At 70.9% G+C, this 56530-nt stretch carries 55 protein-coding genes (2 of these 55 running past the window's edge); 43 read left to right on the top strand and 12 right to left on the bottom strand.

The window, feature by feature from the left end; translation table 11 throughout:
* The 4 genes in view from ABEA46_RS19520 to ABEA46_RS19505 are tightly spaced (at most 30 nt apart) and all read left to right on the top strand, a layout consistent with a single transcriptional unit that may run on beyond the window.
* On the top strand, positions 1-89 hold the 3' end of the coding sequence (locus ABEA46_RS19520) for a hypothetical protein (RefSeq protein ID WP_345547011.1). Its footprint begins 1072 nt before the window's first position; the window shows 89 of its 1161 coding nt (coding positions 1073-1161); its start codon lies beyond the left edge, outside the window; it ends in the stop codon at positions 87-89.
* 30 nt (positions 90-119) lie between these two features.
* Positions 120-1469: a histidinol dehydrogenase gene (gene hisD / locus ABEA46_RS19515; protein ID WP_345547010.1), complete on the top strand. Its 1350-nt coding sequence runs from the start codon at positions 120-122 to the stop codon at positions 1467-1469.
* A 12-nt stretch (positions 1470-1481) separates the two neighbouring features.
* Complete coding sequence (gene nrdR / locus ABEA46_RS19510) at positions 1482-1976, top strand: transcriptional regulator NrdR (protein WP_345547008.1); 495 nt, start codon at positions 1482-1484, stop codon at positions 1974-1976.
* 26 nt (positions 1977-2002) lie between these two features.
* Positions 2003-3028: a quinone-dependent dihydroorotate dehydrogenase gene (locus tag ABEA46_RS19505; protein WP_345547007.1), complete on the top strand. Its 1026-nt coding sequence runs from the start codon at positions 2003-2005 to the stop codon at positions 3026-3028.
* 24 nt (positions 3029-3052) lie between these two features.
* On the opposite strand, the gene ABEA46_RS19500 is transcribed toward ABEA46_RS19505, so the two are convergent.
* The gene (locus tag ABEA46_RS19500) at positions 3053-3634 is read right to left on the bottom strand and encodes a DUF3043 domain-containing protein (protein WP_345547006.1); all 582 of its coding nucleotides are present in this window, start codon (positions 3632-3634) and stop codon (positions 3053-3055) included.
* A gap of 69 nt (positions 3635-3703) precedes the next feature.
* Between ABEA46_RS19500 and ABEA46_RS19495 the strand changes: the two genes are divergently transcribed.
* From ABEA46_RS19495 to ABEA46_RS19470, 6 genes are all read left to right on the top strand, one after another.
* Positions 3704-5104: a dipeptidase gene (locus tag ABEA46_RS19495; protein WP_345547005.1), complete on the top strand. Its 1401-nt coding sequence runs from the start codon at positions 3704-3706 to the stop codon at positions 5102-5104.
* Positions 5105-5206: 102 nt separating this feature from the next.
* Positions 5207-5572, top strand: a complete 366-nt coding sequence (gene erpA, locus ABEA46_RS19490) for an iron-sulfur cluster insertion protein ErpA (protein ID WP_141893508.1) — start codon at positions 5207-5209, stop codon at positions 5570-5572.
* A gap of 168 nt (positions 5573-5740) precedes the next feature.
* Positions 5741-6640, top strand: coding sequence for an aa3-type cytochrome oxidase subunit II (gene ctaC / locus ABEA46_RS19485; protein WP_345547001.1), 900 nt, complete (start codon positions 5741-5743; stop codon positions 6638-6640).
* A complete protein-coding gene (ctaD, locus tag ABEA46_RS19480) occupies positions 6640-8367 on the top strand; it encodes an aa3-type cytochrome oxidase subunit I (RefSeq protein WP_345546999.1) in 1728 nt (575 codons plus the stop codon). The genes ctaC and ctaD overlap by 1 nt, the downstream gene beginning before the upstream one ends.
* Entirely contained in the window at positions 8368-8808 is a 441-nt protein-coding gene (locus ABEA46_RS19475) for a cytochrome c oxidase subunit 4 (protein WP_345546997.1), read from the top strand. It abuts the gene before it with no gap.
* Between the two features lie 55 nt (positions 8809-8863).
* Positions 8864-9670: a PP2C family protein-serine/threonine phosphatase gene (locus ABEA46_RS19470; RefSeq protein ID WP_345546995.1), complete on the top strand. Its 807-nt coding sequence runs from the start codon at positions 8864-8866 to the stop codon at positions 9668-9670.
* Between the two features lie 18 nt (positions 9671-9688).
* On the opposite strand, the gene ABEA46_RS19465 is transcribed toward ABEA46_RS19470, so the two are convergent.
* The 5 genes from ABEA46_RS19465 to ctaE form a co-directional block, all read right to left on the bottom strand.
* Positions 9689-10108 (bottom strand): rhodanese-like domain-containing protein, encoded by a 420-nt coding sequence (locus tag ABEA46_RS19465; RefSeq protein ID WP_345546993.1) that lies wholly within the window; start codon positions 10106-10108, stop codon positions 9689-9691.
* Positions 10109-10287: 179 nt separating this feature from the next.
* Positions 10288-12141, bottom strand: a complete 1854-nt coding sequence (gene qcrB / locus ABEA46_RS19460) for a cytochrome bc1 complex cytochrome b subunit (protein ID WP_425563227.1) — start codon at positions 12139-12141, stop codon at positions 10288-10290.
* Positions 12138-13217 (bottom strand): cytochrome bc1 complex Rieske iron-sulfur subunit, encoded by a 1080-nt coding sequence (gene qcrA / locus ABEA46_RS19455; RefSeq protein WP_345546991.1) that lies wholly within the window; start codon positions 13215-13217, stop codon positions 12138-12140. The genes qcrB and qcrA overlap by 4 nt, the downstream gene beginning before the upstream one ends.
* A 40-nt stretch (positions 13218-13257) precedes the next feature.
* Positions 13258-14061, bottom strand: coding sequence for a cytochrome bc1 complex diheme cytochrome c subunit (gene qcrC / locus ABEA46_RS19450; protein WP_345547249.1), 804 nt, complete (start codon positions 14059-14061; stop codon positions 13258-13260).
* Between the two features lie 20 nt (positions 14062-14081).
* On the bottom strand, positions 14082-14723 hold the full coding sequence (gene ctaE / locus ABEA46_RS19445; protein ID WP_018170593.1) for an aa3-type cytochrome oxidase subunit III: 642 nt from the start codon (positions 14721-14723) through the stop codon (positions 14082-14084).
* 186 nt (positions 14724-14909) lie between these two features.
* Here ctaE and trpD point away from each other — a divergent pair, with 186 nt between their 5' ends.
* From trpD to ABEA46_RS19430, 3 genes are all read left to right on the top strand, one after another.
* Complete coding sequence (gene trpD, locus ABEA46_RS19440; RefSeq protein ID WP_345546986.1) at positions 14910-15971, top strand: anthranilate phosphoribosyltransferase; 1062 nt, start codon at positions 14910-14912, stop codon at positions 15969-15971.
* 86 nt (positions 15972-16057) lie between these two features.
* Positions 16058-16561, top strand: coding sequence for an aromatic ring-opening dioxygenase LigA (locus ABEA46_RS19435; protein WP_345546984.1), 504 nt, complete (start codon positions 16058-16060; stop codon positions 16559-16561).
* A 12-nt stretch (positions 16562-16573) separates the two neighbouring features.
* Positions 16574-17575, top strand: coding sequence for a PHP domain-containing protein (locus ABEA46_RS19430; RefSeq protein ID WP_345546982.1), 1002 nt, complete (start codon positions 16574-16576; stop codon positions 17573-17575).
* Positions 17576-17597: 22 nt separating this feature from the next.
* On the opposite strand, the gene ABEA46_RS19425 is transcribed toward ABEA46_RS19430, so the two are convergent.
* The 4 genes from ABEA46_RS19425 to ABEA46_RS19410 all read right to left on the bottom strand — a co-directional run bounded on the left by ABEA46_RS19425 (position 17598) and on the right by ABEA46_RS19410 (position 20925).
* Positions 17598-17891 (bottom strand): SHOCT domain-containing protein, encoded by a 294-nt coding sequence (locus ABEA46_RS19425; protein WP_345546980.1) that lies wholly within the window; start codon positions 17889-17891, stop codon positions 17598-17600.
* A 150-nt stretch (positions 17892-18041) separates the two neighbouring features.
* The gene (locus ABEA46_RS19420; protein WP_345546978.1) at positions 18042-18695 is read right to left on the bottom strand and encodes a response regulator; all 654 of its coding nucleotides are present in this window, start codon (positions 18693-18695) and stop codon (positions 18042-18044) included.
* Positions 18692-19915 (bottom strand): sensor histidine kinase, encoded by a 1224-nt coding sequence (locus ABEA46_RS19415; RefSeq protein WP_345546975.1) that lies wholly within the window; start codon positions 19913-19915, stop codon positions 18692-18694. Before ABEA46_RS19415 ends, ABEA46_RS19420 begins: the two co-directional genes overlap by 4 nt.
* Before the next feature lie 86 nt (positions 19916-20001).
* Positions 20002-20925, bottom strand: a complete 924-nt coding sequence (locus ABEA46_RS19410) for a 5'-3' exonuclease (RefSeq protein WP_345546973.1) — start codon at positions 20923-20925, stop codon at positions 20002-20004.
* Between the two features lie 170 nt (positions 20926-21095).
* On the opposite strand from ABEA46_RS19410, the gene ABEA46_RS19405 reads away from it, so the two are divergent.
* The 16 genes from ABEA46_RS19405 to ABEA46_RS19330 all read left to right on the top strand — a co-directional run bounded on the left by ABEA46_RS19405 (position 21096) and on the right by ABEA46_RS19330 (position 36647).
* Entirely contained in the window at positions 21096-22019 is a 924-nt protein-coding gene (locus ABEA46_RS19405; protein WP_345546971.1) for a hypothetical protein, read from the top strand.
* A complete protein-coding gene (locus ABEA46_RS19400; RefSeq protein ID WP_345546969.1) occupies positions 22016-23224 on the top strand; it encodes a cytidylyltransferase domain-containing protein in 1209 nt (402 codons plus the stop codon). Before ABEA46_RS19405 ends, ABEA46_RS19400 begins: the two co-directional genes overlap by 4 nt.
* Positions 23221-24093 (top strand): N-acetylneuraminate synthase family protein, encoded by an 873-nt coding sequence (locus ABEA46_RS19395; protein WP_345546967.1) that lies wholly within the window; start codon positions 23221-23223, stop codon positions 24091-24093. Before ABEA46_RS19400 ends, ABEA46_RS19395 begins: the two co-directional genes overlap by 4 nt.
* Positions 24090-25466 (top strand): DUF6716 putative glycosyltransferase, encoded by a 1377-nt coding sequence (locus tag ABEA46_RS19390; protein ID WP_345546965.1) that lies wholly within the window; start codon positions 24090-24092, stop codon positions 25464-25466. Before ABEA46_RS19395 ends, ABEA46_RS19390 begins: the two co-directional genes overlap by 4 nt.
* A 268-nt stretch (positions 25467-25734) precedes the next feature.
* A complete protein-coding gene (locus ABEA46_RS19385) occupies positions 25735-26100 on the top strand; it encodes a TraR/DksA family transcriptional regulator (protein ID WP_345546963.1) in 366 nt (121 codons plus the stop codon).
* Positions 26004-26540 (top strand): YchJ family protein, encoded by a 537-nt coding sequence (locus tag ABEA46_RS19380; protein WP_345546961.1) that lies wholly within the window; start codon positions 26004-26006, stop codon positions 26538-26540. The genes ABEA46_RS19385 and ABEA46_RS19380 overlap by 97 nt, the downstream gene beginning before the upstream one ends.
* 39 nt (positions 26541-26579) lie before the next feature.
* Positions 26580-27356, top strand: coding sequence for an isocitrate lyase/PEP mutase family protein (locus tag ABEA46_RS19375; protein WP_345546959.1), 777 nt, complete (start codon positions 26580-26582; stop codon positions 27354-27356).
* A 62-nt stretch (positions 27357-27418) separates the two neighbouring features.
* Positions 27419-28519 carry an NAD(P)-binding domain-containing protein gene (locus ABEA46_RS19370; RefSeq protein ID WP_345546957.1) on the top strand — a complete coding sequence of 367 codons (1101 nt, stop codon included), beginning with the start codon at positions 27419-27421 and terminating at the stop codon, positions 28517-28519.
* 49 nt (positions 28520-28568) lie between these two features.
* Positions 28569-29210: an NAD(P)H-binding protein gene (locus tag ABEA46_RS19365; RefSeq protein ID WP_345546956.1), complete on the top strand. Its 642-nt coding sequence runs from the start codon at positions 28569-28571 to the stop codon at positions 29208-29210.
* 27 nt (positions 29211-29237) lie between these two features.
* Positions 29238-30287, top strand: a complete 1050-nt coding sequence (locus ABEA46_RS19360; RefSeq protein WP_345546955.1) for a zinc-dependent alcohol dehydrogenase family protein — start codon at positions 29238-29240, stop codon at positions 30285-30287.
* An 80-nt stretch (positions 30288-30367) separates the two neighbouring features.
* The gene (locus ABEA46_RS19355) at positions 30368-30535 is read left to right on the top strand and encodes a hypothetical protein (RefSeq protein ID WP_191170428.1); all 168 of its coding nucleotides are present in this window, start codon (positions 30368-30370) and stop codon (positions 30533-30535) included.
* A gap of 2 nt (positions 30536-30537) precedes the next feature.
* A complete protein-coding gene (locus tag ABEA46_RS19350; protein ID WP_345546954.1) occupies positions 30538-31338 on the top strand; it encodes a PH domain-containing protein in 801 nt (266 codons plus the stop codon).
* Positions 31339-31584: 246 nt separating this feature from the next.
* Complete coding sequence (gene rpsA, locus ABEA46_RS19345; RefSeq protein WP_345546953.1) at positions 31585-33033, top strand: 30S ribosomal protein S1; 1449 nt, start codon at positions 31585-31587, stop codon at positions 33031-33033.
* A gap of 188 nt (positions 33034-33221) precedes the next feature.
* Positions 33222-33755 carry a GIY-YIG nuclease family protein gene (locus tag ABEA46_RS19340; RefSeq protein ID WP_345547248.1) on the top strand — a complete coding sequence of 178 codons (534 nt, stop codon included), beginning with the start codon at positions 33222-33224 and terminating at the stop codon, positions 33753-33755.
* Between the two features lie 58 nt (positions 33756-33813).
* On the top strand, positions 33814-35484 hold the full coding sequence (locus ABEA46_RS19335; protein WP_345546951.1) for a sensor histidine kinase: 1671 nt from the start codon (positions 33814-33816) through the stop codon (positions 35482-35484).
* On the top strand, positions 35481-36647 hold the full coding sequence (locus ABEA46_RS19330) for a hypothetical protein (protein ID WP_345546949.1): 1167 nt from the start codon (positions 35481-35483) through the stop codon (positions 36645-36647). Before ABEA46_RS19335 ends, ABEA46_RS19330 begins: the two co-directional genes overlap by 4 nt.
* 46 nt (positions 36648-36693) lie before the next feature.
* Here the strand turns inward: ABEA46_RS19330 and ABEA46_RS19325 are convergent, their stop codons facing one another.
* Positions 36694-37491 carry a response regulator transcription factor gene (locus ABEA46_RS19325; protein ID WP_345546947.1) on the bottom strand — a complete coding sequence of 266 codons (798 nt, stop codon included), beginning with the start codon at positions 37489-37491 and terminating at the stop codon, positions 36694-36696.
* 283 nt (positions 37492-37774) lie between these two features.
* Between ABEA46_RS19325 and coaE the strand changes: the two genes are divergently transcribed.
* The 4 genes from coaE to ABEA46_RS19305 all read left to right on the top strand — a co-directional run bounded on the left by coaE (position 37775) and on the right by ABEA46_RS19305 (position 43516).
* On the top strand, positions 37775-38395 hold the full coding sequence (gene coaE / locus ABEA46_RS19320) for a dephospho-CoA kinase (RefSeq protein WP_345546945.1): 621 nt from the start codon (positions 37775-37777) through the stop codon (positions 38393-38395).
* A gap of 70 nt (positions 38396-38465) precedes the next feature.
* The gene (locus ABEA46_RS19315) at positions 38466-39128 is read left to right on the top strand and encodes a hypothetical protein (RefSeq protein ID WP_345546943.1); all 663 of its coding nucleotides are present in this window, start codon (positions 38466-38468) and stop codon (positions 39126-39128) included.
* A 74-nt stretch (positions 39129-39202) separates the two neighbouring features.
* A complete protein-coding gene (gene uvrB, locus ABEA46_RS19310; protein WP_345546940.1) occupies positions 39203-41284 on the top strand; it encodes an excinuclease ABC subunit UvrB in 2082 nt (693 codons plus the stop codon).
* A gap of 162 nt (positions 41285-41446) precedes the next feature.
* Positions 41447-43516, top strand: coding sequence for a PKD domain-containing protein (locus ABEA46_RS19305; RefSeq protein ID WP_345546939.1), 2070 nt, complete (start codon positions 41447-41449; stop codon positions 43514-43516).
* A 65-nt stretch (positions 43517-43581) separates the two neighbouring features.
* Here ABEA46_RS19305 and ABEA46_RS19300 read toward each other — a convergent pair whose 3' ends face one another.
* Positions 43582-43836 (bottom strand): hypothetical protein, encoded by a 255-nt coding sequence (locus tag ABEA46_RS19300; RefSeq protein ID WP_345546937.1) that lies wholly within the window; start codon positions 43834-43836, stop codon positions 43582-43584.
* 43 nt (positions 43837-43879) lie between these two features.
* On the opposite strand from ABEA46_RS19300, the gene ABEA46_RS19295 reads away from it, so the two are divergent.
* From ABEA46_RS19295 to rapZ, 10 genes are all read left to right on the top strand, one after another.
* Complete coding sequence (locus ABEA46_RS19295; RefSeq protein ID WP_345546935.1) at positions 43880-44320, top strand: MarR family winged helix-turn-helix transcriptional regulator; 441 nt, start codon at positions 43880-43882, stop codon at positions 44318-44320.
* 169 nt (positions 44321-44489) lie between these two features.
* The gene (locus ABEA46_RS19290) at positions 44490-46946 is read left to right on the top strand and encodes a 5'-nucleotidase C-terminal domain-containing protein (protein ID WP_345546933.1); all 2457 of its coding nucleotides are present in this window, start codon (positions 44490-44492) and stop codon (positions 46944-46946) included.
* Positions 46947-47033: 87 nt separating this feature from the next.
* Positions 47034-47768 (top strand): DUF4129 domain-containing protein, encoded by a 735-nt coding sequence (locus ABEA46_RS19285; protein ID WP_345546931.1) that lies wholly within the window; start codon positions 47034-47036, stop codon positions 47766-47768.
* Complete coding sequence (locus ABEA46_RS19280; RefSeq protein WP_345546930.1) at positions 47765-48238, top strand: hypothetical protein; 474 nt, start codon at positions 47765-47767, stop codon at positions 48236-48238. Before ABEA46_RS19285 ends, ABEA46_RS19280 begins: the two co-directional genes overlap by 4 nt.
* Positions 48238-49227, top strand: coding sequence for an AAA family ATPase (locus ABEA46_RS19275; protein WP_345546928.1), 990 nt, complete (start codon positions 48238-48240; stop codon positions 49225-49227). Before ABEA46_RS19280 ends, ABEA46_RS19275 begins: the two co-directional genes overlap by 1 nt.
* A complete protein-coding gene (locus tag ABEA46_RS19270; RefSeq protein ID WP_345546926.1) occupies positions 49224-50537 on the top strand; it encodes a DUF58 domain-containing protein in 1314 nt (437 codons plus the stop codon). Before ABEA46_RS19275 ends, ABEA46_RS19270 begins: the two co-directional genes overlap by 4 nt.
* On the top strand, positions 50534-51127 hold the full coding sequence (locus ABEA46_RS19265; protein WP_345546925.1) for a hypothetical protein: 594 nt from the start codon (positions 50534-50536) through the stop codon (positions 51125-51127). The genes ABEA46_RS19270 and ABEA46_RS19265 overlap by 4 nt, the downstream gene beginning before the upstream one ends.
* A 30-nt stretch (positions 51128-51157) precedes the next feature.
* Positions 51158-54097, top strand: coding sequence for an excinuclease ABC subunit UvrA (gene uvrA, locus ABEA46_RS19260; protein ID WP_425563236.1), 2940 nt, complete (start codon positions 51158-51160; stop codon positions 54095-54097).
* A 5-nt stretch (positions 54098-54102) separates the two neighbouring features.
* Positions 54103-56022, top strand: a complete 1920-nt coding sequence (uvrC, locus tag ABEA46_RS19255) for an excinuclease ABC subunit UvrC (protein WP_345546923.1) — start codon at positions 54103-54105, stop codon at positions 56020-56022.
* 25 nt (positions 56023-56047) lie between these two features.
* Positions 56048-56530, top strand: the 5' portion of a protein-coding gene (rapZ, locus tag ABEA46_RS19250; RefSeq protein WP_345546921.1) for an RNase adapter RapZ. The gene runs 402 nt beyond the window's last position; 483 of the gene's 885 nt are visible here — the first part of the coding sequence; the start codon lies at positions 56048-56050; its stop codon lies off the right edge, out of view.

Here is a 56530-nt window from a genome sequence, read left to right as displayed (position 1 = left end):
TCGAAGATCGTGGCGAGGTCTTCGTGGTGCGCCACGAGGACGGCCGCATCGGCTACCTGCACGACGTCTCGGGCGTCACGCGCGGCTGAGGGGCGCCGCCCGCGCGGTACCGTAGACGGATGCTCCGGACGATCGACCTGCGCGGGCGAGCCTTGACGCCTGCCGAACTGCTCGCGACAGTTCCCCGTGCCACTGCGGCGCGGGAGGAGGCGTTCGCGACCGCCGCGCACATCGTCGACGACGTCGCGACCCGCGGCGAGACGGCACTGCGCGAGCAGGCCCAACGCTTCGACGGAGCGATCGGCCACGACATCCGCGTCCCCGCATCGCACCTCGACGAGGCGCTGGAGGCGCTCGATCCCGCCGTGCGCGCCGCGCTCGAGCAGGCGATCGTGCGCGTGCGCGAGGCGTCCGCCGCACAGGTGCCCGCCCCGGTGGTCACCGAGCTCGGTCCGGGTGCCCGGGTGCTGCAGCGCTGGCAGCCGGTGCGCCGCGTCGGCCTGTACGTGCCCGGCGGCAAAGCGGTCTACCCGTCGAGCGTCGTCATGAACGTGGTGCCCGCACAGGTCGCGGGGGTCGCCGAGATCGCCCTCGCTTCGCCGCCGCAACGCGAGTTCGGCGGACGCGTGCACCCGGTGATCCTGGGCGCGGCCAAGCTCCTCGGCGTCACCGAGGTCTATGCGATGGGAGGCGCCGGGGCGATCGGCGCACTCGCCCACGGCGTGCCCTCGCTCGATCTCGCACCGGTCGATGTCGTGACCGGCCCCGGCAACAACTTCGTCGCGGCCGCCAAGCGCGCCGTTGCGGGGCTCGTCGGCACGGACGCCGAGGCCGGCGCCACCGAGATCCTCATCGTCGCCGACGACAGTGCCGACGCACGGCTGGTCGCCGCCGACCTCATCAGCCAGGCCGAGCACGACGAGCAGGCCTCGGCGGTGCTCGTCACCGACTCGGCACGCCTGGCCGACGACGTGATCGTCGCGATCGCTCCGCGCGCCGCCGCGACCCGTCACTCCGAGCGCGTCGCCGCCGCCCTCGCCGGCCCGCAGTCCGCCGTCGTGCTCGTCGACGACCTCGCCACGGCGACGGCGTTCAGCAACGCCTACGCCCCCGAGCACCTCGAGCTGCACCTCGCCGACCCCCGCGTCGACGAGTTCGTCCACGCCGGCGCCGTGTTCGTCGGCCCCGATTCCCCCGTGAGCCTCGGCGACTACCTCGCCGGCAGCAACCACGTCCTGCCGACCGGCGGCCAGGCGCGATACTCGTCCGGTCTGTCGGCGGCGACCTTCCTGCGGCCGCAGCAGATCATCGAGTACGACCGCGCCGCCCTCGCCGAGGTGCGGGACGCGATCGTGACCCTCGCAGAGGCCGAGGCCCTGCCCGCGCACGGTGAGGCCGTCACGGCGCGTTTCGAGGCGGCATCCACTCCTCCGGCGGGTGCCGCATCCGCACCCGAGGTCCCGGCGTAGGCTGAATCCGTCATGCACTGCCCGTTCTGCCGCCACGCCGACTCGCGCGTAATCGACTCGCGCACGAGCGACGACGGCCTCAGCATCCGCCGACGTCGACAGTGCCCCGAGTGCGGCGGCCGGTTCACGACCATCGAGACGGCGAGCCTCAACGTGATCAAACGGTCGGGCGTCATCGAGCCGTTCAGCCGCGAGAAGGTCATGTCGGGCGTGCGCAAGGCGTGCCAGGGGCGCCCCGTCACCGACGCCGACCTCGCGGTGCTCGCCCAGACCGTCGAAGAGAGCATCCGGCAGACCGGCGCGTCGCAGCTCGATGCGAACGAGATCGGCCTGGCGATCCTGGGGCCGCTGCGCGAGCTCGACGAGGTGGCGTACCTGCGCTTCGCGAGCGTGTACCAGGCGTTCGACTCGCTCGAGGACTTCGAGTCCGCGATCGAGCAGCTGCGTGTGGACCACCGGCGTGCGGCGGCCGACCGCGTCGACGAGGCGACGGCCGCCGAAGACTGAGGCGCGTCCCCAGTAACCTAGAAGGGATGTATCCCCTTCTCTTCCGCACCGTGCTGTCGCGTATGGACCCCGAGTCCGCCCACCACGCTGCGATGCGCGTCATCCGCATCCTCGGCGTCCCGCCCTTCTCCTGGGCCGCGCGCGCCGTGACCCGGCCGGCTCCCGAGCTGGCGACGACAGCACTCGGGCTGCGCTTCGACTCGTCGTTCGGCGTCGCGGCGGGCTTCGACAAGGACGTGAAGGGTGCCGCGGGACTCTATGCGCTCGGCTTCGGCCACGTCGAGGTCGGCACCGTGACCGCGATCCCGCAGGACGGCAACCCGCGTCCGCGCCTGTTCCGCCTGATCCCCGACCGGGCCGTCGTCAACCGCATGGGCTTCAACAACCACGGAGCCGAGGCGGCGGCGGCGCGGCTGCGCACGCTCCGCAAGCGCGCGCGCCGTGCGGTCCTCGGCGTCAACATCGGCAAGAGCCGGGTGGTCGACGTCGCCGACGCGACGGCCGACTACGTCCGCAGCGCGACGCTGCTGGCGCCGCTGGCCGACTACCTCGTGGTCAACGTGTCGTCGCCGAACACGCCGGGGCTGCGCGGCCTGCAGGCCGTCGAGACGCTGCGTCCCCTCCTGGAGGCCGTGCACGAGGCCGCCGGGGCGACGCCCCTGCTCGTCAAGATCGCCCCCGACCTGCCCGACGACGAGATCACCGCGATCGCCCAGCTCGCCGTCGACGCGGGGCTCGCCGGCATCATCGCCACGAACACCACGATCTCGCGCGAGGGTCTCGCGACCGACGCGGCGACTGTCGCCGCCGCGGGCGACGGCGGGCTGTCCGGCGCTCCGCTGAAGGCGCGCGCGCTCGAGGTGCTGCGGCTGCTGCGCGCGAGCGTCCCCGCAGAGTTCTGCGTGATCTCGGTCGGCGGCGTCGAGACCGCCGCGGATGTGCAGGAGCGAGTGGATGCCGGTGCCGACCTGGTGCAGGGCTACACGGCGTTCCTCTACCGCGGTCCGCTGTGGGCGCGGCAGATCAATCGCGGGCTCCGCATCGCGCGCTGAGCCCGCGACGGCGGGGGAGCCGGCTCAGGCCGGCTTCTGCCCGCGCTTGACCTGGGGCTTGGGCAGACGCAGGAAGCGCATCTGCACGGTGCGCATCGCCGCGTACCAGCCGAGGCCCTTCTCGAGCTTGTCGGCGCCGAACTTCTTCTTCACCGCGCGCTTGACCAGGATCGACGTGAGCACCATGTCGCCGATGACGAAGATGATGAAGATCCACAGGCCCACGAACGCGTAGAACTGCAGCGCGGGGATGTTCACGAAGGTCGCGAGGATCACGAGCACCATGGCGGGCATGACGATCTCGCCGAGGTGCCAGCCGGCGTCGACCCAGTCGCGAACGAACTTGCGCTGCGCGCCCTGGTCGCGGGCGGGGAGGTAGCGCGGGTCGCCGTTGGCCATGCCGATGCGGGCCTTGTCGCGCTGGGCGGCGAGGTCGGCCTTGGCACGCGCCTTCGCCTCTTTGGTGTCGGGCACGAGCGGGCGCTTGCGGGCGGCCTCCTGCTCGGCTCGGGTCGGGGTCGCGCGTCCCTTCCCGGCGGGCTCGCCGTTGAGGACGGTGCCCTCGGAAGGTGCGTCGTTCGGCGCGGGTGCGGAATTCTTGGCCACGGCTGATCCTCGGGATGCGAAAGAAGGGGTGCCCCTTAGAAAGAAGGGGTGCCCCTTAAGATTACCCGCATGACCTCTGAGCTCTCCCGACAGGAGGCTGTGCGTGACGCCGCGGCCTCCGGCATCCCTTCCGCCCTCGCCGATCTCGGCGCCCTCGTGCGGATCCCGTCGATCGCCTTCCCGGGCTTCGACCCGTCGCAGGTGCAGCGCAGCGCCGAAGCGGTCGCAGGGCTCGTGCGCGAGACCGGACTGTTCGAGACCGTCGAGATCCGCACCGCCGTGATCCCCGAGACGGGGGAGCAGGGCAACCCCGCCGTGCTGGCCACGCGCGCGGCACGCAACGGGCGCCCGACGATCCTGCTGTACGCGCACCACGACGTGCAGCCGGTCGGCGACGAGGCGCTGTGGGAGTCGCCGCCCTTCGAGCCGACAGTCCGCGACGGCCGGCTGTACGGCCGAGGGGCCGCCGACGACAAGGCCGGGATCATGGCGCACATCGCGTCGCTGCGTGCGCTGAAGGAGGCGCTCGGCGCGGACTTCGACCTCGGCGTGGCGCTGTTCTTCGAGGGGGAGGAGGAGGCGGGCTCGCGCTCGTTCGCCCAGTTCCTCTCGGACAACGCCGACGCGCTGCGCGCCGACGTCATCGTGGTCGCCGACTCCGGCAACTGGGACGACAGGACGCCCGCCCTCACGGTGTCGCTGCGCGGCAACACCCGCTTCACGCTGCGCGTGCGCACGCTCGAGCACGCGTCGCACTCCGGGATGTTCGGCGGCGCGGTGCCCGACGCGATGATGGCCACCGTCAAGCTGCTCTCGACGCTGTGGGACGAGGACGGCGCCGTCGCGGTGGCCGGCATGACCGAACGGGATGCCGTCACGCCCGAGTACAGCGAGGAGACCCTGCGCGACGAGTCCGGCCTTCCCGCCGGCGTCTCGCCCGCCGGGACCGGCACGATCCTCAGCCGCATCTGGAACAAGCCCTCCATCACCGTGACGGGCATCGACGCGCCGAGCGTCGTCAACGCCTCGAACACGCTCAGCCCCGAGATCACCGTGGTCATCAGCGCGCGCGTCGCCCCGGGCCAGACGGCCCGCGACGCGTACGCCGCGATCGAGGCGCACCTGCGCGCGCACGCGCCGTTCGGCGCGCAGCTGGAGTTCACCGACCAGGACTACGGCAACCCGTTCCTCGTCGACACGTCGGGGTGGGCCGTCGAGGCGGCGCGCGCGGCGCTGCACGAGGGCTACGGCGTCGAATCGGTCGACATCGGCGTCGGGGGATCCATCCCGTTCATCGCGGACCTGGTGCGCGAATTCCCGGGGGCGCAGATCCTCGTCACGGGTGTCGAGGACCCGCACGCGCGGGCCCACAGCCCGAACGAGTCGCTGCATCTGGACACGTTCCGCAACGCCGTGCTGTCGGAGGCGCTCCTGCTGGAGAAGCTCGACGCGCGCACCGCGGACGCCTGAAAGGCGGCATTCAGACCTTCCGGCGGCGGGCGCGCGTAGAATCGAGGCATCCCGCCGCCGGCAGTGGATGAACGATCCAGGCGGCCCGTCCGGAGGAGTGCCATGACCGACACCGCACTGACGACCGAGCAGACCGCTCGCGACCACGGGGTTCTGCTGACCGACGCCGCCGCGGGCAAGGTCAAGAACCTGCTGGAGCAGGAGGGACGCGACGACCTTCGTCTGCGCGTCGCCGTCCAGCCCGGCGGCTGCAGCGGCCTGATCTACCAGCTGTACTTCGACGAGCGCTACCTCGACGGAGACAAGACGGTGGACTTCGACGGCGTCGAGGTGATCGTCGACGACATGAGCGTCCCGTACCTCGACGGCGCGACGATCGACTTCAAGGACACGATCTCGGAGCAGGGTTTCACGATCGACAACCCCAATGCCGCCGGCTCGTGCGCGTGCGGCGACAGCTTCCACTGAACGGCTGACGCACCGAAACTTTTGCGGCGGGTCCGAGCGCTTCGAATAGCGCCCGGGCCCGCCGTTTTCGGTCTCTCCGACACGATTCAACCTGGACGGATGGCCTGAATCCCCTGGACGCTTGCCCTAGACTGGCGAGAGTCCTGTTCGTGATCGGAAAGGTGCACCGTGCCTTCGAAACGCCGTATCCGCTGGGCCGTTCTCCCCATCGGGGTTGCAACGGCTGCAGTCCTCGCCGGATGCACCCCGACCGAGCTGCACGGCTTCCTCCCCGGGTTCACCGAAGACGGCAAGGCCGCGACCAATCACACCGACATGGTCGCCGGTCTGTGGGTCAACTCGTGGATCGTCCTCCTCATCGTCGGCGTCATCACGTGGGGCCTGATGGGATGGGCCGCGATCGCGTACCGCCGTCGCAAGGGCCAGACCGGCCTTCCCGTGCAGCTGCGGTACAACATGCCGATCGAGATCTTCTACACGATCGTGCCGCTGATCCTGGTGATCGGCTTCTTCGCCTTCACGGCGCGCGACCAGACGATCCTCGAGACGCAGTACGACGACCCCGACGTCGAGATCACGGCGATCGGCAAGCAGTGGGCCTGGGACTTCCAGTACGACGGCGCCACCGACGACGAGACGGTCTGGTCGATGGGCGTCCAGGCGCAGACCGACGCCCAGGGCAACATCACCAACGAGCTGCCGACCCTGTACCTGCCGGTCGACAAGTCGGTGAAGATCAAGCTCACCTCGCGCGACGTCATCCACTCCTTCTGGATCATCGACTTCCTCTACAAGAAGGACATGTACATCGGGAAGGACAACTTCTGGTCCTTCACCCCGACCCGCGAGGGCACGTACGCCGGCAAGTGCGCCGAGCTGTGCGGCGACTACCACTCGATGATGCTGTTCAACGTCAAGGTCGTCAGCGACGCCGAGTACGAGGACTACCTCGACTCGCTGCGCGACGCCGGCCAGACGGGCGACATCAACGACGCATACGACCGACTGCAGAACCTCCCGGGCACGGGCGCGACTGTGAATGAGAACGTGGAAGAGGTGGACCACTGATGGCGACGACGCTCCCTCTCCAGGAGACGTCCCAGGGGCGTCCGACGACCCTGCCGCCGCGACAGGCGGCTCTGCTCAGCGCAACGCGCGTCGAGCAGAAGGGCAACATCATCGTCAAGTGGATCACCTCCACCGACCACAAGACGATCGGCTACATGTACCTGATCGCGTCCGTGATCTTCTTCCTCCTCGGAGGAGTCATGGCGCTCATCATCCGTGCCGAGCTCTTCGAGCCCGGCATGCAGATCGTGCCCACGAAAGAGCAGTACAACCAGCTCTTCACGATGCACGGCACGATCATGCTGCTCATGTTCGCGACCCCGCTGTTCGCCGGCTTCGCGAACGCGATCCTGCCGCTGCAGATCGGTGCCCCTGACGTCGCGTTCCCGCGTCTGAACGCGTTCGCGTTCTGGCTGTTCCTGTTCGGCTCGACCATCGCGGTCGCCGGCTTCCTCACCCCGCAGGGTGCTGCGGCCTTCGGCTGGTTCGCCTATCAGCCCCTCGCGAACGCCTCGTTCTCGCCCGGCGCCGGCGGCAACCTGTGGATGCTCGGCCTCGGCATGAGCGGTTTCGGCACGATCCTCGGCGCGGTGAACTTCATCACGACGATCATCACGATGCGCGCCCCGGGCATGACCATGTGGCGCATGCCGATCTTCTCGTGGAACACGCTGATCACCAGCATCCTGATCCTGATGGCGTTCCCGGTGCTCGCCGCGGCGATCCTGGCCGCTGCTGCGGACCGCGTGCTCGGCGCCCACATCTACGACCCGGCCAACGGCGGTGTGCTGCTGTGGCAGCACCTGTTCTGGTTCTTCGGCCACCCCGAGGTCTACATCATCGCGCTGCCGTTCTTCGGCATCGTGTCCGAGATCTTCCCGGTGTTCAGCCGCAAGCCGATCTTCGGGTACAAGACCCTCGTCTACGCGACGATCGCGATCGCGGCCCTGTCGGTCGCCGTGTGGGCGCACCACATGTACGTCACCGGCGCTGTGCTGCTGCCGTTCTTCGCGCTCATGACGATGCTCATCGCGGTGCCCACCGGTGTGAAGATCTTCAACTGGATCGGCACGCTCTGGCGAGGCTCGGTGACGTTCGAGACACCCATGGTGTTCGCGCTCGGCTTCCTCGTGTCGTTCGTCTTCGGTGGTCTCACCGGTGTCATCCTCGCGTCGCCGCCGCTGGACTTCGCGCTGTCGGACTCGTACTTCGTCGTCGCGCACTTCCACTACGTGGTGTTCGGAACCGTCGTCTTCGCGATGTTCGCGGGCTTCTACTTCTGGTGGCCCAAGTGGACCGGTCGCATGCTCAACGAGCGCCTCGGCTACGTGCACTTCTGGATGCTGTTCATCGGCTTCCACATGACCTTCCTCATCCAGCACTGGCTGGGCGTGGACGGCATGGTCCGCCGCTACGCCGACTACTCGGCCGCCGACGGCTGGACGTGGCAGAACCAGGTCTCGACCATCGGCGCCTTCATCCTCGGCGCCTCGATGATCCCGTTCCTGTTCAACGTGTGGATCACGGCGCGCAAGGCGCCGAAGGTCACCGTCAACGACCCGTGGGGCTACGGCGCATCGCTCGAGTGGGCGACGTCCTGCCCGCCGCCGCGCCACAACTTCACGTCGATCCCGCGCATCCGCAGCGAGCGGCCCGCGTTCGATCTGAACCACCCGGAAGCGGCCGAGTCGCCGGTTCTGGTCGGTGCCGAGGGAGAGGTCAAGTAAGTGCGCACCAACACCGGACTCTGGTGGCTCCTGTCGGGCTTCTTCCTGCTCGTCGCCGCCGTCTACACGGGCTGGAACATCATCGCCCATGCCTCGGCGACTGTGCCGTGGTACCACGCCATCGAGTGGGTCGGCAGCGTGGCCCTGCTGTTCACCGCCTTCATGGGTGCGCTGATCGCGTTCTACATCGGCCGCGTGCACAAGGCGCAGGGCGGCGAACTGCCTGAGGACGTCCTGACCTCCGACATCGACGACGGCGACCCCGAGCTCGGCGAGTTCAGCCCGTGGTCGTGGTGGCCGCTGGTGCTGGCCTTCTCGGCCGCGCTGGGCATGATCGGCCTCGCGGTCGGCGCCTGGCTCATGCCCATCGGCATCGGCGTCTTCGTGATCGCCATCGTCGGCTGGGTGTACGAGTACTACCGCGGCTACTTCGCCCGCTGATCGGCCGACCGCCGACCTGCATGGCATTGCACCGCACGAACGCGGGGGTCCGTCTGTGACGGGGCCCCGCGTTCGTCTGCATGCGGCAGCGTGCTCGGACATCGGTCCGCACCGCACGACGAACCAGGATGCCGCCTTCACGGCGCCCTGGGGCGCCGCGGTCGCGGACGGTGTCGGGGGAGGCCCGGCCGGAGACCTGGCCTCTGCGGCGCTGGTGCATCGGATCGCCGCCGGCCGCCCCGATGGGCTGGAGGCGGAGCAGCTGCAGACGATCGTCCGCCTTGCGAACTGGGATCTGAGAGCGCACGTCGAACGGGATCCTTCCCTGAGCGGCATGGCCACGACGTTCACCGGCCTCTTCACCTCGGACCGCAGCGGACTGCTGCTGGCCCACACCGGCGACTCACGGGCCTATCGGCTGCGTGACGGACGCCTGCAGCAGCGGAGCAGGGACGACTCGCTCGTTCAGGCGCTGGTCGATCAGGGCATCGTGTCGCTCGAGGAGGCGGTGTCGCATCCGCGGCGCAACGTCATCACCGCATCGCTGAGCGGCGCCGACGAGGATGCCGCCACGGTGACGATGCAAGAAGCCGTCGTGGGCGACCGCTGGCTGCTGTGCAGCGACGGGCTCAGTGACTACGTGCCGGGCGAGGAGATCCTCCGCCGTCTGCTCGCTCACCGGGATCCGGCTGCGGCGGCCGCGGCGTGCGTCGAGATCGCCCTCGAAGCGGGCACACGCGACAACGTGACGGCCGTCGTGTGCGACGTGGTGGACGAGTCGTGGACCGGCGTCAGACGCCCGCAGGCGGCGTTCTGGGGCGCTGCCGCCGATCGGTTCACGGAGGAGCTGGACTCCGCCTGACGTCGATCCGACGTGGCGTCAGCCGGCGACGGGTGTGCGGACGACCATGACCTGCGCGTCGAAGACGCGGGGGAGCGCACCCTCGTCGTTCTCGGTCGGCTGCCCTTCGCGCACCCAGTACTCGTAGCCGCCGATCATCTCGCGCACGGCGTATCCCAGCTTGGCGAACTCGACGGCGCCCTTCGCGCCGGCGTTGCAGCCCGGGCTCCAGCAGTACACGACGACCGGGACGCCGGCAGGGATCTCGCGCGGCGCACGCTCGGCGATGTCCCGATAGGGCATGTGCACGGCCCCTGCCACCCGCCCCTGCGCCCACGCCTCGTCGCCGCGCACGTCGACGAGGACGAAGCTCTCACCGGCCTTCTGAGCGGCGTACACGTCGGACGCGTCGGTCTCGAGGGCGAGCTTGGTGGAGAAGTACGTGAGTGCGTCGGTCATGGTTCCACGCTACGGCCGGTGCCGCGCCGCACGCGTCGTGTGCGGCGACAGACACCGCCCGAATCCTGCCGAACTGGGGGAGCGGCGGGCAGTACCGGCGTGCCGGCAGAGAACGACGGATGCCTCGGCACGATCATGAAGGATCGTGCCGAGGCATCCGTCGGCGAAGGGGTGCGACCTTACTGGTCGGACTCCTTCTCGCGGTTCTTCGGCGACTTCGTGCCCGGCTCGGGCTCGGGGATGATCACATTGGAGGGGCGAACCGGCACCTCGCTGTTGTGACCGTCGTCGATCGGCTTGTGCGGGGCATCGGGGACACCGGCGCGCTCGTGAGCGCCCTGGATCTCGACGTCCTCTTCGGCCGCCATGTGGTCGAGGTCGTGGTGCTGGTGCGCCAGCGCCGCGTCCAGCTCGCCCTGCGTGACCGGGGTGAGCCGGTCCTCGAAGAACCACCGCGAGATGGAGGCGCGGAAGTTCTGGTGCCACGGGATGCGGCCCTTGGCGTTCGGACGGACCACGAGCGGCTCGTAGGTGTCGAAGTCGGCGAGCTTGAAGCGCTCGTACTCGTCGACCGGCTGGTGGACCTCGATGAACTCGCCGCCGGGGAGGCGGACGATGCGGCCCGACTCATAGCCGTGCAGCGCGATCTCGCGGTCCTTCTTCTGCAGCGCGATGCAGATGCGCTTCGTGACGAAGTAGGCGACGATCGGGCCGAGGATCAACAGGGCCTGGAGGGTGTGGATGACGCCTTCCATCGTGAGCCAGAAGTGGGTCGCGATGATGTCGGACGACGCGGCAGCCCACATGACGGCGTACATCGTGACACCGGCGGCGCCGATCGCCGTGCGCGTGGCCGCGTTGCGCGGACGCTGGGCGATGTGGTGCTCGCGCTTGTCTCCGGTCACCCACGCCTCGATGAAGGGGTAGATCAGCACCAGGATGATGAAGATGCCGATCACGCCGAGAGGCACGAGGATGTTGAACGACCAGGTGCGGTCCAGGAACACGACCTCCCACCCGGGCGGGATGAGGCGCAGCATGCCGTCCGCGAAGCCGATGTACCAGTCGGGCTGGGTTCCGGCAGACACGGGGGACGGGTCATACGGGCCGTAGTTCCAGATCGGGTTGATCGTGAACAGCGACGCGATGAGCACGATCACGCCGAACGTGATGAACAGGAAGCCGCCCATCTTCGACATGTACACCGGCATCATCGGGTAGCCGACGACGACGCTGTTGGTGCGGCCGGCGCCCGCGAACTGCGTGTGCTTGTTGATCACCATCAGCATGAGGTGGACGACCAGGAGCCCCACGAGGATCGCCGGCAGCAGCAGGATGTGCAGCGTGTAGAGGCGTCCGACGATCGCGGTGCCCGGGAACTCGCCGCCGAACAGCAGGAACGAGGTCCAGGTGCCGATGAGCGGGATGCCCTTGACCATGCCGTCGATGATGCGCAGGCCGTTGCCCGAGAGCACATCGTCGGGGAGCGAGTAGCCGGTGAAGCCCTCGGCCATGGCCAGGATGAACAGGATGAAGCCGATCACCCAGTTGAGCTCACGCGGCTTGCGGAACGCACCGGTGAAGAAGACGCGCAGCATGTGCACGCCGATGCCGGCGACGAACACGAGCGCGGCCCAGTGGTGCATCTGCCGGACGAGCAGGCCGCCGCGGATGTCGAACGAGATGTTGAGCGTCGACGACATGGCCGCCGACATCTCGATGCCGCGCATCGGGAGGAAGGCGCCGTTGTAGTGCGTCTCGACCATCGACGCCTGGAAGAAGAAGGTCAGGAAGGTGCCCGACAGAAGGACGACGACGAAGGCCCACAGGGCGATCTCGCCGAGCATGAAGGACCAGTGGTCGGGGAAGATCTTGCGACCGAGCTCCTTGACGAAGCCCGACAGACTCGTGCGCTCGTCGATGTAATTCGCGGTCGCGCCGATGAAGCGACCGCCGAGAGGCTTGTCGCGCCCGGTCGTCGACGCGGGTGCCACGGGAGCCTCAGGCTGCTCGGTGACGGTTGCGGTACTCAATGACGCTCCCAGAAGCTCGGGCCGACGGGTTCGGTGAAGTCGCTCTGCGCGACGAGGTAGCCCTCGTCGTCGACGGTGATCGGCAGCTGCGGCAGCGGGCGGGCCGCCGGGCCGAAGATGACCTTGGCGTGGTCGGTGACGTCGAACTGCGACTGGTGGCACGGGCACAGCAGGTGGTGCGTCTGCTGCTCGTACAGGGCGACCGGGCAGCCGACGTGCGTGCACACCTTGGAGTAGGCGACGATGCCGTTGTACGACCAGTCCTTGCGCTCTTCGCTCTCGGTGAGCTGCTCGGGGAGCAGGCGGACCAGGAGCACGAGGGCCTTGGCCTTCTCTTCGAGGTAGCCGTCGCTGTGCGAGACCTTGGCCAGCTCCTCGGGGATGACGTGCACCGCCGAGCCGAGCGTGAGGTCCGAAGCGAGGATGGGCTCGCCCGACGGGTCGTGCGCCAGGCGCATGCCCTTCTTCCACATGGTGTGCTCGAGGAGGTACACCGGGTCGCCCGCGTGCGGGTGCTCGGGGGAGTTGAACGGCGCGAGACCGCGGAACAGCACGACGCCCGGCACGACCGAGGCCACGACGGCCGCGATCAGCGAGTTGCGGATCATCACGCGGCGCCCGAAGCCGGACTCCTCGTTCGCGTCGGCGAACGCCTGGATCGCGGCCTCACGGGTCGTGTCGCGACCACGCGTCGCGTGACGGGGCTCCACGAACTCCTTGTCGGACATGACGGCCTTGGACCAGTGGATGGCGCCGATGCCGATGGCCAGCAGCGCGAGGGCGATGCCGAGTCCGATGAAGAGGTTGTTGTCGCGGATGTCGATGATCCGCCCGCTCTCGATCGGGAAGAGCATGTAGGCGGCGACCGCCCAGATGCTGCCCGCGATCGACAGGTAGAAGAGCGTGTAGACCGTGCGGACGGCGCGCTGCATGGCGGCCGGGTCCTTGTCGGTGACCCGCTCACGGTGCGGCGGGAGACCGGGATTGGTCACCGGGTCGCTGACCGCTACGGCGAGCCCGGGGGAGGGCTTCCAGGAAGCCCTCTCGTGCTCTAGCGGGTCGTCCTCGTGGGCCATGCTGCTCCTCAGTCGGTAATGCGTCTAGATGAAACGTCGATCAGTTGGACTTCGCCGTGATCCACACGGTGATGGCGATCAGCGAGCCGATCCCGAAGATCCAGATGAACAGGCCCTCGGAGACGGGGCCGAGCGAGCCGAGCGAGAAGCCGCCCGCCGACTCGTTGTCCTGCAGATAGAGCAGGTAGGTGATGATGTCGCGCTTCTCTTCGGTCGTCAGCGTCATGTCGTTGAACACGGGCATGTTCTGCGGACCGGTCACCATCGCCGCGTACATGTTCAGCGGGGTGGTGGTGTGCAGGTTGGGCGCGTACTTGCCCTCGGTGAGCGCACCGCCGGCGCCGGCGACGTTGTGGCACATGGCGCAGTTGATGCGGAACAGCTCGCCGCCCTCTGCCGCGTTTCCCTCACCGTCGAGCACCTCGTCGTCGGGGAATGTCGGGCCGGGCGCGATCGACTGGATGTACTCGCCGACGGCGGTGATCTGGTCTTCCGTGAACTGCACGGGCTTCTGCGGAGCCTGCGGGCCCTGCATCTGCAGCGGCATGCGGCCGGTGCTCATCTGGAAGTGCACCGCGAGCTCGCCGACGCCGTACAGCGACGGGCCGTCGGCGGTGCCCTGCACGTCCAGGCCGTGGCAGGTGGCGCAGTTCGCCTGGAACAGCTTCTTGCCGTCGTCGGCGGTGAGCGCCGACGACGTGCTGGTCTCGGGCGTGGTCGCCGCCATCGCGGCTGACGCACCGGCGTACACGCCGCCGGTGATGAGCAGGCCGATGCCGATCAGTGCGGCGGCGGCCCAGGGGCTGCGGCGGCCCTTGGAGCGGCGCGTGGTCTCTCGTGCCATGTCGGGGTTCAGCTCCGCTCTCACTTGAGGAAGTAGATGACGAGGAACAGGGCGATCCAGACGACGTCGACGAAGTGCCAGTAGTACGACACGACGATGGACGACGTCATCTCTTTGCGCCCGAAGTTCTTGACGGCGTAGGCGCGGCCGATCACCAGGAGGAAGGCGATGAGGCCGCCGGTGACGTGCAGGGCGTGGAAGCCGGTGGTGAGGTAGAAGGCCGAGGCGTACGCGTTGGCGTAGATCGGGAGGCCCTCGGTGACGAGCTGGGCGTACTCCCACACCTGACCCGAGACGAACAGCGCGCCGAGCGCGAACGTCAGCCAGAACCACTCGACCATGCCCCAGCCGAGCCAGCCGCGCTTCTTCGTCGAGTACGGCTGGAACCGCTCGGCGGCGAAGACGCCCATCTGACACGTGACCGACGACAGCACGAGGATGATCGTGTTGACGGTCGCGTACGGGACGTTGAGGTTCGCGGTGCTCTCGGCCCACAGGTCGGGAGAGGTGCTGCGCAAGGTGAAGTAGATCGCGAAGAGGCCCGCGAAGAACATCACCTCGCTGCCGAGCCACACGATGGTTCCGACAGCGACCGGATCCGGCCGCTTGACGGACCGCATGGCCTGGGAGTAGGTCGCTGTGGAGGTCGTCACGCTCCCCATTATGGCCGATTCGGGCCGCCGATTTTCGCATCGGAGGGCATCGATTTGCCCGGACGCTTACTTAGGGGGACCTAAAAGAACACTGCGACTCTGCCGTGAACCCGTGGTGAAGACGCAGAATCGCACGGCAGGGGCGGCTTGTCACGAATCGGTTCCGATTCCCACGCGCCGCTAGGCTTCTGCGTTATGGCGGAGCTGTACACCTGGCCGGGAATCCTCACCACGCTGCTGGAGCGGCGCGACCTCAGCGTCTCGGAGTCGACGTGGGCGATGCGGCAGATCATGTCGGGGGCGGCGACGCCGTCGCAACTGGGCGCGTTCCTGGTCGCACTGCGCGGCAAGGGCGAGACCGTCGACGAGATCGTCGGCTTCCGTGACGCGATCCTCGAGGCCGCCCTGCCTCTCCCGGTGGACGCGGCGGTGCTCGACATCGTCGGCACCGGCGGCGACCGGTTCGGCACCGTGAACGTCTCGACGATGTCGGCGCTCGTGGCCGCGGCATCCGGCGTCCCCGTCGTCAAGCACGGCAACAAGGCGGCGAGCTCGTCTTCGGGTTCGTCGGACGTCCTGGCGGCGCTGGGCGTCGACCTCACCCTCTCGCCCGAGGCCGTCGCCGAGACGCTCTCGAAGGCCGGGATCACGTTCGCCTTCGCGTCGGCGTTCCACCCGGGGTTCCGTCACGCGGGACCCACCCGCGCCGAACTCGGCGTGCCCACCGTCTTCAACTTCCTCGGACCGCTGTGCAATCCGGCGCGCGCCGAGGCGAACGCGGTCGGCGTGGCTCACCTCGACCGCGTCCCCCTGATCACCGGCGTGTTCCGCACGCGCGGCGCGACGGCGCTGGTGTTCCGCGGCGACGACGGACTGGACGAGCTCACCACCACCGGCCACAGCCGCCTGTGGGAGGTCAGCCGGGGCGACATCCACGAGCACGACCTGGACCCGCGCGACCTCGGGATCCCGCTCGCCGACATCGACGACCTGCTCGGCGGCGACCCGGCGCACAACGCCCAGGTGGTCCGCCGCGTGCTCGGCGGCGACCAGGGACCGGTCCGCGACATCGTGCTGCTGAACGCGGCCGCGGGCATCGTGGCGTACCGGCTCTTCCGCGACGCGGCCGAGGTGCAGCGTCCGATCCTGGAGCGCCTGGCCGAGGCGCGCGACGCCGCGGCCGCGGCGATCGACAGCGGCGCGGCGGCCTCGACGCTCGATCACTGGATCGACGTCACGCAGTCTCTCGCGTCCTGACGGGTTTTCACGGCCCAAGCTCTTCCGGAGCGTCGTCGGTCCCCGCTACCGTGTGCGACAGGCCCACGACCCTTCTGGAGGACGCCATGACCGATGACACCGCCACCCCGTCCGGCCCCGTCGACGGCTCCGTCGAACCACCTGCCCGCAAGCTCGGCGGCGTCAAGGTCGTGGGGGTGCTCGGCATCATCGCCGGCATCCTGCTGATCGTCGTCGGGATCGTGGCGTGGATCGCGGTGTCGACGCAGCTGCGCGAAGAGAACATCACCGTGGCCGAAGACGCGATGGCGTTCCAGGGCGCGCAGGTCGCGGGGCCGTTCACCGCGTACGTGCAGGCCGAGGTCATCCAGAAGCACGCGCTGGACATGGCGGACGGCCAGACCTACGCCGAGCTGCCGATGGACGACCCGGTGCGTGCGACGGTCATGGACGCGTCGTTCCTGCGCGCCTCGCTGTTCACGTCCGTCGTGGCCTTCGGTGTTGCGGCCTTCGCGATCGGGATGGGCATCCTGTCGATCCTGTTCGGCTGGGGACTGCATCGCCTCGCCGGTGCGCCCGTGGTGGTGCGCCGCGCCGCACCGACATCCTGACCCCGGCGCCCGGTGGACCCGCACGACGCCCTCACCGAGATCGCGACGCTCCTGGAGCGTGAGCGGTCGTCGCGGTACAAGTCGAAGGCGTTCCGCGCGGCTGCCGACGCGATCGAGGGGCTGAGTGACGAGGAACTGCGGGATGCGGCATCCCTGCGCCGGCGCACGGGCGTCGGCGATTCGACCTTCGCCGTGATCCAGCAGGCGCTGGCGGGGGACGTGCCCGGCTACCTGGCCGATCTGCGGGAGCGTGCCGGGGTGCAGCGGGTCTCGACGCTGCGCACGGAGCTGCGCGGCGACCTGCACTCGCACAGCGATTGGTCGGACGGGCTCACGTCGATCGAGCTCATGGTGGATGCCGCACGCGCGCTCGGTCACGAGTACCTGGCGCTCACCGACCATTCGCCGCGCCTGCGCGTCGCGAACGGGCTGTCACCCGAGCGGCTGCGTTCGCAGCTGGAGGTCGTGGCCGGGATGAGCGGCGGCGGGTTCACGCTGCTTTCGGGCATCGAGGTCGACATCCTCGACGACGGCGCGCTCGACCAGGAGGACGAGCTGCTCGACGAGCTGGACGTCGTCGTGGCCTCGGCGCACTCGAAGCTGCGGATGGATCGCGGACCGATGACCCGGCGGCTGGTGGCCGCGGCATCCGATCCTCGCGTCGATGTGCTCGGGCACGTCACCGGCCGGCTCGTGGAGGGGTCGCGCGGTACGCGGCCGCCGTCGACGTTCGAGGCGCGACCGGTGTTCGAGGCCTGCCAGGCGCACGGCGTCGCGGTCGAGATCAACTCGCGGCCCGAGCGTCAGGATCCGCCGGACGACCTGATCGCGCTGGCGCTCGAGATCGGATGCGTGTTCTCGATCGACTCCGACGCGCATGCGCCCGGGCAGCTGTCGCTGCTGGACTACGGAGCCGAGCGCGCCGAGCGCCTCGGTGTGCCGCCGGAGCGCATCGTCACGACATGGCCGCTGGAGCGGCTGCGCGAGTGGACCGGGCGCGACCGCGGCGTGTAGCCGCCGTCGCGCCCGTCGACGCTCACTGCGGGGCGTTGGCGCGCAGCACCTCGAGGCGCGCGCGGTACTCGGTCTCGTCGATGTCGCCCTTCGCGAAGCGCTCGGCGAGCGTGGTCTCGGCCTGGCGAGTGGGCGTGCGCCCGTACGGGCCGTAGCCGCCGGCTGCGGCGGCGCGACGCCAGCGGCGCCCGAAGATCGCGAACAGCAGGACGATCAGGGCGATCCAGAACAGCGGGATCAGCAGGAACCACCAGCCGAAGCCCCAAGGGCCGACGACGTGGGTGGCCACGATTCCGGTGGCGAGTGCAATGGACATGGCGAACCTTCCTGAGCGGGTCGCGCCGGGACGGGCGACCGGATGCCTCCAGTCAAGGCGGGCCGCGGCATCCGCGAATCTGGCTGGGGGAGTGATCCCGGCTGCTCCCTCGGCAGTACGCCGGCGTACGCGCCTACGACGCGGGCCGCATCAGATGCCGGTGAGACCCGATTCGTACGCGATGATCACGAGGCGCACGCGGTCGCGCGCGGCGAGCTTCTGCATGATGCGCGACACGTGGGTCTTGGCGGTGAGCGGTGAGAGGTACAGGCGCGCGCCGATCTCGTCGTTGGTCAGGCCTTCGGCCACGAGGCGCAGGACGTCCACCTCGCGCTCGGTGAGAGTCTGCAGCAGACCGGGATCGGGTGACTGGCGCAGCCCCGCGGCGGCGCGGTCGAGCAGCGTGCGGGTGACGCCGGGCGACAGCAGCGCGTCGCCGTCGGCCACCGCGCGGACGGCGCGGATGAGGTCGGCGGGCTCGGTGTCCTTCACGAGGAACCCGCTCGCGCCGGCGAGGACCGCGCGGACGACGTACTCGTCCAGCTCGAAGGTCGTGACGATCACGACGCGCACGCCGGCGAGCCGCGCGTCGGCGGCGATCTGCTCGGCCGCCCACAACCCGTCGCCGTCGGGCATGCGGATGTCGACGAGGGCGACGTCGGCGGGAGTCTCGCGCAGCCGGCGCAGCAGCTCCTGGCCGCCGGACGCCTCGGCCACGACCTCGAGGTCGGGCTCGGAATCCAGCAGCGCTCGGAAGCCCGCGCGCACCAGCTGGTGGTCATCGGCCAGCGCGACGCGGATCATGCCGCACCCGCCCACGGGAGACGGGCGACGACCGAGGTGCCGCGGGGGCCGCTGTCGACCGTCAGCACGCCGCCGGCGAGCTGCGCGCGTTCGCGCATGCCCCGCAGCCCGCCGCGTTCAGACGCCGAGGAGGGGATGCCGGCGCCGTCGTCGGAGATCGTCACGACGAGGTCGGTCGCATCGCGGCCGACCGTCACCGTGGCGTGGGACGCCGCGGAGTGGCGCACGACGTTGGTCAGTGCCTCTTGGACGATGCGGTACGCCGTGGTCTGCACCGAGCTCGGCGGGGCGTCACCGGCCAGCCGGTCGTCGAGTGCCACCGTGAGCCCGAGTCCCGAGCGGCCGGCGACGAGACTCGGCAGCTGCGCGAGCTGGGGCTGCGGCGTGAGCGGTGCGGTGTCAGGCGACGCGAGCTCGTCGCCGCGCAGGAACGCCAGGACGCCGCGCACCTCGTCGAGGCCCGTGGCGCTGAGGGCCCGGATGTTGGCGAGCGCCTCGCGGGCGCGCTCCGGCTCGCGGTCGAACAGGTGCAGGCCGACGCCGGACTGCACCGCGATCTGGCTGAGCGAGTGCGCGAGCACGTCGTGCAGTTCGCGGGCGATGCGGGTGCGCTCCTCCTGCTCGGCCGCACGACGGCGCGCGGCCAGCTGCTGGCGCCGCTGCTGCGCACCGCGGATCCGGGCGCGCATGCCCTCGCCGATTACGAAGCACAGCGCCAGGCCGACCGTCGCGAACGCGATCCGGGCCGGATGCCAGTCCGTCGCCCCGAAGACGCCGGGCGCGAGCTCGGGACCGACCACGGCGATCAGCCAGGCCACGCCGACCGAGACGAGCGCCCAGACGCGTGCGCCGCGCACCACCGCCCCGATGATCGCGAACACGAGGGCGATCGGCGGCGGCCCGCCGACCGGCGGCACGAACAGGTCGACCGCGGTGAGCGCGGCCACCACGGCGACGGTGGGGCCCGGCAGCCATCGCGCCGCGAGCAGGCACAGAGCGGATGCCGCGGCCAGTGCGATGCTGGCCGCCGCCGCCGCCGGGGGCACGTGCTGCCACCACGACAGCCCGATCGTGCCGGGGACCTGCACGATGAGCGAGACGAACACCGGGACCAGCAGGATCACGGCGGGCGACGGCCGGAAGCGGAGTCCGGCATCGCCGCTGGCCGAAGGCACCTCGGATCCGGTCGTCGGGGAACCGAAGCGCGCAGGGCCGAGCATGCGCTCGATGCTACGCCGCGGCCCACTGTGAGGAGTCTGACCGCGGGAGCGGCCGGTGTACTCCTGCGGGAGTACACCGGCCGGCATCAGACCGCGTCGAGCGCGTCGACGATGCGGGTGACGGCGGTGCCCAGCGCCCACTTCTCGGCGAGGGCGGACGCCTCGGACCTGGCGGCCTCGTCGAGCGGGCGCAGCCGGTGGTCGGGCACGTCGAGGGGGAGGTCGCGGACGACCGCGACGACAGTCGGCGCAACGGCGAGGTAGGGCAGGCCCGCGAGCACCTTGGATCGCACGCCCGCCGACATGCCTTCGCCGGCCTCGGCGGCTGCGATGATCCCGGCGAGATCGCCGTGCGTCGCAAGCAGGCCCGCAGCCGTCTTCTCGCCGATGCCCGCGACGCCCGGCAGGCCGTCTGACGAGTCGCCCCGCAGCGTCGCGAAGTCGGCGTACTGCGAGGGCAGCACGCCGTACTTGCCGACGACGGCGGCGTCGGTGAGCACCTCGAGGTTGCTCATGCCGCGCGCGGTGTAGACGACCCGCACGTCGCGGGAGTCGTCGACGAGCTGGAACAGGTCGCGGTCGCCGGTGACGATGTCGACCGGCATGCTCGCCGTCGTGGCGAGGGTGCCGATGACGTCGTCGGCCTCGTGCTCGGGCGCACCGACGATGCGGATGCCCAGGGCGCCGAGCACGTCGCGGATGACGGGCACCTGCACTTCGAGCGGGTCGGGCACCTCTTCGACGTCCGGCCCGCCCGCGACCACCTCGGCGACGCGGTGGGTCTTGTACGTGGGGATCAGGTCGACGCGCCACTGCGGTCGCCAGTCGTCGTCCCAGCAGGCGACGAGGTGCGTCGGGCGGTAGGTCGTCACGAGCCTGGTGATGATGTCGAGGAAGCCGCGCACGGCGTTCACCGGCGTGCCGTCCGGCGCGCGCACCGTGTCGGGCACCCCGTAGAACGCGCGGAAGTAGAGGGACGCGGAGTCGAGGAGCATCAGGCGGTCGGTCACGCGTTCATCCTGGCATGCGCCTCCGACGCCGTGGCGGCGGGTGCCGTCGCGCGGGCGGCGGGGGAGACACCGGTCGTTCACCTGCGCGATGGATGCCGGTCCCCGGGCGGCACCCGTCTCGTTCACGTCGCCCGCCCACCGTGGGGAGACAGCCGCGGAAGGGGGCGTTCATGGGCCGTGAAGATGTGCTTGCGTGGGTGGAATCGCCGCTGCAGCTCGTGGGTGCCGCAGAGTGGGCCGCCGCCCACTCCACGACCGTGCCGGTCGCGGGCCGCCTGACGCCGCAGATCTCGGCGACGGCCGACGCGCTGCTCGCCCGCGGTGCGCGCTTCGGCGCGCTGGAGCCGTACCTCGGCATCCCGTGGAATCTTCTGGCGGCGCACGGGCACTGGCTCGTCGGCGACGGCTTCTCGGGGCAGTTCCGCCTCGCCGCGGCCGTCCTGCGCCCGCGCCGCCTGACGTTCCTCGACGACGGCGCCCAGGCGATCGCATATGCCGACACGCTGCTCGGCCGCCGCCCGTACGCACGGCCCGACATCCACGAGCGGGGACTCACGACGCTCGCCGCACCGTTCGCCGCCGAACTCGTGCACCGACGGGCGGGCGCCCGCCGTGCCGGTATTTTCACTGCGTTCGACCTCGGCGCCGACCGCGTCGACGCGCTCGCGGACCAGGGGTTCGACATCGGCCGTCACGACTTCTCGTGGACGCGCGCGACCGCGCCGGCGGCGCCCGAGCTCGGCCGTCGCATCGTGCTGGGCAGCGCCCTGCCGGTCGATGGGCGCATGATGCTGCTCGACTACGTGCGCTGGGTGCGCACGGCCGGCGCGGACGGCGCCGTCTACCTGCCGCACCGCCGCGAGACCGCCGAGCAGCTGAACGCCGTCGCGTCGGTGCCCGGCATCCGGGTGCAGCAGACCGGCCTGCCCGTCGAGCTGGTGCTGGCCGGCGCCCGAGAGCCGCTGGAGGTGCTGACGCTCCCCTCGAGCACGACCACGACGCTGCCGCTGGTGCTGGCAGGCACCGGTGCCACCGTGCGCACGGTCCTCGCGACCTCGAGCCGCGCCCCCCGAGGGAATCGGGCCGTCGCATGAGCGAGGCCGTGGCGATCATCCCCGCACGCGGCGGGTCGAAGGGGGTCCCGCGCAAGAATCTGCAGCGCGTGGGCGGCGTGCCGCTGGTCGCGCGCGCCGTGGCAGCCGCGCAGCAGAGCCCCGCGATCCGGCGCGTGGTCGTGACCACCGACGACGCCGACATCGCCGCCGTCGCGGCCGAGTGGGGCGCCGAGATCGTCGAGCGTCCCGCCGACCTCGCTGCGGACGAGTCGACCTCCGAGGGGGCGCTCCTGCACGCGCTGGACGAGCTGGAGCGCCGCAGGATCGACGTGGGCGTGCTCGCCTTCCTGCAGGCGACATCGCCGTTCATCGACGTCGCGGCCCTGACCGACGCCGTCCACCTGGTGCGCTCGCGTCGCCGCGACAGCGTGTTCTCGGCCGTCGAGACGTACGGATTCCTCTGGGAGAAGGGCGTCGGGGGCGCGGCGGCCGCCGTGAACCACGACCTCGAGTTCCGCCCGCGCCGTCAGGACCGCGAGCCCCACTTCCTCGAGACCGGTGCCTTCTATGTGATGCGCGCCGCGGGGTTCCGTGCCGCACGCCACCGGTTCTTCGGCAGCGTCGGCATCGCCGAGGTGTCGCCGCGCACTGCGATCGAGATCGACACGTCCGACGAGCTGGAGCTCGCCCGGGCGATCGCGCCGCTGATCGACCGTGCCGAGCCGATGCAGGTGGATGCCGTCGTCACCGACTTCGACGGAGTCCACACCGACGACACCGTCCGCGTCGACGAGCACGGCATCGAGTCGGTGGTCGTGAGCCGCTCCGACGGCATGGGCGTGTCGCTGCTGCGTGCCGCCGGCATCCCGCTGCTCATCCTGTCGACCGAGGCGAACCCGGTCGTCACCGCCCGCGCGCGCAAGCTCGGCGTCGAGGTGATCCAGGCCGCGCACGACAAGGCGGCGGCGCTGCAGGAGTGGGCGGACGCCCACGGCATCCCGCCGGCTCGCATCGCGTACCTCGGCAATGACGTCAACGACCTGCCGTGCCTGCACCTCGTCGGCTGGCCGGTCGCCGTGCCCGACGCGCATCCTCTCGTCCTGTCCGCCGCGCGCGCCGTGCTCGACCGTCCCGGCGGCGCCGGCGCGGTGCGTGATCTCGCCGATCGCGTGCTGGCCGGCCGGGATGCGGCATCCGCTCTTCTCCTCGCACCACACCCCACGAGCCCCCAGGAGGCATCATGACCGTCACGATCGGATCCCGCGTCGTCGGGGGCGGACGCCCCGCGTACGTGATCGCCGAGATCGGCCTCAACCACAACGGCGACGTCGAGATCGCCAAGCAGCTCATCGACGTGGCCGCCGACGCCGGCGCGGACGCGGTGAAGTTCCAGAAGCGCACGCCCGAGATCGCGACCCCCGAGCACATGCGCGACATCCCGCGCGAGACGCCGTGGGGAACCATGAGCTACCTCGACTACCGCCGCCGCGTCGAGTTCGACCGCGACCAGTACATCGAGATCTCGGACCACGCGCTGCTGCGCGGACTCGAGTGGTTCGCGTCGCCGTGGGACGTCCCGTCCGTGGCGTTCCTCGAGGATCTCGGCGTCGTCGCCCACAAAGTCGCCTCGGCCTCGCTCACCGACCGCGAACTGCTGGAGGCGCTGCGCGACACGGGCAAGCCGATCATCCTGTCGACCGGCATGTCGACGACCGAGCAGATCGACGCCGCGATCGAGGTGCTGGGCACCGACCGGCTCGTGCTGATGCACGCGACCTCGACCTACCCGATGGAGCCCGAAGAAGCGAACCTGCGCATGATCCCGTCGCTGCGCGACCGGTACCCCGGTGTGCCGGTGGGCTACTCGGGTCACGAGCGCGGCCTGCAGATCTCGATCGCCGCGGTGGCGCTGGGCGCCGTGGCGGTGGAGCGCCACATCACGCTCGACCGCACGATGTGGGGATCGGACCACGCGGCGTCGCTGGAGCCCGCGGGCCTGAAGAACCTGGTGCGCGACATCCGCGTGATCGAGGCGGCCCTCGGCGACGGCGTCAAGCGCGTGTACCCCGGCGAACTCGCGCCCATGGCGAAGCTGCGCCGCGTCCCCGCGTGACGCGCGTGGCCGGCCGTCCGCCGCGCATCGTCGCGATCGCCGACACCGACTCGTACGTGAAGTGGGCGGCCGCCCTCCTGGGGGCCGAGGGCGGGAGAGTGGATGCCGCACTTCTGGTCCTGGAGACGCCCCTGGTCGTGAGCGACTCGCAGCTCGCGTCGGCGCTCGTGGGAAGCGCACTGGCGCGCGACCGCGTCGAGAGGATCGCCCACGCCGCCCTCGCGGCCCGGCTGGCGCAGCTGCGCCCCGACGCCGTGCTGCTCGGCGCGCGAGGCCCGCTCGTGCGGGTGCTCGCCCGCGAGATCGCCGACCTGCAGCCGCGGCCGGTGCTGGTGACCGGGCTGCCCGGCATCTCGATCCCCGCGACACGCAAGGCTGTCGTCTACCGCCTGCAGTGCGACCTGTTCGTCGTGCACTCGCAGCGCGAGGTGCGCGAGTTCGGCGCACTGTCGGCGCGCACCGGGTACGCGCACCGCTACGCCCTCGCGACTCTGCCGTTCGCACGCGGCGCCTCCGGGGTGGCCGGGGCCGCGGCCGCCGGCAGCCGGCCGGGCGGCACCGACCTGGTGTTCGCCACGCAGGCCAAGGTGCCCGCGGAGCGCGAGGACCGGTTGCGCATCGCCCGTCTGCTGCGTGCAGCGGCCGAAGCGGACCCGTCGCGCCGGGTCGTCGTGAAGCTGCGTGCGGCGGCGGGAGAGCACCAGACGCACGTCGAGCAGGACGGTTATCCCGAGCTGCTGGCGTCCCTCGGGCCGCTGCCGCCCAACCTCGTGACGTCCACGGCGCCGATGGCGCGGGCACTGGCGAGCGCCGAGGGTCTGGTCACGGTCAGCTCGACGGCGGCGATCGAGGCGATCGCGAGCGGTGTCCCGGTGATCGCCCTGGACATGTTCGGGGTGTCGGCGAGCCTCATCAACGAGACGCTCGCCGACGCCGACCTGCTCGCGGGCGAGGAGGACGTGGTCGCGCGGCGGTTCCGGCATCCCGATCCGGAGTGGCTCGACGAGAACTACTTCCACGCCCCGGCTGCCGATGACTGGACCGACGCGCTGGACAGCCTGATCGCGCTGCGCGCGGCGGGTGCCCTGCCGCAACGGGCGCCGTTCGCCCGGCGCGGCGGCGCCCTGCGCGACGCGTGGGAGCGCCGGATCGCGCTCGGGCGCAGCGACACGTCGGCTTCCGGCGCGATCGCATACGCCGTCGGGATGCCGGCGCGCACGGCCGTGCGCCTCGCGAACCGCGCGCGGCGGGCCCTGCGCAAGGGCGCCGATGCTGGAACGGGCGCGGTCGCGAGCGCGACGGCCGGGCTGCCGGAAGAAGCCGGCGATCTCGTCCGGGGGGAAGCGGATCGCCGGCTCCGGGCGGGTCGTTGAGACCGCCCCTCGTGCCCTCCGGGGGTCGGGCACGAGGTGGGGTCCCGGGCGACACCTCGCCCTGCGGGGAATCGCGGGGGGACCGGGGGTTTGCCCCTCCGCGATGTCTTGTTCACCCTCCCAACCGCGCCTGTGAGAAGGCTATGCCGGCGCCACATGAAGGCTCGACGCCCGCCGTGCACCTGCTGGGCGCCTGTGGGCGCGCTCCCACGCCGGTGATCGCGCGCGGCTCCGCGCGTGCGCGGGAGGGCAGGCGTAGTCTCGTGCGATGACCTCCGCCGCCGGCCGGACCGAGCTGCGCGCACTGCTCGATGAACTGCGCGACTCCGCGACGGTGCGCCTCGCCGTCAACGAGCAGACGCTGGCCGAGCTTCGTGCCGATCGTGGCGCCGACGTCGCCGACGACGAGCACGATCCCGAGGGCGTGACGCTGTCGGGCGAGTGGTCGCGCGCAGTGGCCTTCGCCGACGCCGAGCGCCGCGAGCTCGCCGAGATCGACGATGCGGTCGCCCGCTGGGAGGCAGGGACCTACGGTGTATGCGTCGACTGCGGCCGCGGCATCCCGATCGCCCGCCTGCGCGTGCGTCCGTTCGCCACCCGCTGCGTCGCCTGCGCCGAGAAGGCCGGTGCCTGATGTCGTTCGGAGTCGCGGCGTCCCGCACGCCGCGAGACGGCTTCGCGCGGCCGGCCGCGGGGGATCCGTGCCCGTGCGGCAGCGGTGAGCGTTTCGAGGGATGCTGCCGCCCGGCCCTGCACGGCACCCCCGCGCCGACCGCGGAACGGCTCATGCGATCGCGGTACACGGCGTTCGTCGTCGGCGACGCGCCCTACCTCTCGGGCACCTGGCACCCGGGCACGCGCCCCGAGGAGCTGACCCTCGATCCCGCGCAGAAGTGGACGGGCCTGGAGATCATCGATGCCGAGGGCGGCGGCGAGAGCGACACGCGCGGCGTCGTGGAGTTCCGCGCCGCCTGGCGGTGCGGCGCCGATCGCGGCGTGCTGCACGAGCGCAGCCGCTTCGTGCGTCAGGCCGAGCGCTGGTGGTACCTCGACGGGCGGATCGATCCGGACTGACCGGCTCCGGTCGCGCCGGCCGCGGCTAGCGTGAGAGCCATGACCACTCAGGCTGAGAAAGCACAGACCCTCGCGCGCCTCCACGCCGCCCCCGAGATCCTCCGCGTCGTGAACGTGTGGGATGCCGTGTCGGCGCGCGCCGTCGCCGCGCTCCCCGAGACGCGCGCGATCGCGACCGCCGGCCATTCGATCGCGGCGACGTTCGGTTACCCCGACGGGGGCATCCCGCTGGAGGTGACGCTGGACATGCTGGGGCGAATCGTGGAGGCGGCCGGCGACCTGCCGGTGAGCGCAGATCTCGACGGCGGCTACGCCGATGCGGGCGAGACGGTCCGCCGCGCGATCGGCAAGGGCGTCGTCGGCGCCAACGTCGAGGACAGACTGCGACCGCTCGACGAGGCGGTGGCGGCCGTGGAGGCGATCGTGGCCGCAGGCGCGGCAGAGGGCGTCCCGTTCGTGCTGAACGCGCGCACCGACGCGTTCGTCCGAGGCGGTGGACGGCCCCTCGACGAGTCGCTCGCCGACGCGATCGAGCGCGGACGCGCCTATCTCGCCGCCGGTGCGGACCTCGTGTTCGTCCCCGGGATCCTGGATGCCGACGTCACGCGCCGACTGGTCGAGGGGATCGGCGAGCGCAAGATCAGCGTGATCGGCCTGCCGGGCGCTCTCTCGTCCACCGAGTACGAGGCGCTCGGCGTCGCGCGCATCTCGTACGGGCCGATGACGCAGCGCGTCGCGCTGACGGCGCTGCAGGACGTCGCCGCCGAGCTGTACGCGGGGGGAGTCGTGCCCGCCGGCACGCGCGCGCTCAACTGACGCGGAGGCCTCTTCGGCCGGCCCGCGGGAATCCTCGCCGGCCGGCCGCTGTTGTCGCAGGCATGGAGCCCGTACCCGTCGATGTCGTCGTGATCGGCGCCGGGCAGGCGGGACTGTCGGCCGCCTATCACCTGCAGCGGCGCGGGTACGCGCCGCTGCAGGCGGGCGACCTCGATCGCACCTACGTCGTGCTCGACGCGAACCCCGCACCGGGCGGCGCATGGCAGCACCGGTGGTCGTCACTGCGGATGGCCACGGTCAACGGCATCCACGAACTGCCCGGGTTCGCGGTGCCGCCCGCGGACCCGTCGGCCGCCAGCCGCGAGGTGCTGCCGGCGTACTTCGCCGAGTACGAGGCGCGGTACGCGCTCGACGTCCGACGGCCGGTGCGCGTGAGGGCGGTGCGCCGCGCCGACGACCATCCCCGCGGTCGGCTCGTCGTCGAGACGGACAGCGGCACGTGGGCCGCGCGGTTCGTCATCAACGCCACCGGCACGTGGACGCGTCCGTTCTGGCCGCGCTACCCGGGTCAGGAGCGCTTCCGCGGCCGTCAGCTGCACGTGGCCGACTACGTGTCGGCCGAGGAGTTCCGCGGCCGCCGGGTCGTGATCGTCGGGGCGGGGATCTCGGCGGTGCAGCTGCTCGACGAGATCTCGCGTGTGGCCGACACCTTCTGGGTCACCCGCAGCGAGCCGGACTGGAGCGACGAGGCGTTCGACATCCCGGCGCGGGTCGCGGCGATCGCCGGCGTCGAGGACCGTGTGCGCCGCGGACTTCCGCCCGGCAGCGTAATCTCGGTCACCGGCATGCACTGGACGCCGTGGGCGCGCGCCGCGCAGGAGCGGGGCGTGCTGGTGCGGCATCCCATGTTCTCCGCGATCGAGGAGGACGGTGTCCGCATGCCGGACGGGTCGTTCGAACGCGCCGACGTGATCGTGTGGGCCACGGGCTTCCGCCCGGCGCTGGACCATCTGTCGCCGCTGCGGCTGCGCACGCCGGAGGGTGGCTTCCGTGTCGAGAACGGCCGCTCGCTCGATGAGCCGCGCCTGTTCCTCATCGGGTATGGGCCGTCCCAGTCCACGGTGGGCGCCAATCGCGCCGGACGGGCCGCCGTGCGCGCGATCGTCGCGGACGCCGTGCCGGAGGACGCGCTCGTCGCCTGACGAACGCGGCCGACTCGCGTAGCGTGAGACGAAAGACGGAGGGACGTCCATGGCCCGAATCCTGATCTTCGGCGGACACGGCAGGGTCGCCCTGCTCCTCGCGCCGCTCCTCGTGGCCCGGGGACACACGGTGACCGCGGTGATCCGCAACGCCGCGCACGAGGCCGAGGTCGCCGCGACCGGCGCGCAGCCGCTCGTCGCGGACGTCGAGACGCTCGACGCCGCCCAGCTGGAGAACATCGTCGGCGGCAACGACGTGGTCGTCTGGTCCGCGGGCGCCGGTGGCGGGGATCCCGTCCGCACCTACGCCGTCGACCGCGACGCCGCCATCCGCTCGATGGATGCGGCGTCCGCCGCCGGCGTGCTGCGGTACGTCATGGTGTCGTGGATCGGCTCGCGTGCCGATCACGGCATCGGCCGCGACGACTCGTTCTTCGCCTATGCCGACGCCAAGTGGGCGGCCGACGCGCACCTCGCCGCGAGCGACCTCGACTGGACGATCCTCGCGCCGGGCACACTGACGCTCGATCCGCCCACCGGACGCATCGAACTCGATCCGGCGGGCCGGGGCGCCGTGCCGCGCGCGGATGTCGCCGACGTCATCGCGGCCGCGATCGCCGACGACGCCACGATCGCTCGCACGATCCGCTTCGGCGGAGGGGACGAGATCATCGGCCACGCGATCGCCTGACGGCCCGTCCGCGCCTAGGCTCGGAGCATGCTCGCCACCATCATCCACGCCGCCCGCGACATCCGTGTCGAGGAGGTGCCCGAACCGGTGCTCTCCACCGGCGCCGACGCGATGGTGCGGGTGGTGGCCGCGTGCGTGTGCGGCTCCGATCTGTGGCCATACCGCGGCGTGACGCCGACCAAGCGGCCCCACCGCATCGGCCACGAGTTCGTCGGCATCGTCGAAGAGGTCGGCCCGGAGGTGCGCGCCGTGCGCCCCGGCGACTTCGTGATCGCACCGTTCTACGTGTGCGACGGGACCTGCGCCAACTGCCGCAACGGCGTGAGCACGTCGTGCCTGCACGGCGGCTGGTGGGGGAGCGACGACCGCTTCGGCGGCTTCGCCGACGGCGGCCAGGGCGAGCGCGTGCGCGTGCCGCTGGCGGACGGCACTCTCGCGGTCGTGCCGGGTCCGGTGGCGGACGACGAGGTCCCCGGCCTGCTCACGCTCAGCGACGTCATGGGCACGGGGCACCACGCCGCGGTGTCGGCGGGCGTCGGCCCGGGCGACGCCGTCGCGGTCGTCGGCGACGGCGCGGTCGGACTGTGCGCGATCATCGCCGCGAAGCGCCTGGGCGCGACCACGATCATCGCGATGTCGCGGCATCCGCAGCGCCAGGCGCTGGCGCGCGAGTTCGGCGCCACGCACGTCGTCGAAGAGCGCGGGGATGCCGGTGTCGAGGCCGTTCAGGCCCTCACCGGCGGGATCGGCGCCGATCGCGTGCTGGAGTGCGTCGGCACGAAGGAGTCGATGGACCAGGCGCTGCGCTCGACGCGCCCCGGCGGAATGGTCGGCTACGTCGGCGTGCCCAACGGCGGACCCGAGCTGCCGGTGCGCCCGATGTTCGACCGGAACGTCGGCGTGAACGGCGGGGTCGCCCCGGTCCGCGGCTACATCGACGAGCTGCTGCCCGACGTGCGATCGGGCGCCATCCGCCCCGGCCGCGTGTTCGACCTCGAGCTGCCGCTCCGCGAGGCCGCCGAGGCCTATGCTGCGATGGACGAACGCCGCGCGACCAAGGTGCTGCTGCGGCCCTGACCCGCTTCGGCGACGCGCCCGCGCGCCTGCGCGCGCCCGCGCTTGAGTACGGTAGAACAGCAGGAGTCGAAGGGAACCCCGTGAAGATCGTCAAGCGCATCGTTCTGGTGCTCGTCATCGCGTTCGCGGCGTTCTACCTCATCACCCGCCCGCAGGATGCGGCCAACGCCGTGCAGGGTGCGATCAACGCCGTCGTGGGCGCCGTGATGGCCGTGGTCGACTTCTTCGTGGCCCTCGCTGCGGGCTGAGCGTGTTCGATCCGCGGATCGACAAGCACCTGATCGCGGATCAGGGGGAGTACGTCGTCGACGAGGTCCGCAAGCACTGGGCGGCGACGGTCTCGGCCGTGCTCGAACTGGTCGGCGGTCTCGTCGTGTTCGTGTTGGCGTTCGTCGTCCCCCCGCAGGTCTGGTGGCTGCCGGCCCTCGTCGGCGCCGGCATCGGCGCGCACGCCTTCTGGCGCATCTTCGAGCAGCGCATGGACCGCTTCGTCATCACCAACATGCGGGTCTTCCGCGTGCACGGCATCCTGTCGCAGCGCATCGCGACCATGCCGCTCGCGCGCATCCTCGACATCTCGGTCTACAAGCCGTTCATCGGGCGCATCTTCGGCTACGGCCACTTCGTCTTCGAGTCGGCCGCGCAGGAGCAGGGGCTGCGCGAGATCCGCTACGTCGGCGACCCCGATACGCGTGGCCTCACGATCCAGCGCGTCATCGCCCAGGCCGGGCTGCGCGGCGCCGCCGGCCGTGGCGACCCGGCGAACGGGCTGCCGTCGCCGGTGCAGCCCCCGCCGCGGGCGGTGCCGCAGCCGCAGCCCCAGCCGCAGCCGGCGGCGACAGTCACGGTCGTGCCGTACGACGAGGGCCGCGCGACGGCGCCGGTCTCGGGGATCGAGCGGGGGAGCTCGCAAGCCGGCTGGGACTGGCTCGCCGACGCCCAGCGCCGCGAGGACGAGCGCCTCGCGCAGCTGCGCGGTGAGCCCCCGAAGGGCGCCGCGTCGTTCGATCCGGACCGCACGAACACGGCTCCGATCGACCTGCCGCGCTGAGCTTCCAGCCCCGTTCGGGAACATCGCGGGCGACCCTCGCGTTCTGATACCCTGGAGTGTCACTCGTGTGGCTGTTTCGCCACGCCCGGAGCCGATCGCGGCTCGGACGCACCCCGCAGGGGGCATGAGCGGCATCGCAATGAAATCCGCTTCGCTTCGGTCTGAGGCATCCGTTCGCGTCCGCGCGGTCGGAGGCCGCTGAGGCCCGGAGCCTGATATCCCAACCCAACAAGGACAACCCACTACATGACTAGCGCAACGACCGCCACGGCCACCAAGCAGGTCGCGATCAACGACATCGGATCTGCTGAGGACTTCCTGGCCGCGGTCGAACTGACGATCAAGTCCTTCAACGACGGCGACCTCATCGAAGGCACCGTGGTGAAGGTCGACCGCGACGAGGTCCTCCTCGACGTCGGCTTCAAGACCGAGGGCGTCATCCCCTCGCGTGAGCTCTCCATCAAGCACGACGTCGACCCCAACGAGGTCGTCAAGGTCGGCGACGAGGTCGAAGCCCTCGTTCTCCAGAAGGAGGACAAGGAAGGCCGCCTCATCCTGTCGAAGAAGCGCGCGCAGTACGAGCGTGCGTGGGGCGACGTCGAGAAGATCAAGGAGAACGACGGTGTCGTCACCGGCTCCGTGATCGAGGTCGTCAAGGGCGGCCTCATCGTCGACATCGGCCTGCGTGGCTTCCTCCCCGCTTCGCTCATCGAGCTGCGTCGCGTCCGCGACCTCACGCCGTACCTCGGCCAGGAGATCGAGGCGAAGATCCTCGAGCTCGACAAGAACCGCAACAACGTCGTGCTCTCGCGCCGCGCCCTGCTCGAGCAGACGCAGTCCGAGTCGCGCACCACGTTCCTCAACAACCTCCACAAGGGCCAGGTCCGCAAGGGCACGGTCTCGTCGATCGTCAACTTCGGTGCGTTCGTCGACCTCGGTGGCGTCGACGGTCTCGTCCACGTCTCGGAGCTCTCGTGGAAGCACATCGAGCACGCGTCCGAGGTCGTCGAGGTCGGCCAGGAGGTCACCGTCGAGATCCTCGAGGTGGACCTGGACCGCGAGCGCGTCTCGCTGTCGCTGAAGGCGACGCAGGAGGACCCGTGGCAGGTCTTCGCCCGTACGCACGCGATCGGTCAGGTCGCGCCGGGCAAGGTCACCAAGCTCGTTCCGTTCGGCGCGTTCGTGCGCGTCGCGGACGGCATCGAGGGCCTCGTGCACATCTCGGAGCTGTCGGGCAAGCACGTCGAGCTCGCCGAGCAGGTCGTGTCGGTCGGCGAAGAGGTCTTCGTCAAGATCATCGACATCGACCTCGAGCGTCGCCGCATCTCGCTGTCGCTCAAGCAGGCGAACGAGTCGGTCGACCCCTACGGCACCGAGTTCGACCCGGCCCTCTACGGCATGGTCACCGAGTACGACGAGAACGGGGAGTACAAGTACCCCGAGGGCTTCGACTCCGAGACCAACCAGTGGAAGGAAGGCTTCGACGAGCAGCGCGAGAAGTGGGAGCAGGAGTACGCCGCCGCCCACGCTCGCTGGGAGGCGCACAAGGCTGCCGTCATCAAGGCCCTCGAGGCCGAGGCCGCCGCTCCGGTCGAGACCGGCTCGTCCTCGTACTCGTCCGACAGCGGCCCGGTGGGCACGCTCGCGGACGACGAGGCCCTCGCCGCTCTGCGCGAGAAGCTCTCGGGTCGCTGATCGAAGAGCTGACGCTCGCGGTTCGCTGAACCGTCTGGTCCGAAAGGGGCCGTCGCCGAAAGGCGGCGGCCCCTTTCGCCTGCCCGGGCGATGTCGGGGGCCCGGCGTATGGTCGCTGCGTGCCTGTGAGACCTGCCGTGCGTGCCGAACCGGTTTCGGATGTCGATCCGGCGCCGTCGCGCTGCCTGATGGGCGAGGGATGCCGGGGCCCGGTGCCGTCCGACGCGCCGGTGCCGTTGTGTGAGCGTCACCTCGCTGCAGTCGTCGAGTGGGGCGAGAGTGCGTACGGCGTCGCCGACGTGCTGCCGTCGCCGTGCCGGCTGTGCGGATCGCGGCTGGGCGTGCGCTATCCGTCCGGCTGGCTGTGCGCGGTGTGCGAGTGGCGGCACGGCGAGGTCCCCGACGCCGACATCGCGCCGCCGCGCGTCGAGGTCGTGTACTACCTGCGTTACGCCGACCGCATCAAGATCGGCACGACCGGCAATCCGCGGCAGCGGTTCGCGGCGATCTGGCACGACGAGCTGCTGGCGTTCGAGCGTGGCGGACGCCCGGTCGAGCAGGCGAGGCACGCGCAGTTCGCCGAGGACCGGCATCCCGGCACCGAGTGGTTCCGGATCTCGCCGGCGCTGCAGGCGCATGTCGCGGTGCTCGCGGCCGGTGTCGAGGACCCGTGGCGGCTGCACGCGAGATGGGTGAGCGAAGCCCTCGCGGCCAGGCTGTGACAGCAGCACAGTGGCATTGCGGATGCCGCCGGGTGGCGGCATCCATTACCTTCAGGGTGTGAGCGCCGACACGCCGGGGGGAACGGGTAAGCCCGGAGTGCGCCCGCGCACGCATGCGCCGGCCCCGGACGCCGCCGACCGCACGCGCGGTCGCACCGCCACACTGAACCAGCTGCTGCTGGCCGCCGTCGTGTTCGTGCTCGGCGTGCTCGTCGCCCTCGGGCCGTTCCGGGGCGATGCGGTGATGTTCTTCGTCGGGCTCGTCGTGGTCGTCGTCGTGACGGCTGCCACCCTCGTCGTGCCGTGGAACCGGATGCCCTACGGGTGGGTCGCGGTGGTCCCGGCGATCGACATCCTCGCCATCACGATCATGCAGATCGCGGCGCCGGACTCGGTGCTCGGCCTGCTGTGGATCTTCCCGACGACCTGGCTCGCGGGCGGCTTCGGGCTGCTGGGGCTCTTCGGCGTCATCGTCGCCATCGCCGGGGTCATCAGCGTGCTCACCGTGCAGAACGCGACCGAGGTCACGTACCGCACGTTCCTGCTGCCGCTCGTGCTGATCGCGGTCGCCACGACGAGTCACCTGAACGCGCGCCGCTCAGATGCGCAGCGGACGCTGCTGGCCAAGCAGTCGCAGCTGCTGCGCAGCATCCTCGACCGCGCCCGGCGGCAGGAGCAGATCGTCACCGAGGTGCTCGACGCCGTCGACTTCGGCGTCGTGCGGATCGCACCCGACGGCCGGGTGGCGGTCACGAACGAGGCGCACGGCCGTCTGCAGCAGGGGATCGAGCCCGACGACAATGCCGAGGCCGCCGCGTTCCGCGACGACGGGACGACGCCGCTGCCCGCCGCCGAGCTGCCGCTGGAACGGGCACGGCGCGGCGAGTCGTTCGACGACCAGGTGGTGTGGTTCGGCGTCGAACCGGGGCCGCGGCGCGCGCTCACCACGGCGGCGCGGCGACTCACCGACCCCGACGGCCAGGATGCCGGCGCCATCGTCGTCTCGCGCGACGTGACCGCCGAGCTCATGGCGCTGAAGGCCCGCGACGAGCTGGTCGCGTCGGTGTCGCACGAGTTGCGCACCCCGCTCACGTCGATCCTCGGGTACCTCGACCTCGCGATCGAGGATCCCGGAACGCCCTCGAACGTCCGCGACGGCCTCGACGTCGCCGAGCGCAACGCCGAGCGCCTGCTGCGCATCGTCGCCGACATCCTCGCGGCGTCCAGCTCGTCGCCGTCGTCGGTCGAGGCGTCGCTCGTGCCGCAGCTGCTCGACGTGCAGGACCTCGTGCGCGCGGCCGCCGCCGACGCCGTGACGCGTGCGGCCGGCCGCGCCATCACGATCGACGTAACGGGGCTCGAACCGGCGACAGCGTGGGCAGACGCCCTGCGCCTGCGGCAGGTCGTCGACAACCTCGTGTCGAATGCGATCGCCTACAACAAGGACGGCGGCACCGTGTACGTCGGCACCACGAGCGACGGCACGTCGAGCTGGATCCTGGTGCGCGACACCGGCGTCGGCATCTCAGAGGCCGATCGCTCACGCCTGTTCCAGCGCTTCTACAAGGCGGGGTCCGAGCGTCGCGCCGGCACCGGGCTGGGCCTCGCGATCACCCGCGACATCGTGCGCGCCCACGGCGGCGAGCTCGGCCTGCGCAGCGCGGTCGGCGTCGGTTCCACATTCATCGTGAAGCTCCCTGCGATCGCTCCCGAAGGAGACCCGGCATGATCCTCGACCTCGACAGCGTGCTGGTGATGACCGCGCTGGTGGTCAATGTGAGCGGTGTGCTGTTCATCCTGGAGACCCTGCTGCGCCGCGACGAGGGCGCCGGGCGCATCTGGTCGATCGGGTTCCTCGCCGCGATGCTCACCACGCTCGCCTACACGGTGTGGGCGCAGACCGACGGCGCGTGGTGGGCTGTCGCCGTCGGCAACGCCGCCTTCGTCGCGGGGACCGGATGCATGTGGCTGGGCTGCCGCCGGTTCAACGGCCGCCGCATGTCGTGGTCGTCGAGCCTGGTCGGCGCCGCGGTGATCGCCGCCTTCACCGCGGTCGCGATCCAGGGCGATGCGGGCGGCGACTGGGCGGGCGCGCTGTGGATGTTCGTGCCCCTCCTGGCCTTCGCGGGCGCCGGCGCGGTGGAGTGCCTGCGTGGCGCGCTGCGCGAGTCCCGCACCGCGTGGGTGCTGGGTGCGGTGCTCGGGTTCCAGTCGCTGTACTACGTGTCGCGGACGACGGCATTCGTCACCTCGGGGCCCGACAGTGCGCTGTTCCAGTCCGCGTTCGGCACGCTCACGACGAGCTTCCTCACCGTGACGCTCACGATCGTCGCGGTGGTGGTCACCTCGGTGCTGCGTGCGTCCCGGGCGCCGATGCGCGGCTACGTGCGGCGGATCGACGAGACTGTCGACGGCGAAGGGCTGCTCACAGCCGAGGCGTTCGCGCGCGTGCTGGAAGGGCTGTCGCGCCGCGGGGCGCGACGCGGCGAGACCGTCGCGGTGACGGTCGTGCGCGTGGACGACCTCGACCAGATCTCCACCGCCTTCGGCAGCGAGGTCGCCGGCAACGTGGCCGAGACCTGGCGCGCGGGCGTCCGACGCCACGCTCCCACCAACGCCGTCGTGGCCGAAGACGGGCCGACCGGCATCGCCGTGGCGCTCGCGGTCGCGTCGGCGCAGGAGGCGCGGCGCCAGGCCGGCGCGATCTACCGCGGCCTGTTCGACGACCTCGGTCGCGTGGGCGGGGGTGTGATCCCCGTCGTGGGCGTCGGCGTCGCCCTCAGCGACTCCGTCGGGCACGATCCCGACGGGCTGCTGCGCGTCGCGCGCGAAGCGGCCAGCCGGGCGGCGGCGAACGTCGAGACCTCGGTGCTGGTCGGCGACCCCGAGTAGCGGCATCCACTCGTCCGCCGGCCCGACGCACGCGGCTGGGGACGCGTCACGCCGTGAGGCGGTAGCCGACGCCTCGCACTGTCTCGATCCAGCGGGGCTGCGCGGGCGACTCGCCGAGCTTGCGGCGCAGGTTCGCCATGTGCACCTCGATGGCGCGGGCGTCGCTGTCGCACACGTACGAGTTGGCGGCGAACGGATCGCCGCGGAGCATGAGCGCGAGGTCGGACTTCGCGCGCACCCGGCGGCCGGCGGCGAGCAGGTCGGCCAGCAGGTCGAACTCGCTGCGGGTGAGCTCCACACCGGCCTCGTCCACTTCGACGATGCGGGTGTCGACGTTCAAGCGCAGCCCGCGGTGCTCGAGCCACGCGTCGCCTTCGTTCCCCGCCGCGGAGGCCGATGCCTCCGTCGCGACATGATGACGCGGGCGTCGCAGCATGGCGTCGATGCGCGCCCGCAGCTCGCGGGGCCGGAACGGCTTCGCGACGTAGTCGTCCGCCCCCGCCTCGAGCCCCTGGAGCGCGTCGATCTCTTCGGTGCGGGCGCTGAGCATGACGATGTACGTCGAACTGATGGCGCGGATGCGCTTGGCGGTCTCGAAGCCGTCCATGCCGGGCATGTTGACATCGAGGGTGGTGACCAGCGGGGCGTGCTCGCGCACGAGCTCGACGCCCTCGGCTCCGTCGGCCGCGCCGTGCACTTCGAAACCCGCCTGGGCCAGCACGACCGACAGCAGCGAGCGGATGTCGTCCTCGTCCTCGATGACGACGGCGACGCGAGGTTCCTCCACCGATGACCCTTCCGGCGCCGGCGACGTCACGACCGGCTCCTCCTGGACGTCGGTCATGATATCCCAGAGCCGGTCGGGGCCACGAGACCCGGACGCGAGGCCGCAGGCCGCGCGGAGGGCGGGAGATCTCCCCAGATCCCGCCCCTCGCGCGTCCTCGGTGCACCGACTCGAGCAGCTCACGCCCCCACGGCTGCTGCTCCGTCGAGCCGGAGACGGGTACCACCATCACAGGCGCTTCCTCGTCTCTTCGGTGCACCGAGGCTACCGCGGCGCCCTCAAGGCGGCCTCAAGGGCGCCTCAGGAACCGCACAGTTCAGCGGGACGTGGCATCCTCGGAACATGCCGCTCGTCGCCCTCACCGGAGGCATCGCCTCGGGAAAGTCCACCATCGCCGGCCGGCTGGCCGAGCACGGCGCCGTCGTCGTCGACGCCGACCGGATCGTGCGCGACGTGCAGTCGCCCGGATCGGCTGTGCTCGCGGCGATCGCCGACGCCTTCGGCGCACGGATGCTGCAGCCCGACGGCTCGCTCGACCGCGCCGCGCTGGGCGCGGCGGTGTTCGGCGACGACGCCGCGATCGCCCGCCTGAATGCCATCGTGCACCCCGCGGTCCGTGCGGAGTCCGCCCGCCGGTTCGCGGAGGCGTTCGCGGCCGACCCCGGTGCGGTCGTCGTGTACGACGTGCCGCTGCTGGTCGAGGCGCGGGTCGACGACCCCTGGGAGCTGATCGTCGTCGCCCACGCGCCCGCCGAGGTGCGCGAGCGCCGGCTCGTCGAACTGCGCGGCCTGACGCCGGCGGAGGCCGCGGCCCGCCTCGCCTCCCAGGTGCCGGACGAGGCGCGGCTGCGGATCGCCGACGTCGTCATCGACACCGCCGGCACGATCGACGACACACTGCGGCAGGTCGACGACCTGTGGGTGCGGCTGGCCGACCACCTGGAGCGACGGGCGCGCGCCTGACGACCGACAGGCGGGCACCCGCTGACGGCGCGGGCGGGCCTACGCTGGAGTCGGGACGAGGAGGTGCCGCATGGGCGTGTTCGCAAGGTTCCGGCGCCGTCGCACCCCGTACCGTGCGACGACCGATGAGGAGCGCATCGCGCGCTATGTCTACCTGCTGGGCGCCCTGCCGGCGTCGGTGATCGAGAGCGCCCACGCATCCGCGTTCGCAGATCTGCCGCCCGAGCGCCGCCGCGAGCTGTTCGAGCAGCTGCGCCCCTTCCTCGCCGAGTCCGAGCGCGACACTGCCGCCGCGGACCCCACCGTCATCGCCCGTCTGGTCCGGCGCGCCGAGGAGCATCGCGCGCGGCGCGCGAGCGCGGGGGGAGCGGACGCGGCTGCCCGCCCCGTCACCGGCACCGCCGTCACGACGCTCGGCGGGGTAGACGATCCGCGCGACGCGGTCGACGTGCGGTCCCTGCTGCTGAGTGCTGGCGTCCTGGTGCTCGTGGCCGACCAGTTCCTGGTGTCGAGCTCGATCGCCGCGTACTACACGGTCGGTGCGGGGTCGCTGCAGCTCGACGCGGCACCCGCGTGGGTCGGCGAGACATACGACCCGGGCGCCGGCGGCTTCGGCGGGGGATTCGACGGAGGCGGGCTCGGAGGATTCGACGGCGGCTCGTACGACGGCGGCGGGGTCGACTCGGGCGGCTTCGGCGGGGGATTCGACGGCGGCGGCGGGTTCGGCGGCTGACGCACGCGGCGGGTGCGGCATCCGCTCATCGCGAACCCGGCCCCGATGTCGGAGGGCCGTCATACGCTGGATCGGTGCAGACCACTCGATCCGTGCGGCCGTTCGAGGTCGTGAGCGAATTCGCGCCATCGGGCGACCAGCCGCAGGCGATCGCCGAACTGGCCGCCCGCGTCAACGCCGGTGAGACCGACATCGTGCTCCTCGGCGCGACCGGCACCGGCAAATCGGCCACCACGGCGTGGCTCGTGGAGGCCGTGCAGCGGCCGACGCTGGTGCTCGCGCACAACAAGACCCTCGCCGCGCAGCTGGCCAACGAGTTCCGCGAGCTCATGCCGCACAACGCGGTCGAGTACTTCGTCAGCTATTACGACTACTACCAGCCCGAGGCGTACGTCCCGCAGACCGACACCTTCATCGAGAAGGACTCGTCGATCAACGCCGAGGTCGAGCGGCTGCGGCACTCGACGACCAATTCGCTGCTCAGTCGCCGTGACGTCATCGTGGTCAGCACCGTGTCGTGCATCTACGGCCTCGGCTCGCCCGAGGAGTACCTGCGCGCCATGGTCGCCCTGCAGGTGGGCGAGGTGTACGACCGCGATGCGCTCATCCGCAAGTTCATCGGCATGCAGTACAACCGCAACGACGTCGACTTCTCGCGCGGCAACTTCCGCGTGCGCGGCGACACGATCGAGATCATCCCGGTGTACGAGGAGTACGCGATCCGCATCGAGATGTTCGGCGATGAGATCGAGGCGCTGTACATGCTGCACCCGCTCACGGGCGATGTGGTGCAGCGGCTCGAGAGCGTGCCGATCTTCCCCGCCACGCACTACGCGGCGGGCACCGAGACGGTGCAGCGCGCCATCGGCACGATCGAGGACGAACTCGGCGAGCGGCTGAAGGAGCTCGAGTCGCAGAACAAGCTCCTCGAGGCGCAGCGCCTGCGCATGCGCACGACGTTCGACCTCGAGATGCTGCAGCAGCTCGGGTTCTGCTCGGGCATCGAGAACTACTCGCGCCACCTCGACGGCCGCTCCGCCGGTGAGCCGCCGCACACGCTGCTGGACTTCTTCCCCGACGACTTCCTCATGGTCATCGACGAATCGCATGTGACGGTCCCGCAGATCGGTGCGATGTACGAGGGGGATGCCTCGCGCAAGCGCACGCTCGTCGAGCACGGCTTCCGGCTGCCCAGCGCGATGGACAACCGACCGCTCCGCTGGGACGAGTTCAAGAACCGCATCGGGCAGACGGTGTACCTGTCCGCCACGCCGGGACGCTACGAGATGGGCATCGCCGACGGCGTGGTCGAGCAGATCATCCGCCCGACCGGCCTCGTCGACCCCCAGATCATCGTGAAGCCCTCCAAGGGTCAGATCGACGACCTGCTCGAAGAGATCCGCATCCGCGCGGCGCGCGACGAGCGGGTGCTCGTCACGACACTCACCAAGAAGATGGCCGAAGAGCTCACCGACTTCCTCGGCGAGCATGGCGTGCGCGTGCGCTATCTGCACTCCGACGTCGACACGCTGCGCCGCGTCGAGTTGCTCAGCGAGCTGCGCGCGGGCGTGTACGACGTGCTCGTCGGCATCAATCTGCTCAGAGAGGGTCTCGACCTGCCCGAGGTGTCGCTCGTGTCGATCCTCGACGCCGACAAGGAGGGGTTCCTCCGCAGCGGCACATCGCTCATCCAGACGATCGGCCGCGCGGCGCGCAACGTGTCAGGCGAGGTCCACATGTACGCCGACACGATGACGGACTCGATGGCCAAGGCGATCGAAGAGACCGATCGTCGCCGCGAGAAGCAGATCGAGTACAACAAGGCGAACGGCATCGACCCGCAGCCGCTCCGAAAGAAGATCGCCGACATCACCGAGGTGCTGGCGCGCGAGGCGTCCGACACGGATCGCATGCTGCGCGGCAAGGCGTCGGCCAAGACGAAGTCGGGCATGGGCAAGAGCCCGACGCCGCAGCTGCGTCGTGAGGGCATCGGCGCCGAGGGGGCCGAGCAGCTCGAGGCGACGATCGCCGACCTCAGCGATCAGATGCTGGCCGCCGCCGGTGAGCTGAAGTTCGAGCTCGCCGCCCGGCTGCGCGACGAGGTGCAAGACCTCAAGAAAGAGCTGCGGGCGATGGAGCGGGCCGGTCACGCGTGATCCCGAAATCGTTCTTGGCCAGGGGTATGGTGCTCCGGGGCTGACGGGGGTACTTTGTGCATCGGGTCCGGCTGGGGGAGAAGGCCTGATCTGGCATGCCGGGGGGCGCCAACCCGCGACGTGTCTCCATTTCTCGTGTTCACGCGATGAGGAGACTTCGCAATGTTCCACTCTGCCTATTCGGGGCGCAGAGTCAGGGGCGGCATCGCCGCTCTGACCACGGCCCTCGTCGCCGCGGCGCTGACACTCGTCGGCGTCGCGGCTCCTGCGTCGGCCGCGAATCCATCGACGACGCTGTCGTTCGACGGGTCGGCGACGCTGCAGGACTACGGCTTCGCCGCCGGCTGCGACACCTGCATCCCGGGCGACGACGGCGTCGGCGTCCGGCTGACGGCATCCGTCAAGGCCCACTGGTCGCCGACCGCGACGATGTCGTACCAGTATTCGCAGTCGCTGCTCCGCCAGGGGCAGACGCTCGATCTGGTCGACAAGCTCACGCCAGGCTCCGGGCCGCTCACGCTGACATGGGGGCTGGACGGCGACGTCGGCCTCTACAACTTCACCGAGGCCGGCCAGCCGTCCTTCCCCGACGCGGGGTCCGAGGAGGATGTCGCGCCGTTCCACGCCTCGGTGAGCGAGACGACGACGTGTCCGCTGAAGCTCTCCGGCGACGGCAACTACAGCTGCCAGGCGACGCACACGTTCACGGTGCTCGACGCGACCTTCCTGGGGCAGGGCGTGGTCGTCTCGGTGCCGTTGACGACGACGCTGCAGATCACGCCGGACGGCGTGACGACCGTGCGGTCGATCACGTTCGGGGCGGGCTCCCCGCTCACCGGCAACCTGCAGTTCGACGGACCATCGCCGTCGTCGGTCGCCGATCCTGTCCAGGTGCCGTGCACGGTGCCGTCGGGCAACGACCTCATCTACGACCTGACCGGCAGCGAGACCTCGCCGTCGTTCGATGCCACGACCACGGTCAACATCAAGGTCGACGTGACGGTGGTCTTCACGGTCAATGTGGTCGACGAGACGATCGCGACGATCGGGCCCGAGAGTGGTCAGATGGTGCTCACGGCGCCCAGTGCGCCGGTCGATTTCGGTGCCGTGCTGCCCAACAACGTGCCACCGGACATCGAGCTGGCGGCATCCTTCTCCGGAGCCGAAGGACAGGAGATCGAGTTCGACGCGTCGGGCACGACCTCGGTGTGCGGTGACGCGCTCGCCTACGTGTGGAACTTCTCCGACGGCGGCACCGAGTTCGGCGCGACCCCCAAGCACAAGTTCGCCGACAACGGCTCGTACACGGGCATGTTGACGGTCACCGACACCACCGGCAACTCGTCGAAGCAGTCGTTCACGGTCTCGGTCTCGAACGTCGCACCGGTCTCGAATGCAGGTCCCGACACGTCGGCCGTCTGGGGGCGCAACGTGGCCTTCAACGGCAGCGCGGTGGATCCCGGTTCGGTCGATCAGGCCACGCTCGCCTACACGTGGGACTTCGGCGACGGCACGCCCTCGGCGACCTCGGGCGGCGCGTCGGCCACGCACGCGTACGCCGAGCCGGGCTCGTACGTGGCCACCCTGGTCGCGTGCGACAAGAACGGCGCATGCAGTCCCGCGTCCGCGCGCACGATCACGGTGGGCAAGCGCAACGTGACCGTCTCGTACCTGGGAGCGACGAGCGGAACGTTCGACACCCCCGTGCCGATGTCGGCGAGCGTCGTCGACCAGTTCGGCAACGCGGTCAACTCGGCGCCGGTCGCGTTCGCGATCGGCAGCGAGAACGAGGGCACGATCGGCACGAACTCGTCCGGGATCGCCGGCGTCACGCCGACGACGCAGCTGCCGGCCGGGTCGTACACCGCGTCGGCGTCCTACGCCGGATCCGCGAAGTACAACGCGGGCGCGGCGAGCTCGCCGTTCGCGGTGGGGGTCAAGGCGACGTCGGTGACCTACACGGGTGCGGTGACCGGAGGACCGAACAAGGTCATCACGCTGTCGGCGGTCGTGAAGGATGCCGCCGGCAAGGCTGTCGCGGGCGCTCCGGTGACGTTCACGCTCGGGTCGCAGACGGCGTCGGCGACGGCGAACGGCAACGGCATCGCGGCCACGACGCTCAAGCTGGCGCAGAAGAACGGCACCTACACGCTGACGGCGAGCTACGGCGGGCTCGGGGGCAAGTACGCCCCGTCCTCGACGGTGGTGACCTTCAAGCTGCAGGCCAAGTAGCGACACAGGGCGTCCGATCCCGTATTGGCGGCGGGATCGGGCGCCTCGTGCGCGCCCGCCGGAGCTCAGGGGCAGTGCATCAGGGGCTTCGGCCCGGACCGGTCGAAGGTGTGCTGCGAGATCGGTGCGCCGCACAGCGGGCACGCCCGCTCGGCGCGTTCCGCCGCGGTCGGCGGCGGAGTCGTCTCGTAGGGACCGACCGCCGCCGGGCCCGCGAGCCGGATCAGCCTGCTGTTGAACCACGCGTACCAGCCGCCGGCCTCACGCACGCGCTGCCGGAGGGGACGGGAATCGGCGGGGGAGGCATCCGGGTCAGACATGTTCCTTAGTGTACTAACGATTAGCGCACGATAGGATCGCGTTGTGGATGCCGCACCCAGCCCCGACGACCTGCTCGCGCTCGACAACCAGGTGTGCTTCGCCCTGGTCACCGCGGCGCGCAACGTCGTGGGGCTGTACCGGCCGATCCTCGAGCCGATGGGGCTGACGCATCCGCAGTACCTCGTGATGCTCGCGCTGTGGGAGCGGTCGCCGCGATCGCTGCGCGAGATCGCCGGCGAGCTCGCGCTGGAGCCGGCGACACTGTCGCCGCTGGTCAAGCGGCTCGAGGCGCAGGGCCTCGTCACGCGCGCCCGCCGTGACGGCGACGAGCGCGTGCTCGATGTCGGGCTCACCGAGGCCGGCGTGCGGCTGCGTGAGCGCGCGCTCGGGGTGCCCGGCCAGGTGATGGCCGCGGCGGGGACGGACGCCACGGCGCTGCTCGCCCTGCGCGACGCGCTGCGCCCGTTCTCAGGCGCGCGCTGAGCGCCGCGTCGGCGGCTCGTTCTCCAACCGTTGCAGGACTGTTCATCGCACCTCTAGGCGAATGTCCAGGATTCTCCTAGTCTCGGAAACGGCGCGATGGTGTCCACCCGAACCCGGCCCGGTCCCGACGTGCCGCCCTGCATCGCATACGAGAAAGAAGCACGCACCCATGCGCTCTGATCCGCGTTCCGCGCCCCCGTCCTCCCGCCGCCGTCTCGTACTCGGCGCCTCGGCCGTCACGGTCGCCGCGCTGGCCACCGGCGGTCTCGTCGTCCCCGCGGCCTACGCCGCCACGACCGACGTCCAGATCCTGGCGACCAACGACTTCCACGGCCGCATCCTCGACAACACGTCCAACGGCGAGGCCGGTGCGGCCGTGCTGGCCGGCGCAGTCGAGCAGCTGCGCGCCGCGAACCCGAACACGGTGTTCGCCGCCGCGGGCGACCTCATCGGCGCGTCGACGTTCGAGTCGTTCATCCAGCACGACAAGCCGACGATCGACGCGCTCAACGCCGCCGGACTCGACGTGTCGGCGGTGGGCAACCACGAGCTCGACCAGGGTTACAGCGATCTCGTGAATCGCGTCATGGCGCCGTACGACCCCACCACGAACCCGTTCGGCGGGGCGCAGTGGCAGTACATCGCGGCGAACCTCAAGATGAAGGCGACGGGTGATCCGGCCGTCCCGGCGACGTGGATCAAGGACGTCGGCGGTGTGCAGGTCGGCTTCGTCGGAGCGGTCACCGAAGACCTGCCGACGCTCGTGAGCCCCGGCGGCATCGCCGACATCTCCGTCGAGGACATCGTGACCTCCGTCAACACCGAGGCGGCCGATCTGGTCGCCTCCGGCGCGGACCTCGTCATCATGCTCGTCCACGAGGGCGCGGCCACCACCGACTGCACGCAGGGCGTTGCTGCCGGGACGACCTGGGGCGGCATCGTACGCGGGATCTCGCCTGCCGTCGATGCCATCGTGTCGGGTCACACCCACCTCGCCTACAACTGCGAGTATCCGATGCAGTCATGGATCGACGAGGGCCGCGCTGTCACGACGCGCCCCGTCGTCTCGGCCGGTCAGTACGGCACGAACCTCAATCAGCTGGTGTTCTCGGTCGACGACCAGGGCGACGTGACGGCGAAGCAGCAGAACGTCCTCGCGCTCGAGCACGCCGAGATCGTGCCGCCGGTTCCGCCGGCGACGACGCCCACGACGAAGTGGGTCGCGAACTACCCGGTCGACGCTGCGGTGGACGCGATCGCGCAGAAGGCCAAGAAGGACGCCGAGGCTCTCGGAGCCGTCGAGCTCGGCAAGATCTCGGGGCCGTTCAACCGTGCGAAGCTCGCCAACGGCAGCACCGAGAACCGCGGTGGCGAGTCGACGCTCGGCAACCTGGTCGCCGAGGTGCAGCGCTGGGCGACGGAGCAGCCGGAGTCGGGCGCCGCGCAGATCGCGTTCATGAACCCGGGCGGCTTGCGCCAGGACATGGTCGGCAGCAACTCCGCAGGCTATCCGGCGACGCTGACCTATCAGCAGGCCGCGCTTGTGCAGCCGTTCGCGAACACGCTCGTCAACATGCAGCTCACCGGCGCGCAGATCAAGACAGTGCTCGAGCAGCAGTGGCAGCCGCGCGACAACCTCAACCGGCTGATGACGCGCCCGTTCCTGCGGCTCGGCGTCTCGGAGGGCTTCGAGTACACCTACACGCAGCGTTACGCCAGCGAATACCCGCTCGACAACCCCACGACCCCCGAGGACGAGTCGAAGGTCCCGTACACGGCGGCATACGGCACTGTCACCGGGATGTGGCTGAACGGGGAGCCGATCGATCTCGCGACGACCTACTCGGTCACCGTGAACTCGTTCCTCTCGACCGGCGGCGACAACTTCTTCGAGTTGGCGAACGGTGCGAGCAAGCGCGACACCGGCAAGGTGGACCTGGCGGCGATGGTCGATTACATGGCCGCGTTCGCCGCGTCCGCGCCGCTCACAGTCGACTATGCGCAGCACGCTGTCGAGGTCGCGTTCCCGGCCGGTGCGCCGAGCGCGTACGACCCGGGTGCGGCGGTCGCCTTCGGCGTCAAGTCGTGGGCGATGTCGACGGCGGCCGACCTCAAGGACAGCGAGATCGCGGTCTCGCTCGACGGTCTGGCGCTCGGCTCGTTCCCGGTCGACAACACGATCGGCACCGCGGTGTACGACGACAACGGCACCGCGTCGGTGTCGGTGACGCTCCCGGCCTCGGTCGCCCGCGGCACCACCGTCGAGCTGACGCTGACCGGTGCGCAGACCGGCACGTCGGTCGTCGTCCCCGTCGCGATCGACAAGGCCGACAGCACGACTGTGGGCATGCCGAACAAGACCTTCGCGAACTCGAAGGGCAACGGCGTCATCCAGTACAAGACGACGGTCACCACCGAGGACGGCACGCCGGCCCTCGGCGAGGCGACGATCTATGACGGCGACGAGGCGATCGCGACGGTCACCCTGACCGCCCGCAACGGCGGTGTCGTGCAGATCAAGCTGCCCAAGCTCGACAAGGGCTCGCACCCGCTGTCCGTCGTCTACGGCGGCAGCGACACGGTGAAGCCGTCGACGAGCGCGACGGTCACGGTCGAAGTGAAGTAACACCGTTCCACCGCGCAGCGGGGCTTGCGGCATCCATCGATGCGGCAAGCCCCGTTCGCGTGTCGGGAGGGGCTCTAGGGTGGGGACATGACACCTGCCGTCCGCTCCCGCCCGGAGCGGACCGGCGGACTCGTGCGGGGTCTCGTCGCCGCGGGCGTCGTCGCCGTGGTGTGCGCCCTGCTCATGCTGCTGGCGAGCGTGCAGGGCGCCCCGCAGTTCCGGTCCGTCCCGCAGCCGCAGGTGACGACCGTCCCCGAGCCCGCACCCGAGCCGACCACGAGCGGCGAGCCGCTTCCGGTGCCGCAAGGCGAGGGCGATCCCGGTGCTGTCCGCACCGTGATCCTGATCCTCCTCGGGCTCGTCGCGGCGGCGCTGCTCGCGCTGGTCGTCGTGGCCGTGATCCGCGCGATCCGCCGGGCGTGGGAGAACCGGGAGCTGGACGTGCGGGAGGGAGCCGTGCTCGCGGCGGCGTCGAGCGGTGCCGCCGCGACCGAGGCGCAGCCGGACGCGGCAGTGATCCAGCGCGGGATCGCCGCGGCGCTGCGGCACATCGGCGAACGGGCGGTGCCGGGCGATGCCATCGTCGCCGCGTGGGTGGGTGTCGAAGAGGCCGCTGCGGACTCGGGCGTCGTCCGGGGCGTCAGCGAGACGCCGGGGGAGTTCGCGGTGCGGATCATCGCACGGCGGTCCGCCATCGACGAGGACGCTCGGCGGCTGCTCTCGCTGTACGAACGCGTGCGGTTCGGCGGGTACGCCGCGACCGAGGCCGATCGCGCGGAGGCGCGGCGGCTGCTGGAGCGGATCGAGGGGGAGTGGCGGTGATCGTGAAGCGGGTGCTGCTCGTCGTGCTGGCCGCCGCGGTCGGCGTCGGCATCGTCTTCGTGCTCGACCGGTTGGGTGTGCCTGTCGAGTTCGCCACGGCGTGGCTGCTGCTGCTGGCCGCGGTGGGTCTGCTGAGCCGTGCCGGGCTGATCGAGGACGGAGCGTGGCCGCCGCCGCGTCCCGAGCGACGACCGCGGGGCTCCGAGGTCTCGCGGCTCGCCTGGAACATCAACGCGCGCACCGGCGAGGCGGGATTCCTGATGGTGCGCCGCGTGCAGCGGGTGCTGCGCCACCGGCTCGCCCGGCTCGGGCTCGATCTCGACGATCCCGGCCAGAACGCCGCGGTGGACGCGCTCCTCGGCGCCGGCATCCGCGAGACCTTCTCACACGCCGAGGTGACCCGCGCCGACCTCGAACTCGTCATGAGCGCGATCGACCGACTTCCGTCCCCCACGAACCAGGAGCGCTGATGCACCCGGAACCCACCCGACCCCTCCCGTCCGCCGACGAGATCGCCGACCTCGGGCGGCGCGTCCTCGACAGCGTGCGCACGGCCATCGTCGGCATGGACGACCCGCTCACCGTCGCGCTGGCGGCCGTGCTGGCCGGCGGGCACGTCCTGTTCGAGGACGTCCCAGGGCTGGGCAAGACGCTCGCCGCGCGCAGCCTCGCGACCGCGCTCGGGCTCGAGTTCCGCCGTCTGCAGTGCACGCCCGACATGCTCCCGGGCGACGTCACCGGCTCGTACGTCTATGCGCCCGACACCGGCGAGTTCCGCTTCCGCCCCGGGCCCATCTTCACGGGGCTGCTGCTGGCCGACGAGATCAACCGCACGACGCCCAAGACGCAGTCGGCGATGCTCGAGGCGATGGCCGAGCGGCAGGTGACCGTCGAGGGCGTGCGCTTCCCGCTGCCGGTGCCGTTCCACGTCATCGCGACGTCCAACCCGATCGAGTACGAGGGCACTTACGCGCTGCCCGAGGCGCAGCTCGACCGCTTCATGGTGCGCCTGTCCGTCGGCTACCCGACGGCCGAGGGCGAGACGCAGATCATCCTGGACCGCGTGCGGCGCCAGAGTCCGGATGCGGTCGTCGCGCAGGTGCTCGACGCCGACGGGCTGCTGGCGCTGCAGCGGACTGTCGAGACGATCCACGTCGATCCCGACATCGCGCGCTACTGCACGGACCTTGCCCGGGCCACCCGCACGGCGCAGCACGTCGCCGTCGGCGCGTCGCCGCGCGGCTCGCAGGCCCTGGTGCTGCTGGGGCGCGCCTATGCGGCGCTCGACGGGCGCGCGTACGTCCGCCCCGACGACATCAAGCACCTGGCCGTCCCGGTGCTCGCGCACCGCCTGACGCTGACCCCGCAGGCCTGGGCGCAGGGCGTCGACCCCGCAGCGGTGGTGTCGGGTGCCGTCTCGCAGGTCCCCGTCCCGCCGACCGTCGCGCAACCGCGATGACCGAGGGCGTCCGGACGACCACCGAGGCGCCGCTGCGCTGGCGGCGGACGCCGGTCGTCACGCTGGGCCTCGGCGGAGCCGTGCTGCTGGCCGCGGCGGGCATGGCGTTCTCGCGCCCCGATCTGGTGGCCGTCGGCCTGCCGCTCGGGCTCGCGACGGCGTGGGCGCTCGCGCGGCGCCCGGCCGCCGGCATCCTTCGGCTCGTCCTCGGCGCTCGCGCGTCGGGCACGCCGCAATCGGGTGCCGTCGTCGGAGAGGTGGATGCCGCCGCCCCCGCCGACTGGGTGCAGCTGGCCGTCGACCAGGGCGGGAGGCGCACCGGCCTGGCCGATGCGGCGCCGGGCGACGGCGCGATGCGCACGCGCAGCCGGCTGCGGCACACGGGGCCGACAGAGCTCTTCGCCGTCACGGCCCGCGGAGTCGCCCAGGACGGGGCCTGGGTCAGCGACCCCGGACCCCGGACGGCGCTCACCTGGAACGCCGTGCCCGAGACCGTCCCGCTGCAGCAGCTGCCGGTGGCGCTGCGGCTCACCGGCCTGCACGGCGGGCACGAGGGCTCGCGGCCCGGGCAGGGCGGCGACTTCCGCGACATCCACCCGTTCGCGCCGGGAGACGAGCTGCGTCGCGTCGACTGGCGCGCCACCGCCCGCCTGGCACGACGCCCCGGCGATCTGCTGGTGCGGCGCACCCAGGCGCTGAGCGACAGCACCGTCGTCATCGCGATCGACACCGCCGACGACCTCGGCGAGGCCGTCGTGACGTGGGGCACCGACGATCCCGAGCACAGTGGCGTGACGTCGCTGGACCACGCCCGTCAGGCGGCGCTGTCGATCGCGACGTCGGCCGTGCAGGCGGGCGACCGCGTCGCGTACCACGTGCTCGCGCCCGACGGCCGCACGGTGCGCGCCGGTGCGGGGGCGCGCCAGCTCGCGCGGCTGCGCGACGTCATCGCCGCGACCGGCACGGGCGACGTCGAGGTGCGGTACCGGCGGGCGCCGGTGATCGCGCACGGATCCATCGTCTTCGTGCTGTCGACGTTCTTCGACGGCGCCGCCGCCGAGCTCGCGACGCACTGGCGTGCCGCGGGTCATGCGGTGGTCGCCGTCGACGTGCTGCCCGCACCGCGCGCCGAGCGGCTCAGCCGCGAGCAGCTGCTCGCGATGCGCACCCTGCTCGCCGAGCGCGAGGACGTGTTCGCCGAGCTGAGGGCGACCGGGATCGACGTCGTGGCGTGGGGGAGCGGGTCGCCCGACACGGCACTGCGCGTCGCGGCGCGCGGGCAGCGGCGGCGCACGGGGGCGCGGCGATGAGCGAGCGCACCCACACCTTCCGCGTGCGCGGCGGCGTGCCGGCCCTGCTGGTGCGCGTGCTGCTGGTCGCCGTGACGGCAGCCGGCGCGATGGCTCTCGTGCCGGTCCCGCTGTGGCGCGGCGTCGCGATCACGGTGGCGGTCATCGGCGCGATCGTGCCGCGCTCGCTCGGGGGCTGGATCGGCGGAGCCTGCATCGGACTCGGGATGCTGCTCGCCGACCCGCTGCCGGCGCAGACCGCGATCGCGGTGCTCGTCGTGCACGCCGTTCATGTTCTCGCGTCGCTCGCGCTGACCGTGCCGGCGCGGTCCTGGATCGCGCTGCGTGCGCTGGCGCCGACCCTCGGCCGGTTCGTCGCGATCCAGCTGGTCGCGCAGGCCGTCGCATTCGGGGTCGCGAGGCTCGCTGCGCCCGAGGAAGGTGCGGGGCTGGCGTGGGCGGCACTGGCCGGGGCGGGGTTGCTCATCGTCGCGGTGAGCATCGGGCTGTACGCGCTGCATCGCGCGGATGCCGGCGCCGACGCCGAGGCGCCGAACGCTCACAGCGCTCGGTCAGGACGATCCGGAGCCGATGTCGGAGGCCCCGCCTAGACTTGTCGGGTGCCCATCGTCCCTGTCGCCCTGCCCGGAAATCTGTCCGGAAGCACCCCCGGAACCGCCCTCGGCACCAGCGGAAAGCTCAGCGTCCGCGGTGCCCGCGTGCACAACCTGAAGGACGTCGACCTCGACATCCCGCGCGACTCTCTCGTCGTGTTCACCGGTCTGTCCGGCTCGGGCAAGTCGAGCCTCGCGTTCGACACGATCTTCGCAGAGGGCCAGCGCCGCTACGTCGAGTCGCTGAGCGCGTACGCCCGCCAGTTCCTCGGCCAGGTCGACCGTCCGGACGTCGACTTCATCGAGGGGCTCTCGCCTGCAGTGTCGATCGACCAGAAGTCGACCAACCGCAACCCGCGCTCGACGGTCGGCACGATCACCGAGATCCACGACTACATGCGTCTGCTGTGGGCCCGCATCGGCGTGCCCCACTGCCCGGAGTGCGGTGAGACGATCCAGCGTCAGACGGTGCAGCAGATCGCCGACCAGCTCATCGACCTGCCCGAGCGCACCCGCTACCAGGTCGTCGCGCCGGTCGTCACGCAGAAGAAGGGCGAGTTCGTCGACCTCTTCAAAGAGCTCGGCGCCAAGGGCTACGCGCGTGCGATCGTCGACGGCGAGCTGATCCAGCTCGCCGAGCCGCCGGCGCTCAAGAAGAGCTACAAGCACGACATCGCTGTCGTCGTCGACCGTCTGGTCGCCGCACCCGGCATCCTCGACCGCGTCACCGACTCGGTCGAGACCGCGCTGTCGCTGGCCGGCGGCGTCGTGCAGGTCAACTTCGTCGACGAGGAGGGGGATGCCGCGTGGCAGTCGTTCTCCGAGAAGCTGGCGTGCCCGAACGGTCACCCGCTGCAGCTGACCGAGATCGAGCCGCGCACGTTCTCGTTCAACGCCCCGTTCGGCGCCTGTCCGGCCTGCTCAGGCCTCGGCACGCGCATGTCGGTGGACGTCGACCTGATGCTCGGCGACGAGGACCTCTCGATCCGCGAGGGCGTCATCATCCCCTGGACGACGCAGGGCAAGGGCCTCTTCCAGTACTACGAGCGCCTGCTCGAAGGCCTCGCGACCGATCTCGACTTCTCGCTCGACACGCCCTGGAAAGACCTGCACTCGACGGTCCGCGAAGCGGTCCTGCGCGGCGAGAACTACAAGGTCACGGTGCGGTGGAAGAACCGCTACGGCCGTGAGATGCGCTACTCGTCGGGCTTCGAGGGCGTGGTGCCCTATATCGAGCGCCAGTACACGCAGGCCGAGTCCGACACGCAGCGCCAGCGCTGGTCGGAGTACCTGCGCGAAGTGCCGTGCCCGGTCTGCGACGGCGACCGCCTGAAGCCCGAGGTGCTCGCGGTGCTCGTCCACGGTCATTCGATCGCGGATGCCTCCCGCCTGAGCCTCGGCGAGGCCCGGGAGTACTTCGCGAAGCTCACGCTGACCGACCGTGAGGCGACGATCGCGGCGGCGGTGCTGCGCGAGATCCGCCTGCGCCTGGACTTCCTGATCCGCGTCGGGCTGGACTACCTCAGCCTCAGTCGTGCCGCGGCCACCCTCTCGGGCGGCGAGGCGCAGCGCATCCGTCTCGCGACGCAGATCGGCTCGGGCCTCACCGGCGTGCTCTACGTGCTCGACGAGCCCTCGATCGGCCTGCACCAGCGCGACAACCGGCGTCTCATCGAGACGCTCGTGGCGCTGCGCGACCTCGGCAACACCCTGATCGTGGTCGAGCACGACGAAGAGACCATCCACGCCGCGGACTGGGTCGTCGACATCGGCCCCGGCGCCGGTGTCAACGGCGGCGAGGTCGTGCACTCGGGCCCGATCGGCGAGCTGCTCGCCGACACCGCGTCGATCACGGGCGACTACCTGTCGGGCCGCCGGGCGATCCCGACGCCCAAGAAGCGCCGCAAGATCGACAAGAAGCGGCAGGTGACGGTCGTCGGCGCGCGCGAGAACAACCTCAAGAACGTCACCGTCGACTTCCCGCTCGGGGTGCTGACCGCGGTCACGGGAGTGAGTGGATCGGGCAAGTCGTCGCTCGTCAACGGCATCCTGTACCAGGTCCTCGCGACGCGCCTCAACGGCGCCCGCCGCGTCGCCGGCAAGCACACCCGCGTGACCGGCCTGGAGAACCTCGACAAGGTCGTGCACGTCGACCAGGCGCCCATCGGCCGCACGCCGCGGTCGAACCCGGCGACCTACACCGGCGTGTTCGACCGCATCCGGACGCTGTTCAGCGAGACCCCCGAGGCCAAGGTCCGCGGCTACCAGCCGGGGCGCTTCAGCTTCAATGTCAAGGGCGGCCGCTGCGAGGCGTGCTCGGGCGACGGCACGATCAAGATCGAGATGAACTTCCTCCCCGACGTGTACGTCGACTGCGAGGTGTGCCACGGCAAGCGGTACAACCGCGACACGCTGGCGGTGCACTACAAGGGCAAGAACATCGCCGAGGTGCTCGAGATGCCGATCGCCGAGGCCGCGGAGTTCTTCGAGCCGATCCAGGCGATCCACCGCTACCTGCGGACGCTGGTGGACGTCGGCCTCGGCTACGTGCGGCTCGGTCAGTCGGCGACGACCCTCTCCGGCGGCGAGGCGCAGCGCGTCAAGCTGGCGACGGAGCTGCAGCGGCGCACGAACGGCCGCTCCATCTACGTGCTGGACGAGCCGACGACGGGCCTGCACTTCGAGGACGTCCGCAAGCTCCTCGAAGTGCTGAACGGCCTCGTCGACAAAGGCAACACCGTGATCGTGATCGAGCACAACCTCGACGTGATCAAGTCGTCGGATTGGGTCATCGACCTCGGCCCCGAGGGCGGCTCGGGCGGCGGGCAGGTCATCGCGACAGGCACGCCCGAGCAGGTGGCCCGCGCCGAGGGCAGCCACACCGGCGCGTTCCTCGCCGAGGTCCTCGGGCTGCACGCTCCGACGCACGTGGTCCCCGAGCTCGTCGGGGCCCGCAAGGCCGGCTGAGCGGCATGGCACGCTCCGCACCCACCGTCCCCTACAAGCCGAAGCCGGGCGAGATCCCCACCAACCCGGGGGTCTACCGGTTCCGTGACGTGGACGGCCGCGTGCTGTACGTCGGCAAGGCGAAGAACCTTCGTGCGCGGCTGTCGAACTACTTCGCTCCGCTGCACACGCTGCACGAGCGCACGCGCCGCATGGTGACGACCGCGGCGTCGGTGGAGTGGACTGTCGTCGCCACCGACGTCGATTCGCTGCAGCTGGAGTACCAGTGGATCAAGGAGTTCGATCCACCCTTCAACGTGCGCTACAAGGACGACAAGTCGTACCCGTTCATGGCGATCACCCTCGCCGACGAGGCGCCCCGCGTGATCGTGACGCGCAACCGCCGCATCCCGGGGGCGAAGTACTTCGGGCCGTACCCCAAGGTGTGGGCGGTGCACGACACGATCGACCTGATGATCAAGGTGTTCCCGATCCGCACCTGCAGCGACTCGTCGTACAAGAAGGCGATGGCGACCGGTCGGCCCTGCTTCCCGGGGCAGATCGGCCGCTGCGGCGGCCCGTGCTCGATGAAGGTGACGATCGAGGAGCACCGCGCGATCGTCGAGGACTTCATCGCGTTCATGTCCGGCGGCGACCAGCGCTTTACCCGGGCCCTCACCGCGCGCATGCGGGAGGCATCCGCCGCCATGGACTACGAGGCGGCCGCCGGCTACCGCGACAAGCTGCAGTCGATCGACGCCGTGCTCAACAAGAGCGCTCTGGTGCTCGCGGCCGACACCGACGCCGACCTGTTCGGCATCGCCGAGGACGAACTGGCCGCGACCGTGCAGCACTTCGTGATCCGCGGCGGGCGCGTGCGCGGCGTGCGGGCGACGACGATCGAGAAAGAGATCGACATCACCGGCGGCGATCTCGTCGACCAGGTGCTGCAGCGCACCTACGGCAACGCCGCGGCCGCCGACATCCCCAAGCAGGTGCTCGTCCCGGCGATGCCCGAGGATGCCGCAGACCTGGAGGAATGGCTGCGCGAGCGGCGCGGCAAGAACGTCACGATCCAGGTCGCGCAGCGCGGCGCGAAAGCCGATCTGATGCGCACCGCGAGCCTGAACGCCCAGCAGGCGCTCATGCTGCACAAGACGCGGCGCACGAGCGACTACGTGGCGCGCACGCAGGCCCTCACCGACCTGCAGGAGGCATTGGGACTGGCCGAGGCGCCGCTGCGCATCGAGTGCTACGACGTGTCGCACCTGAGCGGCACGAACGTCGTCGCCTCGATGGTCGTGTTCGAGGACGGGCTGCCCCGCAAGGATCAGTACCGCTCGTTCGGCGTCGCCGAGACCACCGACGACACCGACTCGCTGTACCAGGTGCTGACGCGCCGGCTCGCCTACCTCGATCGTCCGGAAGAGAACGAGGTGGATGCCGCACCCGACGTCACGGCGGACGGCGAGGTCGTGACCGAACGGCGCAAGCCGCGGTTCGCGTACCGCCCGCAGCTGCTCGTCGTCGACGGCGGCCAGCCGCAGGTCGCCGCGGCGGCCCGCGCGCTGCGCGACGCGGGGCATGAAGAGGTCGCGTTGTGCGGCATCGCCAAGCGACTGGAGGAGGTGTGGCTGCCCGACGAGGAATATCCGGTGATCCTGCCGCGCACCTCCGAGGCGCTCTACCTGCTGCAGCGGCTGCGCGACGAGGCGCACCGGTTCGCCATCACGCACCAGCGCCGTCGTCGTCGGCGCGACATCCAGAGCGTGCTGGCCGAGGTGCCGGGGCTCGGCGATGCGCGCATCAAGGCGCTGCTGCGTCACTTCGGCTCGGTCGCCGCGCTGAAGAAGGCGACGCCCGACGAGATCGCCGAGCTTCCGGGGGTCGGACCCAAGCTCGCCACGGCGGTGCACGCGCATCTCGCGGCACCGGCGGATGGGTAGGCTGGGCTCGACGACGGGGGTGGTCATGACCGAGGCGACGCGTCACGAGGCGGCCGGAGAAGTGCTGATCGTGACCGGGATGTCGGGTGCCGGGCGTTCGACGGCGGCGAACGCCCTGGAGGACCTCGGCTGGTACGTCGTCGACAACCTGCCGCCGCAGATGCTCAAGCCGCTCCTCGATCTGACCGAGATGGCCGGGGGAGTGCTGCCCCGGGTCGCCGTCGTCGTGGACGTGCGCGGTCGCGACCTGTTCTCGGACCTCCCCGAGGCGATGCGGGCGCTGCGCGAACGGCGGCAGATCCGGCTGATGTTCCTCGACGCATCCGACGATGTGCTGGTGCGGCGGTTCGAGGCCGTGCGGCGGCCGCATCCGCTGCAGGGCGCCGGCACGATCCTGGACGGCATCCGGCTCGAGCGCGCGCGGCTCGCCGCGGCGCGCGAGAGCGCCGACGTCCTCGTCGACACGTCGTCGTACAACATCCACCAGCTCGCGACCCAGGTCACCGAT

The organism is Microbacterium jejuense (assembly GCF_039544225.1).
Taxonomy (GTDB): Bacteria; Actinomycetota; Actinomycetes; order Actinomycetales; family Microbacteriaceae; genus Microbacterium; species Microbacterium jejuense.
This window is presented reverse-complemented; position numbering and strand designations above follow the sequence as displayed.

Excerpts from the sequence above, each read along its gene's own strand:
- qcrA (WP_345546991.1), bottom strand. The coding sequence starts at position 13,217 with ATGGCCCACGAGGACGACCCGCTAGAGCACGAGAGGGCTTCCTGGAAG.
- ABEA46_RS19315 (WP_345546943.1), top strand. The coding sequence starts at position 38,466 with ATGGGCGTGTTCGCAAGGTTCCGGCGCCGTCGCACCCCGTACCGTGCG.
- ABEA46_RS19265 (WP_345546925.1), top strand. The coding sequence starts at position 50,534 with ATGAGCGAGCGCACCCACACCTTCCGCGTGCGCGGCGGCGTGCCGGCC.
- ABEA46_RS19370 (WP_345546957.1), top strand. The coding sequence starts at position 27,419 with ATGGAGCCCGTACCCGTCGATGTCGTCGTGATCGGCGCCGGGCAGGCG.
- nrdR (WP_345547008.1), top strand. The coding sequence starts at position 1,482 with ATGCACTGCCCGTTCTGCCGCCACGCCGACTCGCGCGTAATCGACTCG.
- ABEA46_RS19495 (WP_345547005.1), top strand. The coding sequence starts at position 3,704 with ATGACCTCTGAGCTCTCCCGACAGGAGGCTGTGCGTGACGCCGCGGCC.
- ABEA46_RS19425 (WP_345546980.1), bottom strand. The coding sequence starts at position 17,891 with ATGTCCATTGCACTCGCCACCGGAATCGTGGCCACCCACGTCGTCGGC.
- ABEA46_RS19435 (WP_345546984.1), top strand. The coding sequence starts at position 16,058 with ATGACCGATGACACCGCCACCCCGTCCGGCCCCGTCGACGGCTCCGTC.
- erpA (WP_141893508.1), top strand. The coding sequence starts at position 5,207 with ATGACCGACACCGCACTGACGACCGAGCAGACCGCTCGCGACCACGGG.
- uvrC (WP_345546923.1), top strand. The coding sequence starts at position 54,103 with ATGGCACGCTCCGCACCCACCGTCCCCTACAAGCCGAAGCCGGGCGAG.
- ABEA46_RS19305 (WP_345546939.1), top strand. The coding sequence starts at position 41,447 with ATGTTCCACTCTGCCTATTCGGGGCGCAGAGTCAGGGGCGGCATCGCC.
- ABEA46_RS19415 (WP_345546975.1), bottom strand. The coding sequence starts at position 19,915 with ATGCTCGGCCCTGCGCGCTTCGGTTCCCCGACGACCGGATCCGAGGTG.
- ABEA46_RS19400 (WP_345546969.1), top strand. The coding sequence starts at position 22,016 with ATGAGCGAGGCCGTGGCGATCATCCCCGCACGCGGCGGGTCGAAGGGG.
- ctaE (WP_018170593.1), bottom strand. The coding sequence starts at position 14,723 with ATGGGGAGCGTGACGACCTCCACAGCGACCTACTCCCAGGCCATGCGG.
- ABEA46_RS19300 (WP_345546937.1), bottom strand. The coding sequence starts at position 43,836 with ATGTCTGACCCGGATGCCTCCCCCGCCGATTCCCGTCCCCTCCGGCAG.
- ABEA46_RS19330 (WP_345546949.1), top strand. The coding sequence starts at position 35,481 with ATGATCCTCGACCTCGACAGCGTGCTGGTGATGACCGCGCTGGTGGTC.
- ABEA46_RS19380 (WP_345546961.1), top strand. The coding sequence starts at position 26,004 with ATGCGTCGACTGCGGCCGCGGCATCCCGATCGCCCGCCTGCGCGTGCG.
- qcrC (WP_345547249.1), bottom strand. The coding sequence starts at position 14,061 with ATGGCACGAGAGACCACGCGCCGCTCCAAGGGCCGCCGCAGCCCCTGG.
- ABEA46_RS19465 (WP_345546993.1), bottom strand. The coding sequence starts at position 10,108 with ATGACCGACGCACTCACGTACTTCTCCACCAAGCTCGCCCTCGAGACC.
- rpsA (WP_345546953.1), top strand. The coding sequence starts at position 31,585 with ATGACTAGCGCAACGACCGCCACGGCCACCAAGCAGGTCGCGATCAAC.
- ctaD (WP_345546999.1), top strand. The coding sequence starts at position 6,640 with ATGGCGACGACGCTCCCTCTCCAGGAGACGTCCCAGGGGCGTCCGACG.
- ABEA46_RS19420 (WP_345546978.1), bottom strand. The coding sequence starts at position 18,695 with ATGATCCGCGTCGCGCTGGCCGATGACCACCAGCTGGTGCGCGCGGGC.
- ABEA46_RS19405 (WP_345546971.1), top strand. The coding sequence starts at position 21,096 with ATGGGCCGTGAAGATGTGCTTGCGTGGGTGGAATCGCCGCTGCAGCTC.
- ABEA46_RS19375 (WP_345546959.1), top strand. The coding sequence starts at position 26,580 with ATGACCACTCAGGCTGAGAAAGCACAGACCCTCGCGCGCCTCCACGCC.
- ABEA46_RS19275 (WP_345546928.1), top strand. The coding sequence starts at position 48,238 with ATGCACCCGGAACCCACCCGACCCCTCCCGTCCGCCGACGAGATCGCC.
- ABEA46_RS19270 (WP_345546926.1), top strand. The coding sequence starts at position 49,224 with ATGACCGAGGGCGTCCGGACGACCACCGAGGCGCCGCTGCGCTGGCGG.
- ABEA46_RS19325 (WP_345546947.1), bottom strand. The coding sequence starts at position 37,491 with ATGACCGACGTCCAGGAGGAGCCGGTCGTGACGTCGCCGGCGCCGGAA.
- ABEA46_RS19290 (WP_345546933.1), top strand. The coding sequence starts at position 44,490 with ATGCGCTCTGATCCGCGTTCCGCGCCCCCGTCCTCCCGCCGCCGTCTC.
- ABEA46_RS19505 (WP_345547007.1), top strand. The coding sequence starts at position 2,003 with ATGTATCCCCTTCTCTTCCGCACCGTGCTGTCGCGTATGGACCCCGAG.
- ABEA46_RS19285 (WP_345546931.1), top strand. The coding sequence starts at position 47,034 with ATGACACCTGCCGTCCGCTCCCGCCCGGAGCGGACCGGCGGACTCGTG.
- ABEA46_RS19360 (WP_345546955.1), top strand. The coding sequence starts at position 29,238 with ATGCTCGCCACCATCATCCACGCCGCCCGCGACATCCGTGTCGAGGAG.
- hisD (WP_345547010.1), top strand. The coding sequence starts at position 120 with ATGCTCCGGACGATCGACCTGCGCGGGCGAGCCTTGACGCCTGCCGAA.
- coaE (WP_345546945.1), top strand. The coding sequence starts at position 37,775 with ATGCCGCTCGTCGCCCTCACCGGAGGCATCGCCTCGGGAAAGTCCACC.
- ABEA46_RS19365 (WP_345546956.1), top strand. The coding sequence starts at position 28,569 with ATGGCCCGAATCCTGATCTTCGGCGGACACGGCAGGGTCGCCCTGCTC.
- ABEA46_RS19385 (WP_345546963.1), top strand. The coding sequence starts at position 25,735 with ATGACCTCCGCCGCCGGCCGGACCGAGCTGCGCGCACTGCTCGATGAA.
- ABEA46_RS19395 (WP_345546967.1), top strand. The coding sequence starts at position 23,221 with ATGACCGTCACGATCGGATCCCGCGTCGTCGGGGGCGGACGCCCCGCG.
- ABEA46_RS19340 (WP_345547248.1), top strand. The coding sequence starts at position 33,222 with ATGGGCGAGGGATGCCGGGGCCCGGTGCCGTCCGACGCGCCGGTGCCG.
- trpD (WP_345546986.1), top strand. The coding sequence starts at position 14,910 with ATGGCGGAGCTGTACACCTGGCCGGGAATCCTCACCACGCTGCTGGAG.